Raw genomic sequence first — 57,671 nt, 5'->3', positions numbered from 1 at the left:
TGTATAGGTCCCTTTCCAGTTAAAATCCCTGTTAATCCTGAAAAGGAACTAATGATTGGCGCGAATACTTCCATATTTTCCCAAAAAGGTTTTCTGGGCGTTTCGACTTGTTGATAATTGGAAGAAACATAAGCTCCCTTAGCCCACAAACCCGCTTCAGCAGCTCGGCGATGTACGAGTCCCTGTAAGCGTTTTCCTCCTGCTTTGACCCATTTTTGCAATTCAGCCGGCACAGCTTCATAATCTCCTTTATTCAGCTTTTTTAGTAGTGCAGAATTGCAAAAAGCTTCTATTCCGACATTATAACAAAAGGATACAAGAGCAGCAAACTGCTCATCATTTAAAGACTTCTCCACCATCTCTTGGACAGTTTTTTCAAATTGTGCGAGATCTTTTTGTAACAAAGTTTCCGCTTCAGCAACAGTAATTTGCATTCCTTCCAACACAAGAGGCTCACCTACTTGATCAGTATGTCCATAACCGATTGTCCACACACCAACGGCATCTTGATAAGCGTGTAAATGAAGCCCCTCCCATTGTTTAATGAGTGTGAATCCCTCTTTTGAAATTTTTCGCATTTTAAAAACTCCTCAAATGCACGACGATATCCAGAGATGCCATTGAAAAACGAACTGGAAATGCACAATATCCGGACTATACAGCTTGACTATCTTTTTCTTCTTCGCAATCTTTCTTGGCAAAAACGCCATTTTTTCTCCCGTATTCCCCAAGAGAGCCTACTTCTTCATTTTTTCCTATAACACTGATGCTATGCTTTGCACTCTCGACTTTAAAACTCTTCATATTATCTATAACGGCTTTGTCAGAAGAATTAAAATCTATGCCAGCAGTTATATCACTGAAGGAACTAGCGAAATTTCCTCCACCAACTTTAAGGCTTGTATTGCTCATAAGATTGCCGGCGGAACGAGAGAGTCTAAGCAGTGCACTCATGTCAGGGCGTACACTGCTCACATTCTCACTTGTATTATGGAGCTTCATCTCACTACCAGCAATAAACTGTACATCGCTTATTGGAGCACTTACAGAACTGGATAGATTAAGATTCATGTCACTCCCAACATGAAGAGGAGCCACCTCCATTATAAGACTTCCAGAATTTTGTAGATGAATTTCGCTATCCTCTTCATGAGGTTTACTCGCCAAAACACTTATTGCACCATCGGTTTTGTGACTCTCACTGCTGGCTTTATGTCCTTCACCACTCTCTTTGCTGCTTTGATCATTTTCTTTAACATCCTGTTGATGCGTGATGGGGGCAAGATCTGTTTTTTGCCATTGTTTTTCTAAAAGCTCCAAGCGCTGCGCAATTTCTGCCATATCTTCATGCATTTGCTTTAACAGTGCATTCAAAGGAGCGTGTCCCATTCTTCCACTCGCATAAAGCACCACACGGATATGTTCAGGATCATCAATATCAGCAATAGAAAATGGAAAAAGTGCCATTGCGTTCTCTCCTTCTCCTGAATTCTCCCTGATATTGGGAGATTCCAGTGCATGATTAGCCACAAATTTTTATACTGCACAGCCCGCAAAGAAGAACCCCAAGGATAACCCCACAAGGGATAATCCTAAGGGGACCATTGCCAAACCCTAAAAAGCTTTGAGCAAAAAATCGTCTTAAGATGGTATTTTGTTTCTTTCAGCTAAAATGATGGTCCGCCAATCTGACGCCTCATCCTCTCACATACAGTCCATTGAAATAAAGACCATTCTCCCCGCAAAACTGCTCCACCCTCAACCCCACATAAAGATGCTTTTCCACAAAACCAATTCTTTGGAATTTACTCTTTAAAATTCAGTCCCTAGAACACACTCATAAGACGAAGCGACAAAAACGAAACTCGGTAAAATGCCAACGCAAACAGTAAAAGCTCTACAAGTGCTTCCATAACGCTCCCTTAAATATTTTCTTCGTGGTGCTTCCACTTCACAGCGATTTTCTCAGCTCCCCTTCAAACATAAGCAAAGTGAAAACGAGCTCTTTGGAAACTCAGCAACCAATCCTCGACCCCAATTCTCTAAGATCTTACGGGATCATACACCCACTCTCTTCCCCAAACAGCTTTTCCGGTTTTTATATTGTTCAGCCTATTTTGAGACACCACCACCAGCTAGGTTAGAACACACACACCAGCCCCCACACCATCATAAAGCTATCAGAAAGAGTCAACCGGAGAAATATGCCTTCATTTTTGCGAAAAGAGCCACTACATTATTCTCCACTCACACAAGCCATAGCAAAGGTGAAAGAAAGACAGCAACTCTTTGCATGGAACATCACTCACCAACAGGAGCAAAAATGCCTAAAAATGCCCCTCTCATGACATTCTTCTTAGCTAATTTTCTAAATACAACAAATTCTTGTCGCAAAACATTTGGAGAAAAACGCTGAGCAAAGCCAACAGTGCCTTTGCCTTCTCTATACTCAAGGTAAAAATAATCTAACAGCTCAAGAAGCACAGCTAAACGATGGAGTGCAGGAAGCAATAAAAGAAAAACAGAGGGAAAACCGTCACCCTAAATTCCATAATGCATCTGTTATAAGCGCTTTTTTCATAACAAGCATTGTGCAATCATTTTGATCACTGTAAGAAATTTCATTCTCACGCTTTGATAGCATAAACAACGGCCACATTGACGGGACGTGTTTCATCACCACCGGTTTTTTCCAAAATGACTTTATGTTCATGCGCCCCTGCAAGAGTCGTATCCACCCTACCGGAACCGTTAAAGTAATAATTATACTTCCCTGTGTATGCCTCTATACCAAAGGGCATAAAATTTTCAACTTTATGTGTATGAGCGCCTGCTGAATCTGTTTTCCCTTGGTGGCTATGAGCTTTAAAAGACTCTTCTTGTCTGCTTCCCAAACGTCGTCCTTTATCGATATTTTTTCCACTATCGAGCCCACGCAAAAACATTCCCCGCAAATCGGGCACATTAAAAGTTGTTCGCCCATCTCCCCGTCCCCATATTTCACCAAGAACAGCAAAGAGGCTTGCATAAGCCTCGCGAGAATAAGCCTTACCATCACAAAGTAACCAACCGGATGGCACTTTTTCTGTAGCAAAAGTACCAATAAAACCAGGGGGCAAAAAACTTTGCGTTGGATTGGTTAAAAACCAACCATCGACATTTTTCCCAGCAATATCACAAGTATAGACAAGTTCATAAAGTCCCCCCCTTTGCATTTCCCCGCCCTTGAGAGGTGCAAGACCATCGGGTGTTGCCATATAAACAGGACGTGGAAGCAATCGATTTAAGGCAACATTTGTGATGCCGCTATTTTGCTCCTGTGCCCTAAAGCGCACCACAATGCCGCCTTCGTAAGCTCCAAAAGAAGATTTTGTTATCAAATGAATAGCTGTTTTGTTGTTTGCCCGATCAAAGCTAAACTGTGTTTCTACCACTCCGCCATTATCCAATAAATATTCTTTGATGCGTTGCATCATAGCACGCGCACTGTCATTGACTGAACTTGGTGGTTGTCCCTCTGCCCAATTGATGTTCTCATCGGCATAAGCATTCTCCGATGCAATAAGGGACCAATTATAAATCGAGCTCATAGCAGATATCCTTTTTGCCAAGATGAAAAACGCGTAAAGAGAGAAGAGAAAAAGTGAGCAATTTTCTTCTTAAGCGCTGTGATTTTTTCCATTTTCACCCTTTCCATTTGCAGACCAATTTTGTCATAATCGACATGCAATAATTTTGTTTTTGCGTTCATAAACACAGCCTCAGGTTTCAAGCGTAATATCTCTTGGGCCAAAACACCACGGTAGCGTTGTGGATTGCCCTTATAATTAAAGCTATAGAGGGAATAGCCATTTTTTTTGCACTCGAAGAGAATATTTTCTTTTGCTCTCACATCAGACAGTCCTAAAATTCCTCCCACAAGTCCAAGCACTTGCTGCGCATCACGCAATGGATCTTTTGTCACAGAAGGAATTATTGTAGACTTTCCTGAAGTTGTTCCATAATTTCCAGCAGCCTGTGTTCCCACGCGCAGCAATTGTTCTAATCGGTTCCATCCCTGATTATCTTGCTCTGCCCATTTTTGCCGCTGTGCATCTAATATATTCTGACGGTTCATATCTTGGATAAGCCCCCCTTTCAGAGCATTGCTTTGCGTATTACTTTGCCCTTGATAATAGTTATTTGCTGCATTCACCTGATCATATAGAGAGCGATCAATCATCTGATTAGCATTCATCATATTACGCACATCTTGATTATATTGCTCTGCGCTCGCCTTTGTTGCCAAAGCACCAAGCTCATCGGCGAGCACTCCAGTATGAGCGCCAGAACCATAGCGTCCCGCTCCAGACATCGATTGATTAATAGCATCAGACGTTTGACTTAAAGCATTTTGCAAAGCAGCATTAAATTTACTATTTCCTCCAATCCAGTCCCCCTTAGCCATACCAAGAAGATTTTGGGCACTTTGAGTTGGTGCATTAAACCACTGTGTCAATACTGGATTATTATACTGAGAAGCCGCCTGTTGTAGACCGGTGAGAGCATTTTGTGTCATAGAACCAAGACCAGCAACACGCTCTCCCTGATAAACATTTCCGCCAATTCCCTTATTATAAAGGTCAAGTGCTTGGGCGCTTGCTTTTTTAAAGATATCCGCAGCCCAAGCGGGTGGTGCATTTGTTTGTGTGGTTGTTTGTACTTGAGGTGTTTTTTTTCTACTCATGGGCTAAAACCTTTCTATAATAAATAAGATTACGAGAATATCCGTGATGTCTAAGCATTTTTGCCCATCCCACTCTTCCAAACATTTGCACTTCCTCAGCATTGATTGTTCGCGCCCATTTTTCGACCTTATCGATCAAATTGACTAACTCCAGCCCCCCCTCACCAACCAGATCTGAGAGGACAACGCGTTTTTTCCCCGTATGGGTCCTTTCCACTGTGGTAATGGCACAGGCGCTAAATTTTTTATTATTTTTCAAGACCAACCATAATTGTGCTTGCCCACTGATGAGTTCTTTAGCAATTGTTTGCAGACAAACATCATCTGGAAAACGTTCAGCATATTTTTTCAGTGCAGCATTAAGATCCTCTTGATAGGGTACTATTTTTTCCCATGACCATTGCGCTGTAAGATGGGCAGCATAAGAATTTTTCTTATCATACTGTCCCATCATGAGGTTAGCTTTTTTCGCTCTGCCAATCCTCAGCTCTTTCACAGCACTCCAACAAGCTTTAAGCTTTCGCCACCACATAGCTTTTCACATTATTCCTTTACGACAAGAGGCACGCTTCCCGCGTAACTCTTTCATTAAGAGGCACGCCTACCACGTAACTCTTTCATTAAAACGCACGCTTACCACGTAACTCTTTCATTAAAAGGCACGCCTACCGCGTAACTCCTTTATTAAAAGGCACGCTTACCGCGTAGCTCTTTCATTAAAAGGCACGCCTACCGCGTAACTCTTTCATTAAAACGCACGCTTACCGCGTAGCTCTTTCATTAAGAGGCACGCTTACCGCGTAACTCCTTTATTAATAGGCACGCTTACCGCGTAGCTCTTTGATTAAGAGGCACGCTTACCGCGTAACTCCTTTATTAAGAGGCACGCTTACCGCGTGCCGGCCGCCTTCAATTCCACATCAAATCCGGTCACATGAGACCAATTCACACCCTCAGGGATGCGCAATTTAAAGCGATAAAACCGAGCCCTTGCGCGAGCATGAATTTGCCCCGTATGATGAGAAGGTTGTCTTTCTGGCAACCACACTATTTCCTCCTCAAGAGATTGACGAAAGCGCATCCCCACAGACAAATAAAACTCTCCACTATTCACTTGAGGCATAATATTTTTTACGCGTGTTATCACGCCATTTGTCTGTCCCATTTCTTGTGATATCACCATACAAGCCATGGGGGGACCAGAAAACGAACCAAGTCTCCCTTCACGATCAAATGCCCCAAGAATAGGAGATTCATTTTTCCACGCCTTACTATCGAGTGAAAAAGGCAGATCATCAATGCTCTTCGTCACTTGATCGAGACCTTCTAAAGTGACTCCGGCAAAAAAAATGGGCAAAATCATTTTGCTATCCACGGCAGCTTTTGTCCATTTTTGCAATCCCCAATCATAAATGAGCAAAATGCGTTTGTGGGTGCTTTCATCGCTATCCATCATCCAATAAACGCGATTATAGACTCCATCAATAGCAGCAGACAGAGTATACAGATTGTTCTTCCTCGATTTTGCCGTCATGGTTCGGTCGACTTTTTCAAAGCCAATGGGTATAATTTGCCCCTCATTGGTAATCTGATAAAACCCACCCTCATCAGCAAAGAAGGCAAGATCGCCTCGACAAACGATAGATTCAGGGTTTTTTGCCCCGCGTTTATCGTGGATTTTTTGAAAACTAAAAATAATTTTAGAGCCAGGGATAAAAGAGCCGGCATAGATAGCAGAACGCATAAAGATGATTGGATTTGTTGTTTCGGTTGCCCCTTGCACGAAACCACCATCGGGAAAATCTTGATAATCGCAGCTTTTTTTCCCCACAGTCCAAAATTCGGCATCGTTCAATCCAGACCAATGAACGCGTCTTGGATATTCGGTTAATTTCATCAGACAAACAAAATCTCCCCACACCCGCACAATTCCCGCTTGTGGTGGATTTCCGCCTAAATCTCTAAATCTTTTATCATGATTAATGTCGATAACTTGAGGCTTATCATTGGCATTAACAGCAATCACATAATCGCCAAACAAAGCGAATGACCATGGAGCATCAAGATTGGCAAGATAAGATTTTCCATTTTGACTAATATCTTTCCACCGCTTTGTCGTATTGTCGAGCAGATAAATTTTTTGACTTGTCCCGACAAAAATAGACACACCATTTTTTGTTTTCACAGCCAAAGTGCCTAAAATTGGCTCAGGACAAGGCTCTGACAATGGCTGAAAGCTTGGCATAGGAATATAAGAACCATCGGCCGGCAACACATTAATGAGTTCATCGGTAAACAATCCATTAATGTCAGCAACATCAGGCCGATAATCAGCAATTGGAAAAAAAGCCATTGAAAACCCCATTGGAAGAATATTTGCAAAACCTTATGGCAATATTTGAAAGCGTAAAGGCTTATTTAAACCACCAGAGCCTAGAGTAGACTCTGTAACAAAAGCGTGAACTCACTCTCCCCCCACCAGCACTAACCACTAGCATCAGCCGCCAGCACCAACCGCTAGCACCAGCCACCAGCGCCAATCATCAATAAAAGAAAAAAGTTCTTTAAAACCTCATGGGCAAAATATTTGTAGAATTTTTCCGGCGTGATGTTTCAAGCCGCAAAGCTTGCAGCTGTTCTTGAAAATCACGAAAAGCAGCAGCGGCATATTCAGGGTCCTTGAGAATATTTTTACAAAGCTCGTATTTTGCCCGTGCTTTAATGAGGTCAAAAGCATGAATGAACCAAGGATTATCTCCCTCTCTCAACTGTTCGTCTCGCACACGAGCACAAGCAGAAACAACACAGACACTTTCAACCTGCTTGGGTGTTGGAAACAAGCCTATTTTCTGATCACAGTAAGTATAAAAGAGAGGTTCTCCTTGTAGAGGTTGTGATCCATATTGTTTGTGCAATGCCTCAACCGATTTAAAAAGCAAAGGTGTTTGTGTTGCATGATGTGTTCCTAAAAGGACAGACTCCACAACCTTTTCTGATTCAAGAAAAACTCCCTCTTCTTGGCCATACCACGTTTTTCCAGATTGTGTTTTAAAGATCAGCTGTTTTTTTTCATTAAAGAACAAAGGTTCCCGTTCACACAAGCGCAAAGCGGTAAGAATGGAATCTTGAATTTGCGTAGAATATTCCGCTGTTGTATCATCAATTTCATCTTGAATAAGCGCAACCATAGAGGCAAAAGTCTGAGAATGCTCTGAAGATGTAAGATTGAGATGGTTTAAAGTAATGGATGAAATGGTCATGGACAATGATAATCCTTTTGCGTGTGAAACACTTTGGCTATCTCTCCCGCAAAAATATATCCTATTGAGAGAAAGAATTTGCCAACTTTCAAACAGCTCTTAAAGCAAATATTCCAGAATAGTGAACAGCTATAGAGGACTTCTGCAAGCTTTATTTCTTCTAGAACTTTGGCTTTCTAACAGCATATTTTGTCGAGAAAAAGTCTTTAATCAGTACTCAAAGCAGGCAACGATTGGCATCTATGATCATACCACAATTCTTGACACCTGCTGATTGACGAAGAAAGCCAATGTCCCCCTTCCCAACAGAACATTCTGTTGAGAAGAAGCATAACACCTTTAAGCAGGTGCTCCATAAGTTGGGATCACGATAGTCGCAAAATCTTGTGCACCTTGTGAACTTCCAGGTAAAGTGAAGCAAGTTTTTTTCATACCAATGATGGTTTTTGCTGCGACACCGAATTCGCGTTCATAGTCGAACAGTTCTTCCACCAATTTATAGCGTGTAGCACCACGGTCTTTTCCAAAAGCGATGACGGCACTTTGTGCACCGAGCAGCACAGCACGGCGCACATTTGGCACTGCTTTGTTTGTTGAACCGGACTCAACGCCTTCAGTAACATGTTCCGCCTCACGTAAAATAACACCATTATACATGCCAAGAGAACCATCATAGAGTGGGTTTTTAAGACGGCTTCCACTATAGATTGCTTTGGTAATGTCGAGCCATTGTCCAGCATCTGTATTGGTGCGCAATTGTGTAACTTGGGTTGGATGGAGATAGAGCACATAGACATTTTCACCATCAATGCGCACAGGTCTAATTTTTGGATTAGCAAGCTTAGCGCGTTCCACGGCTTTATCGACCAGATCAAGATCAAAAGTATCACTGTCTTTTAAGTCTTCGTCTTTTGTTTTTCCATGAGGGCGCACAACGCGTTTATCGGTTGGCGCGGTTGGTGCATTAAAGCCATAATGAACAGGTTTAAGAGTAATGGTGCGTCCTTCAAAGTTAATGGCTTTTGCAGTATAGCCGCATACTTGAATAAAGAACATCAAACTCAAGCGATCCGCATACCAATCGACCAAGCCATTTTTGGCTTCGGTGCGTAAATCGTGCAAGATACGTTGCTGATCAATAGTGCCTTCATTTTTAACACGCACCGCATGAACAAGTTCATTAATAGCCAAGCGATCACTGAGAAATTGCAGTGCTTCTTCATTTCCCTCAAGGGACTCTCCTTCACTCACCCCATCGCCAAGCAACTGAACGCGCAAATTAAAGCTAATGGCATCACCACTTGCTTTGGTAGTTTCATCCTTTAATTGCACGATACTATTTGAATCATTACCGATCAATGGTGCAATAGGAATTGCTTTTGAAACTTCTTGGTTTAACAGTTTAGACCATGTGCGCACTGCCATTGGGTCATTGATTCCGATATAAGTTACAGTCATGTTATCCTCTAAAAGTTGATTGATATAAAAAAACCGGCAAAGCACCGGCTATTGAATTCCACATGTCTCATTTTCAGATGGTGGATCCGTTATTGGGTATTTTGTCTAATTTGATTGATTATCCTCCCCCTTTGAGAAACATCACATTCTCACTCCGAAAATTCCTCCACAGCACCAGCACCAATACCCCAAGCCCTCTACATAGCGACTTTCAGAATTCCTCCATGGAGCTATTAAGATTCTCGCCCGCCCATGAGACGGTTAAAAGCCGCTTTGTTTTTAGGATCAGCAACCCAATGGCTAAATTCTGCTTCCGACATTTTATCGAGCATCTCCAAAGAAATCGGTCCATTGGGCGTCATACCGTTATAGGCCGCCAATGTGCGTGCAGAATTTTGTCTTTCCTGCAAATTTTCACCAATGTTATTGGAAGTATTGGTGTAGCCAATTTTTTGCGCAATCGAGTAGATCACCTCAGCGGGATTTTGATTTTTTTTTGCACAATCACGCAAGATTTGTTTTAATTCATTACCAATCAATGCATCCACAACATTTGGATCTGCCATTTCCGGATAGAGTGAAGAGAAAGCAGCCAATTGTTTCGCGCGGATATCATAAATAAAATCGGCCGCTTGATCAAAATCCTGATGCTTTTGTTTAGCACGCACAACGGACTGCTGGTAAAAAGCATGCAACTGTTCTGCTTCATGGTTCATAGAAGGGGCTTGTTCAGAGGTCAACGCCCCTTGTTTATAGAGTGTTTTTCCCAACCATTGTATATAACCCATAAAATCTTTTTGCGGATCTGGCGGTGAATCAATTTCTGCTCCCCCTTGACCATCTTGCGAGCATGGAGTTGGTTGCATGGATAGCTGTTGTAGATATCCATCTTGATGTGCGTGGGAATTTTCTTCTAAGGCTTTTGTTTTTTCTCCAGCATCAATTTCACAGTTTTCCTGCTGCAGAACTCCTGAAAAAGAACCCTGTTTTAATTGGTTTTGTTCTGCTGGTGTTAAATGTTCTTGATCCATAGTGTTAGCCTTCTTTATTGACAATAAGATGATATTTTTTCAAATGAAGCAGTTTACCTTTGTGCATTCGCCTCTTGCAAAAGAGTGCCCACCAGCTGCTCCACTCCAGCATGCCCCCCTGAAGTTGTTTCCAGCTTTACCAGCATGAGCCTTCTCTCTTTGCACCGCGCGTGTTAAGAACTCCACGAGCCTCACCGCGAAACTCCTCAGCACTGCAAAGCTGTCCTCCACCCCCTCACACAATGGAGCATTTTGCCCCTGCAAGTTCTGCTCTTGCACCTTGTGTGCAACTTCGTAAACTTATACTCTGCAGACAATTTTATAGAGAAACCGATACGAGCGAAGGAGAAGTGCATAAAACAACCGCCTCTCTTAAAACATGGGGTGGTTTAGCCTTGCGCATTTGCCTTTTGCAAAAGAGCTTGCACCAGCTGCTCTATCTGTGCATTAAGTACTCCACGCGTCCCCCCACTCAGTTCTCCAGCATCACTAAAGTGCCCTCCAGCACTGTGAGGAGCATTTTGCCCTTCCAAGCTTTGTGCTTGCACATTGTGTGCAACTTCGTTTGCTTGTGCTCTGCAGGCAATTTTATGGATAAGTGATGCGGGCAAAGGAGAATAGCGTAAAAGATCGAGCATAATCTCTGGTGTTATGAAACTTTGCATCAAAGGCAACAATTGCATAATAATGGCAAATGTCCGCTCTTTTTCATTAAGGCTTGTTGGCGCATCATCAACGACAATATCATATTCCAAACTGGTGATCATTTCACGTGTGAGCGGGACATACTGAGCGTTTTCCTCTCCAGCAATACGTACCAATCGCCCATCGGAAAGATAATTTTGAATAAGATAGAGAATAATTTTCCCCTGTCGTTGCCGATATCTTCGCAAAGCATCAAAGAAGGAAGCCAACAGATTGAGTGATGATTGGCGGCGTTGTTCCTCTAAGATTCCTGGTTGGTTTACCGCCCGTGTACCAACAAATTCAGAAGACAGACCAGTGACTTGTTCGATCGCACTTTTTGCTTCATTAAACAATTGAAAGAAACCTTGCGGAAATTGTGCAACGGGTTTAGGCTGGATTCTTCCCCCCGAAACAGCCCCACTTTTCAGCCAAGTGATGCTATCGGCTCTTGCCCAACTCTCTGTGGCTTGACGATCATCATCAAAAGCGTCGCGTTCGGCCATAATCCCGCCTTTTGATTGACTATTGAGCAAATGCATCACTTGACTAAAATATTTATTTGCCCAGCGTTGTGGATCTTTTGTTGGTTTGACAATCCCGTAAAAATGCCGGCTTAATTTGTCAAAACTACCGGTAATACACTCCCAACCCAATTGACCAGCTGGCACCAAGGGTTTATCTGGTGCTTCGAGCAATTTTCGCCCCAAAAAAGCACGTTTGACAATTTTTCTTGTTAATCTTGTTGCTTGAATTTGCGGAAATTCTTTACGTAAATTTTGGAAATCCTGTTCTGAATAATCGACAAATTTGCCGCTTAAAGGATCAAGGACTTTATAAACAACCTCACGCTCGAACCAGCGGCATTCAGCCAATGTAACCATTTTAGGGCGTTGATACCCCTCCTCCACATCACCACGATAGCTTTGCCCATCATCCGCACTAGTTTGGTGCATAAATGTCTGATGTTTGACCCAATCGGCATGAAGATCACTCCAATGGACATGAGGAAACATTTCTCTTGCCACCTCCAGAGGTTTTTCATCAATATACCATAGGCGCTGTGCATCAATGAGATTAGGTTTTACAGCACTTGCATCCCATATCATTTTCATAGGATCGAGTCGTGCAATGACGGGTTTTCCTTGCGGATCTTGTTCATAATCGAGTCTGGTATCGGTCCAACCCATTCCGCAAATAATGGCATCTTGAAAAGCATCGGAATCCTCGTACTCTCCATCAGCCTCATCCCGAAACCATTCGGCTGCACCGGTGAGGATTTGGTTAGCAAAAGCCGCCCCCTCTTGACGAGGAATAAATTGCACTTGGCGTTTATTGTTGCGCTCAGTACCAATCACGGCATTGATCAGCGGGGCAATGCGGTTAAAGGTCATAACCGGTCTATTTTGTTCGCGCAACACGGCAAGATCTTGCTCATTCCATTGGCGCCCAGTATAAAAATCGTAGTCTTCTTGGGCATTTTTTCGCCATTGCTCGACATGGCCAATATCATCGTGATACCAGCCCACGAGTTTTTTAAACAGCGCTTGATTTTCGAGGGTTTCGAGTGGATCAAAAGAATCTGTAGAAATATTCATTAGAAAGCCATCCATGAAGTTTGAGAATGGTGAGAAAAGCGATAAGCACTTTTTTTCGCTCGTATATTGGGCTGTTCATAAGCCACACACATCAGTCCAAAAGCATCAGCACCATGGCTTGCCCAATCATGTTCAGCGCCCAGCCCGATATTGCGTTGTTCATCACGCTTTTCGTGATACCAAGCGAGTGCTCTTCGCCCCGCATGGGTTGTCTCTTCGTTAAACCATATGGCAGGAAATAATCGGCGCACCGCTTCGATACGCATTTTCACCGCCCCAACACCTTGATTGGGAATGATCTTTGTTTGAAAACCAGCTTGTTGGAGAGCACTTTCAAAACTGACATTATAAACGCGGTCTTTGGTTGCTCCATCATGGGGCAAGACCATCAACGCTTTCTCATATCCGCGTTGAAAGACCCATCCCACATGCTCCGAGAGAGGCTGTCCTTGTGCTTCATAATAATCGAGCACGCGAATTTCTCGTCCCACGAATTGTGCGACCCACAAAGCGGTCGCATCAGCCTTTGCCCCCGTTCCACCGATATCCCAAAAGATTCTAATCTGCATAAGCGGATCACGAGGAACCGTGGTAATGCGCCCCTCACGTGAAGCCTCAAGCAACGCTTTTTGATAATAAGCGCCCTCAACAGTTTGGAGATATTCGCCCTCCCAAATATGGTTATATTGTTCGGGTCGTTGTTGTAAATCCGCCTTGCGATCTCTATTCAGTTTTTCAGGAAATTGCGGATTATCCCGCCAATTAATTTCAACCCCTTTGATATTGGGATCATTGACATTTCGGAAACGTTTTTCCACGGGAGCATTTTCACGGCACGGGTTCCAAGTCACCCACAATTCAGCATTCCAATCGTCTCCTTCTTCACGCAGAGTTGGAATAAGCGTTTGCCAAGCCGCCTCAGTCACGGGTTCCGCCTCATCCACCCAACAGAGAAAAACACGCCCCATGGATTTAATACTTGCGATATTGCGATCAAGCCCAGCAAACACATAAACGATCCGGCCATCTTTTGACTTAATATATTTATCACCGATTTCATAATAATCTTGTAGAAAAGGATAAGACTCGATGGCACGTTTAATTTCCTCTAAGGAACTTTCATTGAGCGAATTTTGAAATTGTCGTGCACAAAGAATAATCCCCCGCTCTCCTGCCTTTCCATGGCGATATCCAACCACCGCGGACATCAAAGCAAAAGAACGTGTTTTTCCAGAGCCCCGTCCTCCCCAAGCAGCACGCACATCGGCTTTTCCAGTAAAGACCGGAATAAGCTTTGGAATAAGAGCAATTTGCGCCGTTGTCATTCACCCTCAAGCACACTCATCTTGAAAAAAAACACACCAAAGAACTACACGACCAAGGCTTCAAAACACCTTCAAGCATCACGCACACACCCTCATGCATCGAAGCATTGAGCGCCCTGCCCCCAGACACCGCATCCTTTCACCCACCGACACAATCTTAAGTATGTGAAAAGATCTTCCCTCCTGCTTCGTCCCGTAATGCACCCACAAGAGGCACAATCATGAAACACTGTATCATTAGGTATCGCTTCAACATGTTAATTGCTATGAAACTGCCAACCCCATTCAAGCATCAAGGTGCTTAACCTCTTATGTGACGCTCACCCCATCTTTTGCATCCACCGGCACAATCTTGGGTACGTGAAATGGTCTTGACATTGCCTCCCGCATCTCCCGTCACTTGCAACGGCAATACTTTAGCCAGCAACGAAAAAAAAGACACAGGATTATTCAAGGCATGATATTGGAGATAAGACACCAAGCCATCCTCACCATAGTGATATCCAGCTTGCTCAGCGGCGGTAAGAAGGGCTTCATGAAAGCGCCTTGTTGTTTTATTCAAAGCACCCTTTTTCGCCCTCTACGGCGTAAAGGAAGACGAGATTCAGCAGCACAGTTTAGCCAGTAGTGGAAATAACCCCAAAGGGCACAATTGGCTTACACAACAATAAACCCATCAACAATTTCAGTTGCGCAAATGTCCTACCCCCCTAAACTCCCTAAACTCCCTAAACCCTTTGTATCTCCCTCCAGCATTCTCATGCCAAAATTTCATCTCATCATGCTCTCCATGGTCCCCAAACATATGCCCACCAAGAACACAATCGCCAGACACCCCATCAGCCAAGACCATAGCTCTCTAAGACCACACGCCCCAAAGGACCACACGCCCAAGGCTTCAAAACACCTTCAAAAATTACGCCACACACCCTTAAACATCGGAATGCTTAGTCTCCTTCTCCCCAGACACCGCATCCTTTGCCCTTACAGGAACGATCTCAACGCGTGAAATGGTCTTGACAGTGCCTCCCGCATCTCCCGTCACTTGCAGTGGTAACACTTTAGCCAGCAACGAAAAAAAAGGCACAGGATTATTCAAGGCATGATATTGGAGATAAGACACCAAGCCATCCTCACCATAGTGATATCCAGCTTGCTCAGCGGCGGTAAGAAGGGCTTCATTAAAACGCCTTGTTGTTTTATTCAAAGCACCCTTTTTCCGCCCTCTTCGACGTAAAGGAAGGTAACGTTCATCTGCCATCATCATATTCCTGCATAGAAAGAAAAGCGTATCCAACGACATAAAAACCAGCGACAAAATTTTGACAACACCCCATCATTTTTCAATCAAAACTCAAAACCAACCCGCTAATTGAGACAATTTTTGTCTGACAACAGATTGTTGCTCATCCTTTGCTGAACACGTGAGTAAAAGTTTTTCTGCCGTTCATGCATAGTTCTCTCCCTCTCATCGTAGTAACGCTCTTTATTCTCTAAAAAACAAGCAACTTTTCCCCATATGCTTTCAAGAAAACGGATACAGGAAAACAGCAAAAAAAGAGAAAAAAGAACGCTAGAAGGAAAGACATTGAGAAGAACGAGAGAATTCTCCCATAAAAGACCGAAAAACGGACACTCATCCCCCCATCTCTTAGCTGAAAGCACCCAGCACAGCACCTCAGCAAAGGATGAGCAAAAATATGCCATCATACAAAAATTGCTTATCCCCCTTTTTGAGAAAAAGGCCACCCCTCAAAATCTCTTTGATAGACCATACAAAGACTGATAACAGCCCGAACGGACAATCCCCTAGGTCTCTGATAATCTTATAAAATTCAAGATATGAAATGAAGAGCCGCTTACAACAGCAAACCTGTCATGAGAAACGATAAAAAAAGGAAAGGATCTGCAAGATTACAGACTCTAGAAAGCTTTATAAAGGCAAAACCACTCGGCAAAACCACTCGGCAAAACCACTCGGCAAAACCGAAACCACAGGCTTAACTCACGAAACACCCACGCACGACGATGAAATCCCTTCCCCCTGTCCTTCACCCACCTTACAAAAGCGCACAATTCCGATTGTATCATTATGATACCGATTCAGATTCACCTTGTCAAGTTTTTTATATTTTCACCGCTTTTTATCTGTCTTTTTCTTTCTCTCAGAGAGAGACCTGCCATAAGCGCACTCTGCCCACAAGCACCCCTCTTTCAAACCTTTTCCCTCTAAAGCCACCTCTCCTTATGCACTACCCCTTTGTGCTAATAATCGACATTTATTGGCAAATTTCAAGCGAGTGAGAAATCAACAACAGAATTGCTTTTTGTTTTTTAGGTTTGAATTCTCTAAAACTTTTTAAAAGTCAAAATTCTGTTTTGCTCAATATTTCTCTATTATGATGATGCGCAATATCTTCTTTTGTAGGAAGATCAGCATAAAAAAGTAATAGGAACTCTTAATATGTCGGCGATTTCCTGTAAACGTCCTACTCCTAGACGATTTAGTCCTTTTTCGTATTTCTGAATGTGTTGGGAACTTACTCCTAAAAGCTGCCCTAATTATTTTTGAGAAATTTTCATCATTTTTCGCCTAACGCGAATTTTTTTGCCTACAGAAATGTCATAAAAATGTGGATTTTGAGCTGGCACTTTAAAGCCCTCGACCGGTTGCGAGCGCCCTCGCATTAGTATTCCGGGAGTAATAAAGTACTGAGTTCGAGTCAGCTTTTTGCTTTTAGTACTAAAAAGTACTTGGACATAACAAAAACTCCCGGAACTCTGGGTGACGATAATTTTTACTCTCGAATTTAGGGCTTTATTTCCCCATTGATCGCTGCGTAGACGATCAAAAATGCCTTCAAAGTAATAAAGTAATTTCAAAAGATTGGCAATAAGAATAGTTTGTTACTTACAAACTTTGTTTTTTAATGAGAGGTTTTTCACCTCTCAAACTCTCCGGAACGCTCACCAAAATCATGACATCAGACCCGCGTTTTTCGAAGAGTCTAACAAGCCTTAGGTTTTAGGGTCAAGGCAACCCTCTCAAGCCACTTCCCTCATAAGCGCCTTCTCCCTTATGAACATTCCCCCTTAGGAATAAATTCTCGCTCCTACAAGCAGATTCCTTCTCATGAGAATTTTGCTCCTTGTTAAGGAGAAGATATTTTTAATTTCCAGGCAAAAAGACCAAATGATCGCCCTCTTTTGCAATAGTCACCGTCATCTCATCGTGAATTTTTCCAAAGAGGATATTTTCTGCGAGTGGATCTTGAATTTCTTTTTGAATAATACGTTTGAGAGGACGTGCTCCATAGAGCGGATCATATCCTTTATTGGCGAGAAATTCACGCACCTCTGGTTCAATTTGCAAAGTGATTTTGCGTTCATTGAGCAAATTTTGCAAATGTTGTATCTGAATATCAACGATAGCTTCCATATCGGTTCGTTGTAATCGCTGAAAGAGAATGATCTCATCAATACGGTTAAGAAATTCGGGGCGGAAGGCTGCTTTTACGACATTCATGACATCATCTTTTGCCTGATCGGTAGTCTGTCCTTCCGGCAAGGCGGTTAAAAATTCCGCGCCAAGATTTGAAGTCATAATCAGCAAGGTGTTGCGAAAATCGACGGTACGCCCTTGGCTATCGGTCAAACGTCCCTCATCAAGCACTTGTAGCAAGAGATTAAAAATATCAGGATGGGCTTTTTCAATTTCATCGAACAAAATGACCTGATAAGGTCTTCTACGCACCGCTTCGGTCAGCACTCCTCCTTCTTCATATCCGACATATCCAGGAGGTGCGCCAATTAAGCGTGCACCGGCATGCTTTTCCATATATTCCGACATATCGATACGCAGCATGGCATTTTGATCTTGAAAGAGAAAAGCGGCAAGTGCTTTAGTTAATTCGGTTTTCCCCACACCGGTAGGACCAAGAAACATGAAAGAACCGAGTGGACGATTGGGGTCTTGCAAGCCGGCACGAGCGCGGCGTACAGCGCGAGAAACGGCTTGCACGGCTTCCCCTTGCCCAATCACACGTTTGCTCATTTCATCTTCCATACGCAAGAGCGTTTCTCGTTCTGCCTCAAGCATACGATCCATAGGGATTCCAGTCCAGCGAGAAACAATCCGTGCCACATGTTCAGCGGTCACAGTTTCTTCAACGAGATGATTTTGTTGATCATCATTTTCCGCGATACTCAATTGCTTTTCGAGCTGTGGAATGACACTATAAGCGAGTTCACCGGCTTTTTGGAATTGCCCATCGCGCTGCGCTATAGCCAAAGCATTTCGGGCTTCTTCCAATTGTTTTTTCAAATCAGCAGCATGACCTAATTTTTGTTTCTCCGCCTGCCAAGCGGTTGTCATTTCTGCAGATTTTTGTTCCAATGTTTTAAGTTCGTCTTCCACGGTTTTCAGACGCTCTTTAGCTGTTGGCTCGACATCGGTTTTCAAAGCTTCGCGTTCGATTTTCAACTGCAAAATACGCCGATCCAAAGCATCGAGTTCTTCAGGTTTTGAATCAACCTGCATACGCAAGCGTGCCGCCGCCTCATCAATGAGATCAATGGCTTTATCAGGCAAGAAACGATCGGCAATATAGCGGTTAGAAAGTTTTGCCGCCGCGATAAGAGCACTGTCAGCCAAACGCACTTTGTGATGTTGTTCATATTTTTCTTTAATGCCGCGCAGAATAGAGATTGTATCCTCCAAAGTTGGTTCAGGCACAAAGACAGGCTGGAATCGTCTTGCAAGAGCAGCATCTTTTTCGACATATTTGCGATATTCATCGAGGGTTGTTGCGCCCACACAATGGAGTTCTCCGCGCGCCAGAGCGGGTTTAAGCAAGTTGGAAGCATCCATAGGACCATCAGATTTTCCAGCCCCAACCAAGTTATGTAATTCATCAATAAAGAGAATGATTTGCCCATTTTCAGCTTGCACCTCAGCCAATACGGCTTTAAGACGCTCTTCAAATTCACCGCGATATTTTGCCCCCGCGATAAGCGCTCCCATATCGAGTGCATAGAGCTGTTTATCACGCAAAGTTTCAGGCACGTCCCCATTGACAATACGAAGAGCCAACCCTTCAACGATTGCGGTTTTCCCCACACCAGGTTCACCGATCAGCACGGGATTATTTTTGGTACGCCTTGAGAGCACCTGCACTGTACGGCGAATTTCTTCCTCACGACCAATAACGGGGTCGAGTTTTCCCTCGCGCGCATCCTTAGTGAGATCGCGTGCATATTTTTGCAAAGCATCATATTGGCTCTCAGCATGGGGACTTGTCGCCGTTTTTCCCTTACGCAGTGCCTCAATCGCATGATTGAGTGCTTGGGGTGTCAACCCTGCTTTTGTAAGAATATCTGCTGTTTTTGCGGATTTTTCCATGATAAGCGCTTGCAACACGCGCTCGACGGTGACAAATTGATCACCAGCTTTCTTGGCGAGATCCTCCGCTAAAGTAAAAACTTTTGCCAAGGGCTGAGCGAGATAGAGTTGCCCATTTCCACCTTGTACTTTTGGCAACGCATTGAGAGCGTTTGTGAGCTCCTTATGAATAACAGTAAGATCTCCGCCTGCTTTTTGGATAAGAGATGCAGCCAATCCTTGAGCATCCTCCAACAAGACTTTGAGCAGATGTTCAGGCATAAACTGTTGATGATCAGAAGAGAGAGCGTTATTTTGTGCTGATTGTAAAAAGCCTTGTAATCGTTCGCTATATTTTTCTAGGTTCATTTTTTTTCCTTTCTTGCACCACCACTCTTTAGCTCCCCAAAGCGCACTCACAAGGAATAGCCAACCCCCACAAAAACTGCGAACGAGGCAGCATGAAGAAGAACCGTCGTGCTAAAAGGAATATGGGTTTTCAAAAGCCCCATAGCAAGAGGGCAATTAAGAGGCATAGTCATTTTTCGTCGAAACCGCAATCTCGCCAGCGCCACCAACACCTCATTGCCAACACTTCTCTCCACCAAACCTCCCCATACAAGCCGCACCACCCCCATCAGCATCCTACTAGCCACCTCACCTTGATACTCCTCATTTTTCGCGCTCTCATCAATCCTTCACCGTATATATGCCTCCCACAAAAGCATGCATAACGCACAAACTCTTCTATTTTACGCTTTCACAGATAGACATTTTTACGCTTTTCAAGATTTACAGAAAGCAGTATCATCATCTCACCAATGTTCCTTCACATCACCCGCATCTCTCCACAGCTCACCACCATCAATCTCCTACCGTCCAAGCTCCCTATCAACTCTCCATCACATCTATGAGTCCTCCCAAAAGTACACACCATTCACGAACCTGCTCTTTCACCACTTTCACAGATAGACATTTTGATGCTTTTACAATTTCACAAAAACCATCATAACCTCCTTCCCTACAACCTCATCTTCGCACCTCGCCACCAACATCTCTCCACCCACACTCTATATCGCCCAAACCTCAGCACCAACACCTTACCTTGATACTCCTAGCTCCTCGCGCTCTCATCAATGCTTCACCGTATATATGCCCCCCACAAAAGCATGCATAATGCACAAACTCTTCTGTTTTACGCTTTCACAGATAGACATTTTTACGCTTTTCAAGATTTACAGAAAGCAGTATCCTAACTTTCTTTCCAACGCCCTTTCACATCACCCGCATCTCTCCACAGCTCTCTACCATCAATCTCCTACCGTCCAAGCTCCCCTATCAACACCCCACCATTAAGCCTTGCATGAGAATACTCTAAAGAGAGTTCAAAATACACTTTTTGCTTTAAAAAAAGTAATATTTTACAACACATAATATACATAAAGATCAAAACTATTTATCGTATTGTTTTTTTAAACTATACTGAATATACTTTTATATGTATTTACATTGACTTTATGAAAGCAAAGGATCTGAAATATGTACTGCAACATAAAAAAGATGTTCTTAATATTTTTATTTCTTCTGATAAGCAAACCAAGCTATGCTGTTTTTGCTGGTAAAGTTATTACGATGCAACACACATGGCGACATAATACATTCTTCGATAGCCTGTCTTTTTCTCAGCAAATAACTTACGATGGTGGAGCTGATGCCATCTATTTTTGGGGCAACCAATTTCAGTTCAAAGATGGAAAAAGTGGATATATTGGTTTATTCAACAGAGGCGCCCGCACTGTTCACTTCTCTATCTGGAATGCAACGGGATGGAAGAGTGATAAATGTAAGCATTTTACCCATAAGGACTCTGGAGTACGATGTGAAATTGAATTTCCTTGGAAGCTTGGACGTCGATACAAATTAGATGTTTCCAAGAATGGCAATCTTGTTACAGGCACCATATCGGATCTTATCACTGGGAAAACAACAACGGTCGGTGTCATAGAAGTCCCAAGCAGCTTTGGCAAACTCTATAATTCTTCAAGTTTTGTTGAAGACCATTCTCGTTGGAAAAGACAGCTTTCCTCCTGTTATGTCTTGAGTCCACAAAGTTCAATTTTCTTCAATCCTACAGCCGATAAAAGTGGTACACCATACCAAGCGTTACAAGAAGCCTCTGCACAAGGGATCTGTAAAGATCCTTACGTTGTACAAATAGCGTGTAACCTCAGTTATTGCATGAATAATATCAGCGACCTTGGAGGCTTAGCCTCGCCGGTAACAAAGAACGTCCGCATTAGCAATGGCAAAGATCTGTCTGCACAAACGATTTCGGATGCCTTAAAAAAGGAAGAACTTATCGCCATTCGTTTACGAAATGGTTCGTGGTCACCCAATATCTCTTTACCAGAGGCTCATTTATTTAAATGGAAATCAATTTTTGTAGACCATCAAGCAGCGCTTAGTTCTTCACTCCACATCAATAACAGCACACAAAAAATAACGACAGGGCAAAAAATTATGTATATGTCTGATGGAAAGATCTGGAAAATGATGCAAAAGAATTAATCTTTTCCTTATGAAAAAAGAGAAAATCCTTTATGTTGATTTGAAAATAAATTGGCATGAAGGATTTTATCTCTCCCACTTTTGTTTTTTCACTTTTAGGATTATTTTTCCATATTGATGATTTTATTTTGGATAAAATGATCTTTCACTTTGAAGAGATTTTGTTTTTTAAAAAGACCTCACTTTTCCTCTTCTTTTCAACACGCCTCCCCATACATTCGCATAAACTTCAAACATTCATGAAAGTCCAAGAGCCCGTTTTCTAAGACTCAGATAGCTGTGCTTCCACTGGATCTATAAAACCAAAACCACTCAAAATTATTGCCATATTGTCCAGTCATCACTTCCTCTTAAAGAAAAACCTCACCCCTCACATTCTCCCGCAGACATGAAACATTTGTCCTTACTACAAGCAAAAGAGCAACTCTCTAAGACTGAAATGGCTTGTCCTTCTTTCCAAAGGCTAAATCTTTCAAAACTATTCTCCTCTTGGGAATGACCATAGTATTAAAAAAGACTCTCTCAATGCTCTGTCCTCATATTTTCCAGAAAGCCTCAAACATCCGCCTTATTTCTACATTTCTCATGCAGTTAAACAGATGCTTTTATTCTTTTTCATCACCGACTTTTCGGTGGTGAAGGCAAGATATATGCCTCCAAAAGCCGGCAATTCAGAGCAAGAGCGCATCACCCTGATGAAACAACAAGAGTGTTGAAGAAAAAAACGTGATATGGGACGCACAAAGCAAATAAAGCAGGAGAGATATTTTTATTTGCACTCAAATTGCCTCTACAAATTTCAAATCTCCGTTCCTGCCTCAACGCCAAAAAGCAATTTTTTAAGATCCAAATCCCTGCTGTTGCTCACAAAAGCTAGAGCCTTCTCATAGCACAAATCTTCTCATGACAACTCAAACCACCTGCTCTCTTCTCAACTCTCATATCTTGTGTGTGAAAGAGACGCCCCACTTCTCTCGCAAGCATAAAACCTTCACCAAAGCCCCAAAAGGCAATTCCATACAACACAAACGCCCCAAATTCCGCCAGCTCTCTAGGTATCAATCTTCTCTTTGTTCTCTAAAGGCTAAAGCCCGACTCTTGCCCTATTGGCGAAAACGCCTCTTTCTTCCTTAGCTTGAAGGCTCCGTTCTAAAAAACACCCCACCTCTCTCGCAAACATCAAACCTTTACCAAAGCCCAAAGAAACTCTCTGAAATTAAAAGACCTGCTCTTGTCTTTACTCCCAAAGGCTAAAGACCACGTTTGATTACTATAATTTTCTGTGTCAGCACAAACCCGCGTTTTACCTGCAGTGCAAACAGGCAAAACTTTCCAAGCCCTGCGTGAATTCCCCAGCAGTTTCCAATCTCCGCCTGCACCATACACTTTATTTTCAGTGTTCTGAAACAGCTGATGATTTTATTCTTCTTCATCACTGACTTGCGGTGGTGGAGGCAAGATATAAGCACCGGACAGCCATCGATTAAGATCAATAGCGCGGCATCGTGTTGAACAGAAAGGATAGGCGTTTTGTTGTGCCATTTGACCACAAATGGGACAAGGGTGCGCAGGGCGGATTGGAGCAGTTTCTGTTTGTGTTAAATCTGATTTTTTGAGTGTTTGTTGTGTCTTTGTTATTTGTTGAGAGGTATTACTGAGTTTTTCTGTCGTTTGTTTTTTTTCATTTTGCCTCTCCCCTTTTTGTTGTTTATTATCCTGTGTCATTGGTTTTACCTGCTGCATCAGTTTTTCTAACGCATTTTTCCAGTCCAAGAGGAGAGCACTGGATAACGATAATTCGTGAGAAGATCCATTGTTTCCGCCAATGGTAAACCCACTACATTGGAATAAGAACCAGCGATATGGACGACAAAAGCACCGGCTTTTCCCTGAATGGCATAACCACCAGCTTTTCCCTCCCATTCTCCAGTAGCAATATATGTCTCCATCAATGGAGCAGTCAAACGTCTAAAACGGACACGACTTTCCACTAATTTTACAGTTATTTGCTTGGCTTCATTGAGGGCACAAATGGCACCATAGACTTTGTGAGAACGTCCAGAAAGAAAGCGCAAACATTCATAAGCCTCATCTTCACCCTCTGGTTTAGGGAGAATGGTGCGTCCCACAGCCACCACAGTATCAGCAGCCAAGATGATCATTTTCCGCGTAGCGTTCTCTTGGTCAATTTGATAGCGCCACAGCAAAGCCTCTTGCGCTTTAAGGGCTTTTTCTTTTGCCAACCGTTTGGCAAGATTTGCAGGATGTTCTCTTAATTTTGGCGTTTCATCGATATTCGCCGCATAAACCTCATGAGGATCAAGACCAATCTGCGCTAAAAGTGCCAAACGACGGGGTGAAGCAGAAGCAAGCACCAAGAGGATTTCTTCATCAGGATTTTTCTTCAAGTGCTCTTTTCCTAAGAAGGTTTTCATTAAGTTTATCATTTTCACCCCCCCAGAATAACTTTAAGCCCTCACCCAATTTATTTTGGCGCCATACAATCCCCTTTAATATAACCTCAAGCATCTTTCATATTGTTTTAATTTTTCACTTTTTCTCATTTTTTACTAAAAAAAAGATCAGGCATCAAGGTCTTATAGAACAAGGAGGAACGCTTTAGAGAAAACAGCCTGACTTATTTATAGCGATAGGTAATACGTCCTTTTGTCAAATCATAAGGGGTCATTTCCACCATGATTTTATCCCCTGCTAACACACGAATACGGTTTTTACGCATTCTTCCGGCGGTATGAGCAATAATTTCATGATCATTTTCTAGTTTCACACGAAACATCGCATTCGGTAAGAGTTCAGTCACGATACCAGAAAATTCTAACACTTCTTCTTTTGACATAAAAAATAAATTCCTTTACAGTGCGTATAATTTTTTCAGCGTTCATACCCTATTTTCTCAGTTTTGTGAACAAAAATCCAACAAAAAGGAAAAGGTTTTTCTTTTTGTCTTTGTTCTCTAAAGCTATAAAAAGACTTTCACCTACAAAGCTTTCATCTTTCCCTTGAGCCCATTGGTTAACAGATCGTGCTCCAAGTCCCTCTTTCTAAACCTCTCCCCATCTATTTCTCCAGCCTCTCATCTTCCTCCCTCCTTTTGGTGCACTTTAGCTCCCTCCTTGCACATTTTTCTTTCCCCTTTGGAAAATTTGATCCCAAGTGCTCATCTCCCCTCTCATACCCTTTCGTTCTCCCTTAACGCCCCACCACCTCTTTTTTTCAAGCTTGAAAGCCTTTACCAAAAACCCCTCTCACACGCTCCACCACCTCACCTTAGCACCCCACCATTTTGCCTTGCCCCCCATCTCTCCATCGCACGCCTCAACACCAACAAACGCAGGGAATGCATAACCTATCCATACTTTTACAGATAAACATTTTTACGTTTTCTAGCCGAGTGATTATCGATAAAAGCAGCGATGAAATCTCTTTCATGATCTTGAGAATGGCATAGATAGAAAATGCCTTTCTCTTCCATTCTCCACCCTCTCATACCCTTACGTTCCCCCTCACACGCCCCACCACCTCACCTTAACGCCTCCACCATTTTGCCTTGCCCCCCATCTCTCCATCGCACGCCTCAACACCAACAAACGCAGGGAATGCATAACATATCCATACTTTTACAGATAAAAATTTTTACGTTTTTTCAAGCTTTACAGAAAGCGGTATCCCAACTTTCTCTCCAACGATCTTTCACATGAACCACGCCTTGACGCCTCAAACCTTATCGCCAACACCCTACCATCCAAGACAGCAACCAGCCCCCCACCTTGATGCCACACTTCAACGAAAATCATTCTACCAGCCAATAAACATTGTGCTCTACCTCAGCAAAACAGATGTTTCCTCAAAAAAACAAAGGGAAATTTCACATGCCATACAGCTCTACCTTATACAGAGTTCTTTGAACAGCTATATCCACTCCATACGCAACGACCCCGAGCATATCCTCTCCACCAACACTCCATTACGAACACCGACCACCTTTAACATACTCCCAACCACCAGCATCCCTTCACCAGCAACTCACCACCAACGCCTCACCTTAATGCCCCAAACTTTTTGCTTGCTCACCAATTCTCCATCGCATCGATAAGCCCTTCCAAAAGCACACACCATTCACGGTCCTACTCTTTTAGCATTTTTACAGAGACACATTTTTACGCTTTTACAATTTCACAGAAAGCTGTAAAGTGACCATCAAGGAAAAACTCCCATCCAATATCTTTTCATAGTGATCTTATCAGAATGACATAGATGAAAACTGCATCCCATACACTCAGGTCTATTCTCCACCACACGCGCCCTTCTAACACTCTTTTTACTCACCTTCCCTCGCCATCTTTTGCACTCTCTCCTCCAAAACCCATCTTTGCCTCGCTTTAATTCTCATCCCATTCCTTCATCAGATGCATGAGCACTGACAAAAGTGCATAATGCATCACCTTTTTACACTTTCACAGATAGACATTTTTACGTTTTTCAAGATTTACAGAAAGTAGTAACCCAACTTTCTCACCAATATTCCTTCACATCACCCGCGTCTCTCCACAGCTCTCCACCATCAATTTCCTACCATCCAAGCTTCCCTATCAACACTCCACCACCAACACCTCACCTTAATGCCCCAAACTTTTTGCTTCCTCACCAATTCTCCATCGCATCGATAAGCCCTTCCAAAAGCACACACCATTCACGGTCCTACTCTTACACCACTTTTACGGAAGCACATTTTTATGTTTTTCATGATTTACAGAAAGCAGTAAATATGTGTAAATGCGCAATACAATACTGTTTTAAACAGCTGTTTTAAAACTCCATTGCCCTCTTTAAAGAAATCTCACCTCCCAACTCTTGCTTCTTGAGATCCCTCTATTTTGCTTGCACGAACCAACGCATAAAACGCACTCTTTTTCAAACATTCATACAAGCCCCCTCATAGACCACACACTTTAGCGCTTTCATCTATTGGTAGAGAGCAACACAATTAATTTATAATGATAAATTATCCTTTTTTTAACTTGGATCACAACTCCGAATATCGTGAGATTTTCTCATCACAAATCTATTCCCCATGGTGAAACAAGCAAACTCGTGTTCTTGCACGTCAAAAGCTGGCGTATAGATAAAAATTGTATAAGAAAAAACTAAACTTTCTCTCATGAATACTCTCAAATGCAAGGGCTGTCACAACATGGGGAGCTGGCAAAGGATATGATGATGCCGGCTTGCGCTTTCAGAAGTGTAAAGATAGCGGTGCTCAATGGATTTATCGCTATAGCCTTCATGGGCGCCGTGGAATAGGCTTTTGTGCCTTAAGAAAGGTTTTTTAAGAAAAGCTCTTGAATACGCAAATCAATAGCACTCATGTTTTACATGAGGGTTGTGACCTCCTTGAAAGAACGAGAGAAACCAAAACATGAAGCAATGCACAATCCCCATTATTGAAAAGATATTGCTTTAGAGACTTTTGAAAGCCCGTAAAGCTGAATGAAAAGATAAGGCAAGGCTGGGAAGTGGTTTTTATCTTTAAAACTTCATATTCTCCGCTAATGAGGTTGTATTCGCGTTTCAGCAATTACACATACAGAGATACGCAATACGCTTGCTCCCCCTTTAGCATACAAAAGCTGATACAGCGCATAAAGCACTTATTCGTCGTTAATCTTTGTCTCAAAGAAGTGGGCTGCTTTGGGTTTGGATGTTGATAAACACACAAAAAAATTTAACAAGAGGCGAGACACCACGCATGATCCTATCACCACATACGACACATTTTAAAATTGCCCACATTGGGTAAAATGACTGATGTTTTAACATGTGAGATCGTATTATTTTGCGTCTTTCACAAGATGCAAAGACAAAAGAAATATTTTCCCCTCTATCGCTCTGTATAGAATCAACAGAAAAATCTTTGCCTCACAGGCAAAAGAAAGACTTTAGAATAACCCCTTCAAGAAAGTGGAAAAGAGCGTATTGTCTTGCCAAATAGAGAAGCGAAACAAGTATTGAGAAGCAAAGAACCGATAGATAAAAAAAGAGGTCCATTCATGATAAATGGACCTTAACAGAAAATTATTGCGCAATAACTTTCTAAATTTTTACCCTAACGCTCCAAAGGCATTACAAGAGCTGCAAGCATTGATGAACATTAACTACGGGTTTAACTAACATAGAATTTTAAAAGAGACAAGATTAAAAAGCTTTTTATTTTAAAAACAAAAATATTAATAGAAAAGTTTTTCATAAGGGATAAGGATAAGCATAAAGTTTTGAGCGGACAAAAACCAAGCGCTCCACACTATTTTTGCGGCAGAAACTATTTATAAATAGAGGAAAGAGATCAAAAATCTGCAGGCGGATTTCAAGCTTTTGCAAAAAAAGAAGTGACAGCACTGAGTTGTCACTTCTTTTTTGACCATTAAGATATTTATCCGGGAAAATCTATAAAAAAGACATTTTAAGATGAGGAAGGAAACCAACTTGACAACAACTCATATCTTACGGGATCATCAGCACATTGTCCGCCTCCGCACTCAAGCACGGTAGAAACCAAGTTTGCTGCGATCAAGAAGATAAATAAGAAACTTGCTACTTTGCTTAATATTGGAAAAGGAGAAAACTCTTTAAATTTGTGTGCTACTTCACCCAAAATCATGACAACGGAAACTGCGAGAATGCAAAGGACAGCAATAATGAAAGCCCAAGTATAAAAGTGCAATCCAAAGAATGTTGAACCATATCCAAGATCATCTGGAGTGATGTGCAAAAACACTTGTCTTGCAGCGACGATACTGGTGACCATACAGCCAAGAATCACCATACCATAATGTGTATTTTTCACTTTATGGTGAATATTGAGTAAGAACCCACACCCAGCCAACATCAAACCAACGCGTTGGAGCAGACAAAGGGGACAAGGTAATTCAAATTTTACCAACTGATAATAAAAAGCCACCAATAAGACAATGGATAATCCAATCAGTCCTAAGGTGTTCATCAATGTAACAAAATGAGGGTTTTTTTGTTCAACATGTTCCATGGCTACTCTCTCAAAAAGACAAATTTAAAGTAGAAGTTGCGTGATGATTAAAAGTGAGAAGAATGACAACTAACAAAATTGCCCACAAAGCATAACTTATATTTTTTTTGCCGTATAAAGTTGTTACTGCCGTACCTAAAGCAATTAAAAATGGAAGAAACATAGCGTAAAGTCTCCTTTCTTATTATGATGTGTAAAATATTATAAAATTGGGCGAAAAAGAGACCATGGGTTCATTATTCACAATTGATCATTCATTTTTATTGTCTTTGACCGATAAAGGAGGAGATAATGGAGAATATAGGGCAGTAAAAATGAATATCAACACAAAGCGTTTTATTTCGCATATCCCTTTTTTAAGAAACATAAAGAGCACATTCCCCTTATGATGAAAGACTCATTTAAAATGTAAAACATTTGCTCAATATCGGGATTTTGAGTTCTTTTTTTTCAAAATAAAACACTCTATCTTTTGTCTTACTTTTGCCACTAAAATCTCTTTTTTATGTTAAATAATGGTTCAAATTGCTACATGCGTTGCGCATTCTGACAAAATTCTCTCTTTAGCAAACAAAAAAGGATGAGATGTGATGAAACCCTAAATAAAATGTGCTCCTCCTCTACCACCCTCTCTACCATACCTCTCTGCCCCCCTCTACCACACATTGGCTGTCAACTCTCGTAGTATTTTTTGACAAGTCTTGTTCTCAAACTCTGCTTCTAGGGCAATAAACCGCCAGCCAAAATAAAAAGGCTTTTCTCTCATCTAAGATCACTTACCAAAGCAAATCTTCACTCAGCATATCTTTTGAGAGCAGAACAGAACATTGCTTCTTGAATGCCAAAGTTTAAACATCACGCCATAAAAGGAAAGCTCAATTGCAGGGATCATCCCATTATGTTCTGAAAGGCAATGACTTATCCCAAGGGCACACATTTGATCAAAGAGATAAATTCTATTGCATTTTTAGTGAAGCAATTGGGGTCTCTCCCATACACTCAATAGGTTTCAACACCTTTGTTATCTTATCAAGGAATAAGCTGGGAATAGGTCATCATACTTTTTGCCCACTGCTCCTATAGCTCAATCCTTGATACAATGGTTCATAACAAGCATTTTTGTCCCCCTTTCTCTCGTTTATCTCCCCACGCCAATCGTAACATACACCTTGTGAGCTGCAAGCATAGGACTTTGCTTCATTCCCATGAGAAAGATTTGACATGAAAAAATCTTACCATATTGCAAGACTCTTAAACTTTAACAGAGAAAACGGTCTATTCTTATAAATCAATGTGTTGTCTCATGTTGCCTGAGAGAGAAAAAAGTTCCCATGACGTGTTACTTTTGGAAACAAAGCAACCGTTGTACAATTTAGCAAATGAACACCATTTTATGTAAAATCATCAAGAAGCAATGAGGGGAGAGTTTTGTTGCCAATATCAGCAATGAACCGTCTGAGAAAAAAGAAACGGCATGGAGATATCAAAGAGATCAATGATCGTCCTCTTCCGTCTTGTTAAGGTGTATCTCTTTATTTTTCTTAATTTTTATCACTCCCACCATTCCAGTGGAAATAATGAGTGCAGACATCACTAAAAAAGAGCTCAACAATCCTACGAGGGCAAAAAGTCCAGCAATAAAGCCAGAGAGAGCTTCAGCAGAATTTGCTAAAGTTGAAAAAGTTCCAAAACTTTTCCCCAAATCTTCCCGACGAGAATATAATTGAAGCGCTGAGACTAAACTAATATCGACAAATGCACCAACAAATCCTAAAACAAATGCTAACACGAGAATTAGTTTTAAATAAAGTTCTGCTGCTAAGGGCATAACAAACAGAATACCCCCATAGAGAAGCCAAAAGACCATAAGCTTCAACGAAGTAATATGGAATATCATTTTACTATACAACAAACCGCCCACAATCGTTCCAACAGCCATGAGAGAAAAAACATAGCTGACAAAGCTTTCCTCTCCCCCTATAGAGAGAACAAAAGCTGGAATTAAAAATCTTAAAATTGCCCCCGTAAAGAGAATAGCAAACGCCGATCCAATAAGCGTAATAAATAAGTTATTATTTTCTGTAGAAAGAGATTTAAGATAGGAAGCTGTTTCTCGATAAATTTTGATAAAATTGAATGGTTTATTCTCACGTGCGTTTAAATTCACGAGATGAAATAACAAGAGAATAGAGATGAAATAGGTAAAAACATCAAAAATAAGGACTGCCGATTTATTAGCGAAAAGAAGCAGGAGGGAACAAACTAAAGGACCAATGACAGATGCCGTTTCGTCTATAATCTGTGCAAGGCTATTTGCCTTTATCAAATCCTTGATTGAAAACATTTTTGGAATAGTCGCTTGAAAACTTGGTTGAAAAAGACTTCTTCCGATCGTTGTACCTATTGCGGCAAAAATAAGCACAAGAATATGTGCACAACCTGTTATGTAAGTGATAAAAACAAATAATGAGGCGAATAATCTCACCAATTCACTGAAGATCATATTTTTCTTCAAAGAGAAATGATCCGCTAACCAACCTCCGATAGGACCAAAAAAGAGGAAAGGGATAAAGCGAAAAAAATACACAAGCCCTGTAAAAAAGAAATTCTCTGTTAATTCTAAGACCAGTAAAACAAAAACAACTTCATAAGCATAATCACCAACTTTAGAAATAAACAGAGAAGAAAAAAGAGCTAAGGGGCTCTTTTTGAAGAATAAATTCATATCAATCATCCGGTAGTAAATTTTTCTAGACTTAAAGAGAGACGATCTTTCATAAAATTGGTGATATGAACTTCAAAGGAGTATTATATTTTCATAAATTTCTTCATCAGTTAAGAGAATTTTTTTTAAATACTCTCTTGCTAAACAATAAATCGTCATATACATTTCTTTTGGGGAGAGAGGTAATATATACACCCCCGCGGGTTTCCCTATAACCTCTTTCTTCACTTAAAAAGTACAGAAGCTGTATTGCAGTGTGTACCTCACGAAAGTCTCATTCATCAGCTCTCAAAGGGTGATCTGTATTTTTTCCCACCCTTCCGTCATGAGCTCCATCCGCATTCACCAAGGCAAGGAACGTTCAAGGTACAATTCGCCATGATTTTTCTTGGCAATCATACCCCGCAGATATCCCCCAGATGATTTTATCAATTGCCGACAATCTTTTTCGATAATAATGCCAAGAGCGAAAGCGGCTTTTAGAGCCCTATAGTTTTTTGCCTCTCTCCATAAGAATATGACACTGCTTTAAATAATCTGTACAACGATAAGCATCGTCTTTTTGATCAAATTTTATCTATTTATCTTGGGGTGTATTTCCGAGCACCATTTATCTGCTTCTACATCAATGTCTGAAGAGGATACGACATCACCCGCATGAGCAGAATTGATTCCAAGTTGGACTTGTTGCTGAAACCATAAATCAAACCCTATTGTTTCTTTTATAAGATTATCCATTTGACTTTTTAAAAGAGAATGATTGTATGAGAGATCTATAGCTTTGGCTTGCATCTTTTCAGAAAGTTTTTGCATTATCTTGATATTATCCTCTCCGTATATCAAGGATAGACTTTTCAACTACTGTTATACGCGCCTTGTCGAGATTTTCCAACCGTGTATAGTGAGATGCCAATGCTTGTCTTGCTTCATCATAAAGCGCAAATCACCTTTCCGATTTTTGGATAAACTATCCGATTTTTGGATAAACTATAAGCCTCATTGATCCCTTTATATTGTACAGGATTACCAACAAGCACCACATGTTTCTTAATAACATCTATTTCCGTTAGTGCTGTTTTAAGACTACTAATCACAGCCTTACTATTGGCATAACTTAGCAAATCATTTTCTACAAGACTACGTTCCGCACCAAGAAGTGATGATAAATCACCGCTTTTCCCAATGTTAGGAAGATAACCACACAAATCACTTCACACACTCTGTAGTTTCTTGGTCATCAATGCTTCATTGAGTTTTCTTATATAACCATTTTCGTGAAAAAAATACGTTCTAACTCCTCAAACTCTTTAGAAATGATGACCTCCTATGATAACATCTTTATCTAACCAATCGGGACCATATTCTTTATCAGCGTCTTTAGTAGAAAATCGCATATCACGAATAAATTGTGCTCCACGCCGCTTTGTCATCACCAGCACGGTCAGCAGCTTCTGATTCAGCAGTATAAATACAGTCTTGATCTAATCCACCTGCTCGTAATTCCTCACGTTCAGCATCAGTCATATAACTTTTTGGTAATTTCTTTTTCATAGGAAACTCTTTTCTGTAATCTGTCTATTGAAATACTAAGCTATATACTAACATGAACTCATAGAAAGTGGATATATCTTAGGTTGCTTACGTTTTAAAGCTTTTGACAAATCATAATTTGTTTGCATAGCTAGCCAAGCACGTGCTGTACCTACACCAGCCATTTCAAGTCTAATAGCTAAATCTGCACTCATCGCAGCTTTTCCATTTAAAACTCTAGAAATGCTACACGAGACATACCAAGTCGTTCAGCTGCTTCATTAACAGACAAACCAAGTTCTTTGATAACATCTTCATACAGTAATTCACCAGGATGTGGAGGATTTTTCATCATTTTTGAATGTCCCTTACTCGTGATAATCGAGATAATCAACCCTATCTACATCTCTACCTTCAAAGCGGAATATTAGATGACAATTTCCATTGACAGTAATTGACCAGTATCCCTTAAGATTATCCTTTAGAGCCCTTAAAATTATCCTTTAGAGGATGTAATTGAAAGGACGGAAAATTTAAATCATTTGCTGATATAGCGACTTCACGAATTATGCGTAAATCCCAAAATCATAATTTAAGATAACGTGTAACTTTATAAGCTACAATATTTAATATACCATTTTTATTGATGATCGTTTTTTCTGATACTTAAAGTGTATATTTATTGGACATTTTTAAAAGCCATAAGATATCAAATTGATATCTAAATTGAAGTTTTTCTTAAAGAGAGAAATTAAGACAAGCTATACCAAGTTGATCGCCCTCCTCCATGACGCGTCAAAAAGCCTTTTTCAACTAATGATGCAAAAGTTGCTTTAAGTGTATTGGGACTTGCACCAAATTCACGCATCATATCACGGGTTGTTACACGCCCATGACCACGAACATAACCCAGAATATGAAGAGCTAATTCAGACAAAGTCAAAAGAGCATTTCTTTCACTCTCTATTTTTATTTCTAATTGGCGTTTTTGTTTTTGTAGAGCACGTAAAAAAACAGTATCCAAGGTTCCCAATTAGGTGTTTTCGTATAAATTGTCTTTTGCGTTTGATTCAAAGCTAAGTAATAGCTTTCTTTATTATTCTCAATAAGAAGCAAAAAATGAAAAAACTCCCGTTTTTACAAAATTTCTCTTGCAGAATACATCACGATAAATTAAACTGGAATTACTTTGTTGGTTTAATTTATCGTAAGATAACGTTTCAAAAACCCTTCTGTTAGTGCAGTTGGGTTTTTATCTTTTTGCAGAATAGGTAGCAACAAATCACATGGGCACACGCCCATTATGAAATACCTCCATATAAAGAGTCTGCTCTTTTTTCATGGGGATGCGTTTTTGTCCATTGAGTGCCAATTGTTTTGACATAAATTGCAAATGATTGATGATTTACCTCCATGAAGCCAAGACAGAGCTTTCTTAAAGAGGCAAGTGGCATCAACATTTTGTAAAAACCTTCAGTAAATAGCTCGAAACTTCTGTAAAGAGCTTTCCTGTAAAATCTGTATTTTTCGCTCAATTTTTCTTGAAAAACTGTTACTCTCTCATCAATTAACTTTGCAAAGAGCAGGTAAAACTCTTACAAGAATGAAAGGGAAAGAATCGCCTTAACCACTTGTAAAGGATGTAAAATGAGTGAAAAATCATGTGATGTAGCGATTTTAATGGGCAGCCAATCGGATTGGCAAACCATGTGTCATAGTGCGGATATTTTAACATGCCTTGGCATTTCTCATAGTTCCCATATTGTTTCGGCACACAGAACCCCTGAACGGCTCTATCAATTTGCCAAAGAAGCCAAAGCAGCAGGTTTTAAAGTTTTGCTTGCCGGCGCGGGAGGGGCAGCCCATCTTCCAGGCATGCTTGCAGCCCTCACCCCTCTTCCTGTTTTTGGCGTTCCCGTGCATTCACAGTCTTTATCTGGTCAAGATTCTCTGCTTTCCATTGTGCAAATGCCAGCAGGCATACCGGTTGGGACCTTAGCCATTGGTAAAGCAGGTGCAATTAACGCAGCACTTTTAGCAGCCGCAGTGCTGGCAATTTACGATGATAACCTCGCACAACGGCTAGAAGATTGGCGCCAAAAACAAACAGAAAGTGTTGCACAAACTCCGGTAACTGAGGCTTAAAATGACATCATTTTCTAACACGCCCTCCATACCCAGCATGCCCTCCATACCCAGCACGCCCTCCTTACTCAACACGCCCTCTTTACCCAGCATACCCTCCATACCCAACGCACCCGCCATACCCAGCACGCCCTCCTTACCCAGCATACCCTCCATACCCAACGCACCCGCCATACCCAGTACGCCCTCCATACCGAGAACACCCGCAACCAACACCTCTCCAGCCAACACCTCCTCCACACCCAGCACCCCCACGGTCGGCATACCTACCGCTCTCAGTTCATTTCGCAAACTTAAAAGTACATCCACCATGTTACCTTCTGGAAGCACAATTGGTTTAATAGGCGGTGGACAATTGGCGCGCATGCTTGCCATAGCAGCAGCAGAACTAGGATTTCGCACGGTGGTTTTTTGCCCTGAAGCGAATTGTCCAGCAGCGCAAACAGCAAACGAGCATATTGTTGCCTCTTATGATGATAAATCGGCACTAGATCATTTTATTTCTCTGTGTGATGTTGTGACCTATGAGTTTGAGAATCTTTCGCTTTCAACGGTTCAATATGTAGAGCAAGCTAAGAATGTTTATCCCTCCTCCAAAGCATTGGAGATTACGCAAGATCGGCTTTTTGAGAAGCAATTTTTGCGTGATCAAGGCATTAGCACAGCATTGTGGTATACTGTTGATGATTATCCTTCTCTGCTTTCAAGCCTCTCAGCATTAGGTGAACGTGGTCTTTTGAAGACACGTCGTTTTGGTTATGATGGCAAAAACCAGATCATGCTCGATCATCCCCATGAGCAAGCCCTTGAAGAAGCTTTCACGACTTTTCGAGAACAGCCCTTAATTTTAGAAGAAATTGTTCCTTTTTTATCGGAAATTTCGGTACTCTCAGCGCGCAGCAAACAAGGAGAACATATTTTTTATGATTGCCCTGAAAATCAGCATAAAAACGGCATTCTCCATAAATCCTTTGTGCCCTCGCATGTTCCGCTTGAGGTGCAACAGAGAGCACAAGAAATCAGTGTAAGAGTGATGGATGCCTTAAATTATGTTGGCGTTCTTTGCATTGAATTTTTTGTTCTGATAGATGGGCGTCTTTTAGTGAATGAATTGGCCCCTCGTGTTCACAATTCTGGTCATTGGACGCAGAAGGCATGCATAACGTCCCAATTTGAACAGCATATCCGTGCCATTTGCGGTCTTCCTTTAGGGAGCACGCATCGCCACAGCAATTGCCAAATGATCAACCTTCTTGGCAATAATCTGAGTGAATTCAAATATTTTCTCAAGCAAGAGCATACATCGGTCCATTTATATGGCAAAAGTTCTGTTCAACCACTCCGCAAAATGGGCCACATTATTCAATTAACGGGTCCAGCCACAAAATCTTAAGAAGAGACTGCAAAAAACGCTCTCATACTTTCTCCATCCTTTGAGAAAAGCCCCGCCCGAAAATGACAACTCTCTTCTCACCCACCAATATACTACAAAGCTCTTCCCCTGTAAGTCCCGCACAACTCTTCAAACCTCCCCACAGCCCATATGCATGATAACAGTTTTCTTAAGAACAACCCCTCCCACCGCAATAAAGAGCGAATTGACAGCTCTTCCTTATACCTCCACCACATCCCCATAACTCCCCCAACACTCTACCATAAAAACCATGAAGGCACTCTCCTGAAGCCTCAAGCATGAAAAAAGCTCTGTTCAACCATCACGCAAAATGGGACACATCATTCCACGAACAAGCTAGCCCGCAAATCTTAATGAATGGCTTAACAAAACACTCTCATACTCCCTTCATTATTTGAGAAGCGTCGCAACCGTAAAATCGCAAATCTGCAAACCTTTCCCAAACGCACCTACCCCTATGCACGATAACTCTTGGCTAGCATACAACTCCGCCACGCCCCGCAAAGAACAAGCTTCACCCCGCACAAAAACGCTCCACGCATACTCCCTCTTCATTCTTCCACACATGATTTGGTGCCTCGTAAATCTATAAAATCGTAAATCTATAAAATCGTAAATCTACAAATCCGTAAATCTCCCCAAAGACATACCTATCCCAATCATAACAACTCTGTAATTGAACCAAAGCTCGAAACGCCCCGCAAAGAGCCAATTTCACCCTATGTCAAAGCCTCCTTCCCCATTCCTCAAACACCTTGTAAGTCCTCCCCCACAAATCGGCACTTTTTCTCACAACGCCCCACACAACAATGCACTCTGAGCAGCTCCAAAAGCAGGCATAATGTATAAATTCTTTACTCTTTTACAGATATACATTTTGACGCATTTCAATATTGACACAAAACCATAATAAAGCAGCAATGCCCCACAACACTTCATATCTCATCTCCTCCCTATTCCCCTACATCATTTGAGAAGAGCCATGCCCACAAAATCGCAAATCTCTAAATCTACAAGGTCGCAAATCTGTAAAACAGCAAATCTGCAAACTTCCCTAATACACCTACCGCAGGCGTAGAACCCCTGCTCTTTTAAGTCTACAACAAGAGCATCAAAACATGAGACGTAAAAAACTTGATTGCACAACAAAGCGGTAACATGTCATGCATCTCTTGAAAATAACAGCCTCACAAGATCGGATCATGTTGATGGGAAAGTGAAGCATTAAAATACGAAATCCCATAACTCTCTCCTCCTATCGGATAATGATAAAAGAATTCGAGAACTACTGAGCAATCAATACTGTCTGATGAAAATCTTGGAGATTTGCTGTTATTTTAAAGCTTTTCACCCACAATGCATAACGATAATAGAAAAGGAAAGTGATTTATTCTAATCAGAAATCAACCACAAAAGAGCTTTTTGTTTTTTGGGCTTAAGCTCTCGAAAGTTTTTTACAAGCAAAGTTTCTTTTTCGCTAAAGATTTCTGCATAACTCTGCTGTGAGAGCGTTTCTTTTGTTGTAACATCCGTATAAAAAAAGTGAATTGGAACATCCAATATGTTGGCAATTTCCTGCAAACGTCCAGCCCCCACACGATTAACCCCTTTTTCGTACTTTTGGATTTGTTGGAAACTGACTCCCAAATGGTGCCCCAATGCTTTTTGCGAAAGCCCCATCATCCTTCTTCTGCAACGGATTTTTTTGCCTACAGAAATATCATTAATATGTGGATTTTTCACTTGGCTTTCCCCTCCACCGGTTGCGAGCGCCCTCGCATTGGTATTCCGGGAGTCAAAATACTGAGTTCAGTCAGTTTTTTTGCTTTTAGTGCTGGAAAGCACCTGGACATGGCAAAAACTCCCGGAATCCGGGAGATACCAGCAAAGTGGTATCAATTTTTATATACTGAACTTTCGGGTTTTTGAATCCCTATTGATCGCTGCGTAGACGACCAAAATCACCTCATTAGTAAAGTAATTTCAGGAAATTGGCAATAAAGATGAAAAGATTTTTTTATGTCTTAAAAAGTGATTTATTCTAATCAGAAATCAACCACAAAAGAGCTTTTTGTTTTTTGGGCTTAAGCTCTCGAAAGTTTTTTACAAGCAAAGTTTCTTTTTCGCTAAAGATTTCTGCATAACTCTGCTGTGAGAGCGTTTCTTTTGTTGCAACATCCGTATAAAAAAAGTGAATTGGAACATCCAATATGTTGGCAATTTCCTGCAAACGTCCAGCGCCCACACGATTAATCCCTTTTTCGTACTTTTGGATTTGTTGGAAACTGACTCCCAAATGGTGCCCCAATGCTTTTTGCGAAAGCCCCATCATCCTTCTTCTGCAACGGATTTTTTTGCCTACAGAAATATCATTAATATGTGGATTTTTCACTTGGCTTTCCCCTCCACCGGCTGCGAGCGCCCTCGCATTGGTATTCCGGGAGTAACAAGTACTGAGTTCAGTCAGTTTTTTGCTTTTAGTGCTGAAAAGCACCTGGACATAGCAAAAACTCCCGGAATCCGGGAGATACCAGCAAAGTGGTATCAATTTTTATATACTGAACTTAGGGCTTGTTTTCCCTATTGGTCGCTGCGTAGACGACCAAAATCACCTCATTAGTAAAGTAATTTCAGGAAATTGGCAATAAAGATGAAAAGATTTTTTTATGTCTTAAAAAGTGATTTATTCTAATCAGAAATCAACCACAAAAGAGCTTTTTGTTTTTGGGGCTTAAGCTCTCTAAAGTTTTTTACAAGCAAAGTTTCTTTTTCGCTAAAGATTTCTGCATAACTCTGCTGTGAGAGCGTTTCTTTTGTTGCAATATCCATATAAAAAAAGTGAATTGGAACATCCAATATGTTGGCAATTTCCTGCAAACGTCCAGCCCCCACACGATTAACCCCTTTTTCGTACTTTTGGATTTGTTGGAAACTGACTCCCAAATGGTGCCCCAATGCTTTTTGCGAAAGCCCCATCATCCTTCTTCTGCAACGGATTTTTTTGCCTACAGAAATATCATTAATATGTGGATTTTTCACTTGGCTTTCCCCTCCACCGGTTGCGAGCGCCCTCGCATTGGTATTCCGGGAGCCTGAAAGCACTGACACTCGAATCAGCATTTTGCCTTTAGTGCGCAGACACACTTGGACATAGCAAAATCTCCCGGAATCCCGGGATACCCACAAAGTAGGTTAATCTTATGTATCGAGTGTTCGGGCTTTCAGTTCCCTATTGATCGTCGCGTATACGACCAAACTCACAAGGCATGATAGTAAAGTAATTTCGTGAAATTGGCAATAAAAATGATTTTATAAGCTGTCCCAAAAAATTTTAAGAGGGAGAAAAGCTTTTAAACCTTTCATTCAATCGGATATCGATAAATAATTCGAACACCAACTGATAAATGAGCACCATCTGATGAAAATCTTTGAACTTTGAGCAATATTTTACAGTTTTTCATTCGCAAAGCTCCTCAAAACGCATCTGCTAGCGGCATAGCTGCTCTGCGCTTGAGCCACACATCTGCACCAACGCTCTACAATAAAGAGTGGATTAACAGCTCTTTCCCATACCCCAACAGACATCTAAGCACTCCCCCAGCATATCCCCATCATAGCTCCCCCAACACTCTACCATAAAAGCTACAAAGCACTCTCCTGAAACCTCAAGCATGAAAAAAAGCTCTACTCAACCATCACGCAAAATGAGAGCGATCATTCCACGAACAAGCTAGCCTGCAAATCTGAACAAAAGGCACCCCAAAGCACTCGTATGCTTGCCTCAGAGCAGCAAACACCAGAAGCTTTAAAATTTTTTTCACTGTTTTGCTCTTCTCTTTCAGAGCATGAAGAATGATCCTCCCTTGACAAGAAGAAGATTTCTTGTTAGAAGCGCTGTATATTTTTTGCAATTTCACTTATTCGTTGTGTGAATGAAATGTGTTAATGCGTACCTTTATTTTAAAGGTGCGTTTTTCTTTTGTGGACACAGTGAAAAGTGTATTCTGTGATGCAATGGTGTGCACGCAACATTAAATGTTGGTGAAGGCACCATCTTAGAGTATAGGGTCATATACTGTAGTATTGATGTTGTAATATTAAGAGTCATGCATTGCAGAGGTCTCTATAAACGGTGAGTATGATGAAAATTAAAAATTCACTTAAAGCATTAAGGGAGCGCCACCGTAACAATCGTTTGGTGCGTCGCAAAGGCCGTGTTTATATCCTCAATAAAACGAACCCACGTTTTAGAGCACGCCAAGGTTAATGGTTTTATGCCTGCTTTTTGTAGGCATAAAACCTTTTTTCCTCTTGAAAATTTGGCTTACAAGTCCATTGTTTGATGTTATAGATTCATTATTGAGTAATGTATCGTTTGAGGGCTTGTTTTGATGGTTTTTTTGATCTTTTTAAAAGCTCTAGGTTTGCGATTTTTTTACATTTCCCAGCGTTTTTTTTTCATTTTTGTCGTCAACTTTTGTTTTCTTTCCGTTGGCTATGGGCAAAATCCTCCTTCTCTTCCTGAAGAAGATTCCTCTCCACAAATGCTTTTACCGCTAGAAGATCTTATACCAGATTCTCCTCCTTCAGCATCCACAGTCCCTAATTCTGATTCGTCAGCCACTCTCCTTGAAGAATTTGACACGAATCTCCCCTCTCGCGCAGAGAGAGAAATACAGCGCAAAGAAGCGGAAGTTTTACGTCTTCTTAAAGAGTTGAAGTTTTGTGCAAATGTGAGTGAAGCCAAAAAGCTCAGTAGGCAACTTCAACATTTATGGTCGCAATCGGGAAGTGAGACGATTGATCTTTTAATGTCATGGGCTGAAAATGCTATCAATGCCGACGATTATGGTCTTGCTCTTGATTATATTGACAATGCACTTGCACTTTTACCGAACTATGCCGAAGCTTGGATAAGGCGTGCTTGGATTCATATTCAACTAAGCGATTTCAAACTCGCCATGCTTGACCTGCACCATGCACTAGACCTTGAACCGCGCAATTACATGGCATTTTTTGAACTTGGAGTAACCATGGAAGCAACAGAACGTCCCAAACTTGCCATAAAAGCTTATGAAAAAGCACTCGAATATTATCCACAAATGCAAAGACTTCAAGAACGCGTTGAAAAACTTTTAGATGAACAAACACCACAACCCCTTTAAGACGTCTTCCCATTCATGAAAGTGCGGCTCCTCCATTGAAGCTTCAAAGCGAGGCTTTTTCTTTCATCGCATCACTGCACACCCCCTGTTTGACCTCCAACATATTTCAGAACTTAAAGTGCATCATTGACAGTGCATCGCCTAAACTTGAAGGCATCATACAAACGACAAAGCATCCCCCAACATCCACCACACTCAACACATTCTGCGCATCCACCACATTCCTCACACCCAACGCATCCCTTTCCAAAGAGATTGCATAGAAATCATTTTATATCTAGCAGAAGATCTCAAACTGTTTTATAGTGAAGGGGGTGTTCTGCACTTCTCGACAGGAAATAACGTATTCCTGAGACCTTAGTGATCTCCAAGGGAGCTGTCCCTGATAAAGCCCGTGGGCTTTTTCATATGGCGCCCACCTATTTTTTAGGTTCCCGGGGTCAACTTTTTCCATCGGTTGTTGTGGATCACCCTTTTTGCGTCCATAAAATAACCTTTTTGCATCTATAATAAATTGTTTAGCTCTTTTTCCCATGAAACAAATTATTATAGTATGTTTTTAAAATTTCATGGGGCATTTGGGGGATGAGAGAACTTTATTTTGTTGCCTCTGCCCTAGATAGAATACCCTGATAGAATAATTGACACAAGAATGACACAAAGCATCCATCCCTTACAATCTTCAGCATTCATTCGTGCGCAACTCCGCAAAATGGGTTTATCGAAGCGCGCTGCGCTTTGCGCACAAACCCGCGCGACTTTTTCGCAGCAAGCCTGCACCCATGTGCTTAACCATCTTGAAGAACAGGGAGAAGATTTTTCGCGCCTGATTTTGGCAGGCTATTGGCCAATCAAATCGGAAATTGATCCTCGTCCTTTACTTGATGCGATAGCATTGCGTGGTGGCAGTTTAGCATTACCAGCAGTCCTTGATTCCACCACGATGGAATTTCGTGCTTATTCCCAAAATACCATATTAGAGCCGATGCGCTTTGACACTTTGGGTCCAGGAAGAGAAAATGCTGTTATTGTTCCAAACCTTATTCTTGTTCCCCTTTCTGCGTTTGATAATCACTGTCACCGTCTTGGCTATGGAGGGGGATATTATGATCGTGCCGTTGAAGTCTTGAAAAAACAAGGGCATCAAGTTAAGCTATTAGGTTTAGGTTTTTCATGTCAAGAAGTTGAATCCATTTCCCCAGAAGAGCATGACCTTGTTGTGGAGGGAATTTTTACAGAAAAAGGTTTATTAAAAGGCTAAAATGTGATTAAAACGCCTATGCGTTTTTTATTTTTGGGTGACATTGTCGGGACAACGGGCTGTCAGGCTGTTTTTGAACAGCTTCCACAATTGATCAAAAAGTGGCAGCTTGATTTTGTTGTGGTGAATGGCGAAAATGCCTCTGATGGTTTTGGTCTTAGGCAAGAGACTTATCAAGACCTTCTCATGGCGGGAGTTGACGTTGTGACAACAGGCAACCATGCTTTTTCGTGCCACGAAACATTACACTATGCGCATGAGAGTGATCGTTTTTTGCGTCCTGCGAATTTTATAGAGGAATCTCCTGGAAGAGGCGCTGGTATTTTTACCGCCAAGAATGGAGCACGTGTGCTTGTTGCCAATCTATTGGGCAGTGTTTTTATGCCGTGTCAGGTGCATGATCCCTTTGAAACAGCTGAAAAGATTTTGTTTGCTTGCTCTTTGATGGACCAAGCAGATGCGATTATTTTTGACTTTCACGCTGAAACCACCAGTGAAAAGCAATGTTTTGGGCATTTTCTTGATGGTCGTGTCAGTGTTATTGTAGGAACGCATACCCATGTTCCCACGGCTGATGCCCAGATATTAGAAGGTGGCAGTGCTTATTTATCGGATGCTGGAATGTGCGGAGATTATAATTCCTCGATAGGAATGGAGAAGGAAGAGCCTTTACACCGCTTTCTTTATAAGCAAAAGCAAGATCGTTTTGAACCAGCGAGCGGTCCTGCCACTCTTTGCGGTTTAGCCGTTGAACTTTCAAACCACACGGGTTTAGCAGAAAAGGTTTCGGCAGTGCGGATTGGTCCTCTTTTAAAACCTGAAGTTCCAGATTTTTGGTAATACTCTTTGTTCATTTTGCACCCTGTGCTTTTAAGCTTCTTTGCTTTCCCTCCCTTTAGAAACCTTCGTCCCAAAGAAGCCTCACTCCCAAGAAACTTCGTCTCAAAGCATTTGGTCTCACAACAGCTTCATCTCCAAGATCGGTCTCCAAAATCTGCAAAAAAGAGCCTTCTCTAATACCCCCAAGAGCAAAACAGCAAAATCCCCACATCGCCCACACTCTCAAAGAAGTTACCCCAAAATAATGCTAAACAAAAACTACCAGCGAAATGATTCCTCAGTCATCACCCGCAAATATGCACAAAAAAGAGTCTCCAGAAATCCCCTTAAAGAAAGAAGCCCGAAAACACTTCCCCAAAAGAGCTTTCCCCTCCAAGAGATAGTCACTCAAAATCTCACAGATCCACCCAATCCCTTAGAGAAAACTGCTAGGCAAAATTAACCAGCGAATATTTTTTAAAGCGTGCTCGAAAGAAGGCAGAAAAGAACACATGCCCCATAAGCCTATCGCGCGCCTCCAAGCACCTTCGTACCCAGAAACTTCGCCCCCAAATGAGCCGCCATTGAAATGGTCCCTCAGGCGCACCCGCAAATAGTCACAAAAAAGCGCTCCCAAAATCCCCTTTAAAGAGGAGACCCTTCTATAAGAGCAGTGAGCATTCAAATACGTGACATATCTTCGGCAGGGTCTTAAACTGTGATGCGTTGAATGGTAGCACCACATTGGGCTAATTTTTCTTCCAGTCTCTCAAATCCGCGATCAAGATGGTAGACGCGGTTGACAATTGTTTCTCCCTTTGCTGCCAAAGCAGCAATAACCAGAGAGACAGAAGCGCGCAAATCGGTCGCCATTACAGGTGCGCCTTGCAGGTTTTCTGTTCCATAAACGGTTGCAGTCTGCCCATGAAGTTTTATCTGAGCGCCCAAACGGTTGAGTTCCTGAACATGCATAAAACGATTTTCGAAAATTGTTTCGGTAATATGGGCCATTCCCTGAGCTCTTGTCATGAGAGCCATGAACTGAGCTTGGAGATCGGTTGGGAAAGCAGGATAAGGACCAGTTTTGATATCAACGGGGGTTATTTTTGTGTGCCGTGGGTCTCGTTTAACGTGAATTCCTTGTGGTTCTATTTGAATATCGAGTCCAGTTTTTTGGAGAACGCCAAGCACTTGGGTGAGATGATTAGGGTTGGCATTTTTAAGAAACACATCGCCCCCTGTCATAGCCACAGCCATAGCATATGTTCCCGCTTCGATTCGATCAGCAATGACACGTACTCTTGCACCGTGGAGTTTTTTAACACCCTCGATAGTGAGTGTTGGGGTTCCCTCACCGAGAATTTTTGCACCCATTGCGTTGAGGGTACGAATAAGATTTGCGACTTCTGGTTCACAAGCAGCATTTTCGAGTGTTGTTTTTCCCTTTGCCATTGTTGCAGCCATAAGCATCACATGCGTTCCCCCAACAGTGACCTTAGGAAAACAGTAGTGAGCCCCTTGTAATCTCCTTGGCGCTTTAGCATGGACATAACCATTTTCGATAGCAATATGGGCTCCCAGAGTTTTGAGTCCCTCGAGAATAAAATCGACGGGTCTTGTCCCGATAGCACATCCGCCAGGCAGAGAAACACAAGCTTCTTTACACCGCGCCAGCAGAGGACCGATCACCCAAAAGCTTGCCCGCATTTTTTTCACCAATTCGTATGGAGCCCGCGTTGTTGCTATTTTTTGCGCGGTAAAATGGATCGTTCTTGAATCGATATAATCCCTTTTGGCATCTTGTCCATCGACAGCATAGCCAACACCATGATTATTCAGAATACGAATAAGCAATTCGACATCGGCCAGATGGGGAATATTTTCTAGAGTGAGGGTTTCTTCAGTAAGCAGAGAAGCAATCATCAAAGGCAATGCAGCATTTTTTGCCCCTGAGATAGGAATAGTCCCTTTAAGTTTTTTTCCGCCAACAATTTGAATAGCGTCCATAGTTTTTTCCCTTTTTCCCTTTGTGTTTCCCCTTCCAAAGGTTTTACCCCCTTGAGAAGTTATTTTATGATGATTTCACAACGAAACCGATGATCTTATCAGACATCTCAAATATTAGAACGAATCATTGAGAGGTTTGGTTGCAAAGGCGCGTCAAGAGGCATTTTTATAGCTCTGTTTGTGCTCTTTTTCGACTTTGCTCTTTTCGGCGTTTTAGGTTTTGACGCAATTGTTGAGCCAATCTTTCTTGGCGTTTTTTTTCTTTTTTATCTTTTTCATTTATTTCTTCTTGTTTTTGATGCATTTGTACCATTGCGCAATATTTTGAACAGTGTTGAGCTTCTATACAAGCAACTCATGACTTTTCTATAAGAAATATATTGTCATGACACAAGAAATGTTTTCTTTCAAGAATATAGAAATGTTCTCTTGCCTATTTTATAACAATATGGCACAAGACAGCGCGAAGATTGCAAAGGGCTGCGGTAGCTCAGTGGTAGAGCACTCCCTTGGTAAGGGAGAGGTCGAGAGTTCAATCCTCTCTCGCAGCACCATACAGTTACCATACAGTTGCATTATGCACAATATTCTTCTCTCTATCCCCAAAAGCACCGTTATAAACAGCACAGTTTTTGAGCCTTAGGAGTTTCAACGCATCATGTGATTCTATTTTTTGATGTCTTTGTTGAGGCAATTTTTCATATTGCCAAAGTTAAACCGATTTTCTTCTGCCCCACGGCCCATTCTCCACGGTGCGACTTCGCGAAACATCTCTAGAACCAAGCATATCCTCTATAGGCGTCCCTCAAGCAGGCATTCTCCCCTCAATAGCGCGCAAAACTTTTCCCTCAAAAGCCCCACCCCAAGCCTTGCTCATATTGGTAAGTCCCCATCCAACATTTCCTATCACCTTCTCCCATACGCCCATTCTCCCCCACAAAACATCACATCAGCTCCTTACCTCCCAATAGCCGCGAGACAAAACTGATGCGGCGCGCGCAGTCACCATCCTCAGTAAAAACTTACCACGCGACATGATAGGCTTAAAATATGGGCGCCCATACCTCTCTATTCCCCAGCCCAGCCTCACCTTTGCACGCCTTGCCCCCATATGCTCCTCGAACCTTCTCCTCATGGCTCAAAACAGAACCTCCGCGAGACAAGCAGATCCCCTCAGCATTGCCAACAGGAACTCCAGTCTTTCTTACTTTACACTATATGTGCACAGCCTCGCTTTTTCCCTTATCTCCCCTTCCGCAGCTTCCATCCTCCTTACCGTGATGCAATGCGGCTATTTCCCATTCTGACACCCTTGTTGCGGCAGACTGAATGTGCTGGACCATCATCTCCAAAGCTTCATTAAAACGGCGAATTTCACTTTCCAGCTTGCGAATATATACCTCATCCCGATAAGCACGCTTAATGAGAGGTGGCATATCGGGCCAATAGAGCATTAAATCTACCCATTCCCGTTGCGCAATCCATAATCCTCCCTGACACTGTGCTTTATGTTCTTCTGGAAAGCCCCTTTGGTAGAAATGAGGAATAAGGATTTCGGGTTTTTTTGTTTTAATTTCCAACACTCCATTTGTTCCCACGAAAGCATCGGGAGAAAAGCCTTTCATACGATCATCGGCGAGAACAAATCCAACACATTCAGGCTTTGTATGGGTGAGTGTTGCATAAAGCTTGCGAGCATTTGGTTCTAATTCTGTACCGCGTCGCATAGAGAGCGTAGTTCCCTCCTCGACGGTTTTTCCAGTAATTCTTTCTCCCGCAAGTTTCATCATAACGGATTGATAGCGTGAAGTTTTTTGCCCCTGTTTTTTTTGTGCCATCACCATTTCAAACAAAGAAGCCGTGATTAACCCATTGCGCGCCTGCTGCCATTGTGCTGTTCCCTGAATACAATCGACAATTATTGGCATAGTATTCTCCCCCTTTTTAAGTCCCTTTTTTACAAACATTGACTTTGAGCAATTTTTTGATAAAGCACCCTCACATTTGCAAACACCTCCACTCTAGACGCCCACTCTCCCCCACAAAACATCACAGCAAGGCTCCTTACCTCCCAACAGCCGCGAGACAAAAACTGATGCGGCGCGCGCAGTCACCATCCTCAGCAAAAACTTACCACGCGACATGATAGGCTTAAAATATGGGCGCCCATACCTCTCTATTCCCCTGCCCAGCCTCACCTTTGCACGCCTTGCCCCCATATGCTCCTCGAACCTTCTCCTCATGGCTCAAAACAGAACCTCCGCGAGACAAGCAGATCCCCTCAGCATCGCTCCAAAACACTTAGCCAAAAAACTACATAGGCAAATCTCGCTGCTACCTTTCTCCCACACGACAGCCTCCCACACGACAGCCCCTTGTCCCCAACAGCGACGACACAGCCCTGGAGCATTGGGATGCTTCAAAGCAAAGTTTTCGTTGAAAAAACGCTTAAAGGCTGTGTCTTTTTTATTGGCTGCCTATCTCAATCATGCTGTTGCACGATACAAAAATCATCTCGACAATATTTTTCTGCCAAATTTTTTGCCACACACGCAGCAGCCTTTTGTGATATAAAAAGGACAGCATTATGTTTTTGTGGTTCAAGCCTGATGATATTTTGGGTATTTCCAGCGTAATAAAGTGGAAAGCCCCGATAAAAAGTTTTAAGATAACTCGCCATGGTTTCTTACCACCAGTAATCGTTCAAGACATCACAGGGACGCAAGCGATGCTGTTTTTCATAAGAACCATAGAGATTATCTTCATAATCACGCGCAGCATTTTCATTGAGAAAAATATGATAAGCCTCACTATTAAGAATGAAAGGCTGAATTGGACTATTTTGTTCGTCAATTTCATGATTGATAACATAGATATCGGCCAGTTGTTCACTGACATCTTCGGCATGCAGTGTGGTAAGATCAAGACGCAAGACTCTGTGAACCGTTTCATATTCTTCCAGAATTTCGAGCACTTCTTCGCTTTGCTCGAACGGCCCTTCATAAGCATCCCCCTTTTCATCTTCACAAAGAATAATGAGTATTTCATCCTCTTTAACGAATGGAACATTTTTCATAATTTCCCCCCTTTCGATAGTTGATAAAGCACAGCTTTGTCTTGACAAAGCTGTATATAGCGTTACCCTTATATCCTCTATGGGGGATATGTCAAACTATTTTATCCTTAATAAAAGATATATTTTCATTTTTACGAGGTTCAAAGGACAAACACGACCACCACTTATTGTCTCTTTCCCAGCTGATATCGCCGCTGTTGTCCTCGCTGTTGTCCTCGCTGTTGTCCTTGTACCGTTCTCTATTTGTTCTTACCAAATTCCATTATCAACAGACAGGAGAGCTAAAAATGAGTGATTTAGAATTGATCCAATACTGGCGCAATCTTGATACAAAGACACAGAAAGAGCTTATTTTGATGCTCCGGCATTTGGTCGACGCAAAAGAGTCAAAATTGCCTGTCTCTCCTCAGGGGAAAGCTTTGAAATAAGCTCGATAAATTCTTTATCTTCAGAACTTGCGCCCTGACCATAGAGGATATAATTCATACTGATATTAATTTCGTGACAAATTCGCGAGAGAGATTCGATTGTTGGTTCTTTTCCCTCAATGAGGATTGAGTGGAGATATCCAGCCCCTTTACCGGCTGCGAGGGAAATTGATCTTTTTGAGCGTCCACTTTTTTCAAGTACAGCACTTAATCTCTGCCGCCAACCATCGATATTCATAGTCTCACCATATAGCGCGTTCTTTTTAAAAAACACGTCCTTTTTGTAAAACGAGCTTGCATTATCCTCTAAAAAGGATAAAATTAAGGAAAAATTTTATTGAAGGGGAGATAAAATTCATTTTCGGGTCGAAAGAGCACTTTATCACCCCACAGGATAGAAAAAGGCGCCCCCACAAGCCCATTTATCGAGAAATATTGTCTTATTTATCCTTTGCCATCTATGCAACTTCACACGGTCAAGTTGCAGGAGATTGAGCGCAGGCGCAATTCTTTTAGACGTCATCAAGGAACTCCTAAAGCAGCGCCATCAAGCGAGACAGACCACAATAAAACTGCACTCCTTCGACTCAAACATAAACATTTTAATCGGATACCAACAAACAGATAAAAATCCCATAGATGCATAAACAGACTATTTCCAGTTTGATTAAGAAGAGCAACATGACAAAAGCAGCAAGGAGATTGAAGCATGAAAGATGCCCATCACCAAGAAACTCCTCATTATGAATCGTCTAGACTTCCTTATGTTTGTTGGTATCAGAATGATTTTCTAGGGGGGGTACGTGGCATGCGAGCCCACGAAATTGGAATTTATACAATTCTTCTTAACGAAATGTATGCCCGCGGTCGTCCTCTAGAGTTATCGGTAGAACGTTTAGCGCGTCTTTGCGGCTGTGACAAGCGAACTTTTGTGAATGTTTTAGAAATGCTGATAGAAGAGGGAAAGATTTTAAACTTAGCGAATGGTTTATGGAACAAGCGTTGTGAGACTGTTTTTCAAGAGCGGGCAAAATTGCTTGAACAAAAATCCTTTGCGGGACATTGCTCGGCAAAAAAACGCAAGAAAATCAATGCTGAGATTGCACATCTGCAGAAAAGTTGTACAAGAGATGATGAACAAAATTCAGAAGCTCAGAATAGAGAAGAAAAGGAAACACCTGACGGTGTTTTAGAAAAGAAATTTTTGTTGACCACGCGAAAAGAGGAGAGATCAGAGGAAAGCTCATGGAGCAGGCTCAGTTGTGCGTCGATATCGAGCGCAATTTTTCCTCCTCTCAAGTCGCAAGATGCAACGGAGAATTTTTCCCCTCTACAGGCAGGCATACAAAGCACGCCCCCAATAAGCCCTGACACCCCACTCTTACAGGAGAACCTCACCACCTCCACAACAGGGGATGTATTTTCCACTCCAACGCCCATATTCGACACAAGCAGCCAAAACCTTTCTTCAGCGGCAGACAGGCAAATCTCTCCACACACCACAGCAAGACTCACCTCCACAAACTTACAAGAAGAACACACCACCACGAGCAACACGCCATCTTGTGCCATTCAAGCCACCGACACAGGCGCCCCAAATCATACCCTACAGGCAGGCATACAAAGCGCGCCACCAACAAGCCTCGAAAACCTCACAGGTGTACAGGAAGGTACAACCATCTCCGCCACGAGCCTCAACAACTCCACAGGCATGCAAAAGAGCCACACCTCCACAAACAACACCCCACGCACGAACCACACTCCCAATACGGACAGCCATCCCCAAAGGCTTGCCTCTTCCACCACCCCCTCTTCCACAATTCCAGCCACCGACACAAGCAGCCAAAACCTTACCTCAGCGGCAGACAGGCAAATCTCTCCACACACCACAGCAAGCTTCACCTCCACAAACTTGCAAGAAGAGCACACCACCAAAGGCAACGCCCCCCTAGACCCCACCTCCACCACGCCAAACTCCATTTCCTCACCTCGCATCAGCGAGGCACGCAGCAAAGCCAAAAGACGCACAGCGCTTCCCAAAGGGCATCGTCTTCCCAGTGATTGGCAAGCAGACATTGAAGCGGCAATTTTAGAAGGTTTGAGTGAAGAGCAAGCGCGCTGGCAAGAAAAGAAATTTCGCGATTATTGGCATGCCAAAAGCGGCAAAGACGCGCTTAAAGTGGATTGGCAAGCCACATGGCGCAACTGGTTTCGCCGCGAGATTGAACGGATAAAAGCACATCAGGAAAGGCTTGCCCTTTTTTCTTCTCAAAGCCGCCCATCACAGCCAAATAAGGAAAAAGAAAATGAAGTCCTTTACCGCAGTCTTATCAACTACTCGGCCAACGAACATGAGCATAATTTTTAAACAATTTTTTTGCTTTTGGAAGAGGAGAGCAAACGGGAGACGACCTATAACCTCTGTTTTTCACCTCTCTTGAGTGCATTTTTTTCCCACCTCACCAACCAAGATGCAACAGAGAATTTTGCCACGCTACCATCAGACGTACCAAGTCATTGAGCAGCAAAGCTTAACCCCATACACTTGCAGAAGGAGCCTGCCCACATGAGCAATGTCCCTCTTCCACACAACACACCACAAACACAAGCATCCAAAATCATACCCCACTGGCAAACAAGCAAATCTCTAGACACACACCAGAAAACCTCAACCACCCTACAAACTTGCAAACAAATAGAAACCATGCCCCCACCATGCCCATAAAGCCCATCTCCCACATGCGCAACCAAAGCCTTGGCATACCAACAAACACGCAAAGCTCTCATCATGCCCCAACAAATCTCAACAACTCTACAGGTATGCAGGAGGAGACAAACCACACCATCTCCACCACAAACCTCCCAACCCCAACACCCATACAGGAAGGCAATACCCCCTTTCTCAGGGATCATACTCCAAACACGCACAGTCATACCATCTCCCCAACAGGCGATGCACTTTTCACCACAACGCACATCCTCAACACCAGCGGAAAAACTCAAAGCCTTGCCCCACCAGCAAACTTCAACACCCTCACACACGTGCAGAAAGACACTGCCACGGACAACGCCTCACGCGCCAACCACATTCCCCATACGGAAAACCATCGCCAAAACCTTGCCTCTTCCACGGGCGACACCGTTCCCACAAACCACGCGCTCCAAAAAGACAGCCAAAATCCTACCCCCCCAGCAGACAAGCAAATCTCTCAGCATTCCCAAACCTCACGCTTACAGGAAGAGCATATCACCACGAGCAATACCTTCTCTCTCACAAGCCATAATCCCAACATGCACAACCAAAGCCTTGGTATACAAACAAACACGCAAAGCTCTCATCATGCCCCAGCAAGCCTCAACAATTCTACAGGTGACAAACCACACCTCCACCATGCCACATACCCTCTTCCACAAACATTGGCTTCAACACGCGCAAACAAATTCCCATGATTATACCGACGATATCTTCCAAGCGATTGGCAAACAGAGATTGGTGCCGCAATTTTGCAAGGATTAAAAGCAGAAATAAGCCCAATGGCAAAAACGCCACATCCCTCTTGAGATTTTAAAGCGCTCTCGCATAGGAGAAAAATTCATAACCCGTGGCATGCCAAAAGTGGCAAAGAAATGCTGAAAAGTGAACTGCCCCCATGAAGCAACAGCTTTTGCCAAAAGAACAGGCAGATAAAAGAACATCAAGAAACCCTTGCCCTTTTTTCTTCTCACACAGAGTCCACAAAACAAGAGGAAACGGCACCCTTAAAACCTATCAACAACCACAGATATCGATATGAGCACAATTTTTGACATCAAACAGCAGCTTAACACACAAGCAGGAGTGGTAGCAGAAATGCTTCTCCCAAAAGGGCACAGACGAGGCAATGATTGGATTATAGGCAACACCCGTGGTGAGGCTGGTCAAAGTTTATCGGTGTGCTTAAGCGGTAGTAAAGCCGGTCTTTGGTATGATTTTGCAGAAGGCAAGGGAGGAGATTTGTTAGATCTTTGGTGTGAAGTCAAAGGACTAAGTCTTTCGCAAGCGTTAGAAGAAGCCCGCGCCTTTCTCAACCTTACGCGTCCCAAACCTTTTATGGCACCGCATCGTTCCTATCGTCGTCCACCGGCTCCTCCATGCGGCACACCAGAAAATTTAGTCAAAACTTACCTCAACAAAGAACGCGGTATTCCCCTAGAGATTTTAAAGCGCTACCGCATAGGAGAAGATGGTGAAAAAATCATTTTCCCCTTTTATAAGCCCGATGGCACCCTTGCCTTAGTGAAAGAACGGTTAGCACAAGCAGGAGCAAAAACCAAACCAACAGCGGCTCAATGTGAAGCGATTTTATTTGGCTGGCAAGCACTTTACCCCATAGACAATACGCCCCACAAAGACAGCCAAAATCATCCCTCACCAACAAACACACAAAACTCTCATCCTTCACCCATAAACCTTAGCCCCCCCATACCGGTACTGGAAGGCACAACCATCTCCATCACGAGCCTCAATAACTCCACAGACATGCAGGAGAGCCACATCCCCACGAACAACACCTCTCGTACCAACCACACTCTCAAGACGGAAATCCATCGCCAAAGCCTTACCTCTTCCACCACGGGCGACACCGTTTCCACAAACCACACGCTCTACAAAGGCAGCCAAAATCCTAATCCACCAGCAGACACGCAAAGCTTTCACCATTCGCCCATAAGCCTCAGCACCTCTACAAATGTACAGGAAGACACACACCACACCACCACAAGCTCTTCGCTCACAAAGCACACCTCCACCACTAGGGCTGCCACCTGCGCCCCAGACAATGCCCTCACCTCTGACTCCTTGTCGCTAAACCAAGCTTTTTCTTCCAGCCATGGGAGCGCCAATCAGACCACCACCAATAGAATTCTTGTTATCACGGAAGGAGAAATTGATGCACTCTCACTTGCCGCCTATGGATATCCCGCGGTCTCGGTACCGTTTGGAGGAGGCAGTGGAGGCAAACAAAACTGGATTGAAAATGAATTTGACCATTTAGAATCCTTTGAAACCATTTTTTTAGCCACCGATATGGATAAACCTGGCGAAGAAGCAGCCCATGAGATTGCCAGCAGGCTTGGTCGTCACCGCTGCTACCGTGTACGCTTACCACGCAAAGATGCCAATGACTGTCTCACCGCAGGGATTGATGCCGCCACCATAAGAGCAGCCTTTGCCGCAGCAAAAAGCTTTGCGCCAGAAGGTTTACGGCACGCCTCAGACTATAAAGAGCAAGTCATAGGACTGTTTTGGCCAGAACCCGAACAACATATTGGTTATACGCTTCCCTATCCCAAACTGAATGGCAAATTGCATTTTCGCCCCGCAGAATTAACGCTCTGGAGTGGAGCCAGTGGAGCAGGAAAAAGCCAATTGTTATCAGACTGCATTCCCCATTGGATTTCGCAAAACAGCCGTCTTTGCTTAGCCTCTCTAGAAATGAAAGGCGCACAATCTCTACGCCGTTTAACCAAACAAACCGGCGGCTTAGAACAACCCACAAGAGAAATGATTGAACGGGTTCTCCAATTTTTGGATGATGGGCTTATTCTTTATGAACATGTGGGCAAATCGAACGTCGACACCCTGCTCAATGTCTTTGACTATTGCCGCGCGCGTTATGGCTGCGATCAATTTATCATCGACAGTCTCATGCGGCTTGGCATTGCCTCAGATGACTATGCCGGTCAAGAACAAGCGGTTTATAAAATGGTTGATTGGGCTGTTTTAAACAATGTGCACATTCATCTTGTTGCCCATGCCCGCAAAGGAGGGCTCGATAAAGATATCCCAGGCACAGAAGATATTAAAGGCGCCTCAGAGATTGGTGCCAATGCTTTTAACATCATCACCATTTGGCGCAATAGATCCTTAGAAGACAAAATTTTTGCAGCCTCTCTCACACAAGAAAAAGCAGATTTAGAAAAACGCCCAAGCGTTATTATGAATATTGCCAAACAACGTTCCGGTGATTTTGAAGGCAAAATAGGTCTTTGGTTTGACAAAAAAACCTATCGCTATCGCTGTTCTTGTGAACACCACGCAACGCCACGGCGTTATCTGGAGCGTCCCATCAAGCCCACTCTCTTAAAAAACGCCTCCCCCACCACAAGAGCACATCTTGCTCCCTGATAAAGAAAAGGAGAGAAAAATCCATTGATACCAATCAATACAAACACATTCGAGAACCAAAGCCAACTCCACCCCAAGTGCTCGACTCCTGCAGCAACAAACATCAAGGCACATCCCCAAATGCAACCAACCAGCAGACAATTCAAAACACGCAACGACCTCTGCAAGACTGCATCATCACCCTCCCGCATCAGCAAAGCCACGAGCAATTTCAACAGGAGAGCAAATACCAACCCTTTCAAGAATATCCCCCTCATGATACCAATATGCATAACTCCTTCAAAAGCAATCAGAAGGATAACGCCGGAAAAGCAACAAAATGCCAATGCCTGCACAACCAGCCCCCACGCGGCAGGCAGACTCTTTACGCCCCCATGCAGCAAACCAAGGACAATGCCAAACAAGCAGGAAAATACTGCCCCCTTGCACAACAACTGTGCGCTCACAGCTCCACAACCCACACCAGCACAAACAAAACCCAAGTAGGCGGCAAGAATGCCATAAATCATCACCCACCGCCAAAACATCAAACCCATCACCCCACGGCACGCAGCCACCCTATAAAGAAAAGCCAAGGAAACAACCCAAAAGCATAAGAGCAGTAAAAACGGCAAAAACCACGAACTCTGTAGCATCAAGCCCCCCACAGCAATATTATCCAAGAGAATGTTCACCATGCAGCAAACTTCCCATCTCTTCAAGCAGAAAATCCCCGTGCTATCAACGCAGACAGCTGCTCCCTCTCAAAGCGAAAAGCACTCTCTCAGCCACAGATAACACGGACAATGGAGCAAAACACCCCCTAGCGCCAGAATGCCTCGCCCACCACAAGAGCACACCTTGCTCCCTCATAAAGAAAAAGGGAAAGAAATCCACAAATGGAGTAAAATACCCAATCCTTTGAAAACCACAGCCACGCGAGCCCCTTACTCTTCGCTCCCACAACAGCACAACCCAACAAGACTCCAACAATGTTGCAAAACACCAAGTGTTTCAAGATAGATACACCATCCCCCCTCCACATACCCAGCTTCCATATCAGCCAAGCCAAAGGCATATCCAACACAATAAGAAGCGATATTAGCTTCAAAGATCCCCCCCACATAAACTCCCTACTTTTCACTCCCACAAGAGCAAAGTACAAAATGACTCCAGTAATGCAAAGAAAGGCTATTCCCTTCAAAAGCACCCCCCACGCACCCCCCATATCCCTCGCGATCCCAGTAATAAACACCACGTTTGTTCCACAACAGCAAAACGACAGCACAAACTCCGCAAGCCACGACAAGCTCTGCACGAACCCCTTACCTTTCTCCCGTATCAGCAAAACTAAAAGCAATTTCAACAGGAGAGCAAACACCAACCCGGTCCAGAATATTGCATTTAAGAGAGCAATATTTCTGGCTCCCACAAAAGCAAGCAGAAGGAAAACACCCACCATGCAGCAAAACACCACTGCTTTCACGAATCTCCCCCAGAGAGCAGGCATACTCTTCACACCCGCATACAGCAAACCAAGGACAATGCCAAACAAGCAGGAAAATGCTACCCCCTTCCACAACAACTCTGCGCTCATACCCTCTCTCTTCACACCAGCGAAAAGAAAACCGAAGAAGGCAACAAGAATGCCATACGATATCATCCACCACCAAAACATCCACCCTGTCACTTTACGCCGCGCAGCCATCCTATAAAGAAAAGCCAAGGAAACAACCCAAAAGCATAAGAGCAGTAAAAACGGCAAAAACCACGAACTCTGTAGCATCAAGCCCCCCACAGCAATATTATCCAAGAGAATGTTCACCATGCAGCAAACTTCCCATCTCTTCAAGCAGAAAATCCCCG

Annotated in this window: 50 protein-coding genes, 1 tRNA gene, 1 other RNA gene and 6 pseudogenes (1 of these 58 running past the window's edge); 12 read left to right on the top strand and 46 right to left on the bottom strand. The window is 42.6% G+C overall.

The window, feature by feature from the left end; genetic code table 11:
• From PVV64_RS07185 to PVV64_RS07110, 16 genes and pseudogenes are all read right to left on the bottom strand, one after another.
• Positions 1 to 578, bottom strand: the 5' portion of a protein-coding gene (locus PVV64_RS07185) for a lysozyme (protein ID WP_273760417.1). 85 nt of this gene lie to the left of the window's left edge; only the first 578 of its 663 coding nucleotides appear in the window; its start codon is at positions 576 to 578; its stop codon lies beyond the left edge, outside the window.
• A gap of 76 nt (positions 579 to 654) precedes the next feature.
• The gene (locus PVV64_RS07180) at positions 655 to 1,467 is read right to left on the bottom strand and encodes a hypothetical protein (protein ID WP_273760416.1); all 813 of its coding nucleotides are present in this window, start codon (positions 1,465 to 1,467) and stop codon (positions 655 to 657) included.
• A gap of 1,160 nt (positions 1,468 to 2,627) precedes the next feature.
• Positions 2,628 to 3,590, bottom strand: a complete 963-nt coding sequence (locus PVV64_RS07175) for a phage tail protein (RefSeq protein ID WP_273760415.1) — start codon at positions 3,588 to 3,590, stop codon at positions 2,628 to 2,630.
• Positions 3,587 to 4,726, bottom strand: a complete 1,140-nt coding sequence (locus PVV64_RS07170) for a tail fiber domain-containing protein (RefSeq protein ID WP_273760414.1) — start codon at positions 4,724 to 4,726, stop codon at positions 3,587 to 3,589. Before PVV64_RS07170 ends, PVV64_RS07175 begins: the two co-directional genes overlap by 4 nt.
• Positions 4,719 to 5,180 (bottom strand): hypothetical protein, encoded by a 462-nt coding sequence (locus PVV64_RS07165; RefSeq protein WP_273760440.1) that lies wholly within the window; start codon positions 5,178 to 5,180, stop codon positions 4,719 to 4,721. The genes PVV64_RS07170 and PVV64_RS07165 overlap by 8 nt, the downstream gene beginning before the upstream one ends.
• Before the next feature lie 435 nt (positions 5,181 to 5,615).
• Positions 5,616 to 7,079, bottom strand: a complete 1,464-nt coding sequence (locus PVV64_RS07160) for a hypothetical protein (RefSeq protein WP_273760413.1) — start codon at positions 7,077 to 7,079, stop codon at positions 5,616 to 5,618.
• Positions 7,080 to 7,290: 211 nt separating this feature from the next.
• Positions 7,291 to 7,986 carry a hypothetical protein gene (locus tag PVV64_RS07155; RefSeq protein ID WP_273760439.1) on the bottom strand — a complete coding sequence of 232 codons (696 nt, stop codon included), beginning with the start codon at positions 7,984 to 7,986 and terminating at the stop codon, positions 7,291 to 7,293.
• 339 nt (positions 7,987 to 8,325) lie between these two features.
• Positions 8,326 to 9,444 (bottom strand): N4-gp56 family major capsid protein, encoded by a 1,119-nt coding sequence (locus tag PVV64_RS07150; RefSeq protein ID WP_273760412.1) that lies wholly within the window; start codon positions 9,442 to 9,444, stop codon positions 8,326 to 8,328.
• A gap of 233 nt (positions 9,445 to 9,677) precedes the next feature.
• Positions 9,678 to 10,475 (bottom strand): hypothetical protein, encoded by a 798-nt coding sequence (locus PVV64_RS07145; RefSeq protein WP_273760411.1) that lies wholly within the window; start codon positions 10,473 to 10,475, stop codon positions 9,678 to 9,680.
• Between the two features lie 389 nt (positions 10,476 to 10,864).
• Complete coding sequence (locus tag PVV64_RS07140) at positions 10,865 to 12,757, bottom strand: portal protein (RefSeq protein WP_273760410.1); 1,893 nt, start codon at positions 12,755 to 12,757, stop codon at positions 10,865 to 10,867.
• Complete coding sequence (locus tag PVV64_RS07135) at positions 12,757 to 14,082, bottom strand: PBSX family phage terminase large subunit (protein ID WP_273760409.1); 1,326 nt, start codon at positions 14,080 to 14,082, stop codon at positions 12,757 to 12,759. Before PVV64_RS07135 ends, PVV64_RS07140 begins: the two co-directional genes overlap by 1 nt.
• 309 nt (positions 14,083 to 14,391) lie before the next feature.
• Positions 14,392 to 14,694, bottom strand: a pseudogene (locus tag PVV64_RS07130) (hypothetical protein); the annotation flags it as partial.
• Between the two features lie 319 nt (positions 14,695 to 15,013).
• Complete coding sequence (locus PVV64_RS07125; RefSeq protein WP_273760408.1) at positions 15,014 to 15,343, bottom strand: hypothetical protein; 330 nt, start codon at positions 15,341 to 15,343, stop codon at positions 15,014 to 15,016.
• Positions 15,344 to 16,361: 1,018 nt separating this feature from the next.
• Positions 16,362 to 16,770 (bottom strand): annotated as a pseudogene (locus tag PVV64_RS07120) (helix-turn-helix domain-containing protein).
• A gap of 481 nt (positions 16,771 to 17,251) precedes the next feature.
• The gene (gene clpB / locus PVV64_RS07115; protein ID WP_273760407.1) at positions 17,252 to 19,831 is read right to left on the bottom strand and encodes an ATP-dependent chaperone ClpB; all 2,580 of its coding nucleotides are present in this window, start codon (positions 19,829 to 19,831) and stop codon (positions 17,252 to 17,254) included.
• 47 nt (positions 19,832 to 19,878) lie between these two features.
• Entirely contained in the window at positions 19,879 to 20,118 is a 240-nt protein-coding gene (locus PVV64_RS07110; RefSeq protein WP_273760406.1) for a hypothetical protein, read from the bottom strand.
• Positions 20,119 to 21,001: 883 nt separating this feature from the next.
• Here PVV64_RS07110 and PVV64_RS07105 point away from each other — a divergent pair.
• Positions 21,002 to 22,030 carry a DUF3472 domain-containing protein gene (locus PVV64_RS07105; protein WP_273760405.1) on the top strand — a complete coding sequence of 343 codons (1,029 nt, stop codon included), beginning with the start codon at positions 21,002 to 21,004 and terminating at the stop codon, positions 22,028 to 22,030.
• A gap of 1,419 nt (positions 22,031 to 23,449) precedes the next feature.
• Here the strand turns inward: PVV64_RS07105 and yacG are convergent.
• The 13 genes and pseudogenes from yacG to PVV64_RS07035 form a co-directional block, all read right to left on the bottom strand.
• Positions 23,450 to 23,755: a DNA gyrase inhibitor YacG gene (yacG, locus tag PVV64_RS07100; RefSeq protein ID WP_273760404.1), complete on the bottom strand. Its 306-nt coding sequence runs from the start codon at positions 23,753 to 23,755 to the stop codon at positions 23,450 to 23,452.
• 26 nt (positions 23,756 to 23,781) lie between these two features.
• Entirely contained in the window at positions 23,782 to 24,477 is a 696-nt protein-coding gene (locus PVV64_RS07095; protein ID WP_273760403.1) for a Maf family nucleotide pyrophosphatase, read from the bottom strand.
• A 191-nt stretch (positions 24,478 to 24,668) separates the two neighbouring features.
• Complete coding sequence (infA, locus tag PVV64_RS07090; protein WP_004857577.1) at positions 24,669 to 24,887, bottom strand: translation initiation factor IF-1; 219 nt, start codon at positions 24,885 to 24,887, stop codon at positions 24,669 to 24,671.
• A gap of 1,725 nt (positions 24,888 to 26,612) precedes the next feature.
• Positions 26,613 to 26,741: a hypothetical protein gene (locus tag PVV64_RS07085; RefSeq protein WP_273760402.1), complete on the bottom strand. Its 129-nt coding sequence runs from the start codon at positions 26,739 to 26,741 to the stop codon at positions 26,613 to 26,615.
• Between the two features lie 1,767 nt (positions 26,742 to 28,508).
• A complete protein-coding gene (locus tag PVV64_RS07080; RefSeq protein ID WP_273760401.1) occupies positions 28,509 to 29,090 on the bottom strand; it encodes a disulfide bond formation protein B in 582 nt (193 codons plus the stop codon).
• Positions 29,091 to 29,100: 10 nt separating this feature from the next.
• On the bottom strand, positions 29,101 to 29,253 hold the full coding sequence (locus PVV64_RS07075; protein ID WP_273760400.1) for a DUF5993 family protein: 153 nt from the start codon (positions 29,251 to 29,253) through the stop codon (positions 29,101 to 29,103).
• Positions 29,254 to 30,582: 1,329 nt separating this feature from the next.
• A complete protein-coding gene (locus tag PVV64_RS07070) occupies positions 30,583 to 31,815 on the bottom strand; it encodes an MFS transporter (RefSeq protein ID WP_273760399.1) in 1,233 nt (410 codons plus the stop codon).
• Positions 31,816 to 32,388: 573 nt separating this feature from the next.
• Entirely contained in the window at positions 32,389 to 32,628 is a 240-nt protein-coding gene (locus PVV64_RS07060) for a hypothetical protein (protein ID WP_273760398.1), read from the bottom strand.
• A gap of 116 nt (positions 32,629 to 32,744) precedes the next feature.
• A complete protein-coding gene (locus tag PVV64_RS07055; protein WP_273760397.1) occupies positions 32,745 to 33,020 on the bottom strand; it encodes a hypothetical protein in 276 nt (91 codons plus the stop codon).
• A 102-nt stretch (positions 33,021 to 33,122) separates the two neighbouring features.
• A pseudogene (locus PVV64_RS07050) lies at positions 33,123 to 33,366 on the bottom strand (hypothetical protein).
• Between the two features lie 47 nt (positions 33,367 to 33,413).
• Positions 33,414 to 33,700, bottom strand: a pseudogene (locus PVV64_RS07045) (HigA family addiction module antitoxin).
• A gap of 13 nt (positions 33,701 to 33,713) precedes the next feature.
• On the bottom strand, positions 33,714 to 33,800 hold the full coding sequence (locus tag PVV64_RS07040) for a hypothetical protein (protein ID WP_273760437.1): 87 nt from the start codon (positions 33,798 to 33,800) through the stop codon (positions 33,714 to 33,716).
• A gap of 296 nt (positions 33,801 to 34,096) precedes the next feature.
• The gene (locus PVV64_RS07035) at positions 34,097 to 34,369 is read right to left on the bottom strand and encodes a DUF977 family protein (protein WP_273760396.1); all 273 of its coding nucleotides are present in this window, start codon (positions 34,367 to 34,369) and stop codon (positions 34,097 to 34,099) included.
• Between the two features lie 623 nt (positions 34,370 to 34,992).
• On the opposite strand from PVV64_RS07035, the gene purE reads away from it, so the two are divergent.
• Entirely contained in the window at positions 34,993 to 35,490 is a 498-nt protein-coding gene (gene purE, locus PVV64_RS07030) for a 5-(carboxyamino)imidazole ribonucleotide mutase (RefSeq protein WP_273760395.1), read from the top strand.
• On the opposite strand, the gene PVV64_RS07025 is transcribed toward purE, so the two are convergent.
• Positions 35,428 to 35,802, bottom strand: a complete 375-nt coding sequence (locus PVV64_RS07025; protein ID WP_273760394.1) for a hypothetical protein — start codon at positions 35,800 to 35,802, stop codon at positions 35,428 to 35,430. The two genes, purE and PVV64_RS07025, sit on opposite strands and share 63 nt — an antisense overlap.
• Between PVV64_RS07025 and PVV64_RS07020 the strand changes: the two genes are divergently transcribed.
• Complete coding sequence (locus PVV64_RS07020) at positions 35,753 to 36,883, top strand: 5-(carboxyamino)imidazole ribonucleotide synthase (protein ID WP_404978422.1); 1,131 nt, start codon at positions 35,753 to 35,755, stop codon at positions 36,881 to 36,883. The genes PVV64_RS07025 and PVV64_RS07020 overlap by 50 nt on opposite strands.
• 411 nt (positions 36,884 to 37,294) lie before the next feature.
• On the opposite strand, the gene PVV64_RS07015 is transcribed toward PVV64_RS07020, so the two are convergent.
• From PVV64_RS07015 to PVV64_RS07000, 4 genes are all read right to left on the bottom strand, one after another.
• Positions 37,295 to 37,471 carry a hypothetical protein gene (locus PVV64_RS07015; protein WP_273760392.1) on the bottom strand — a complete coding sequence of 59 codons (177 nt, stop codon included), beginning with the start codon at positions 37,469 to 37,471 and terminating at the stop codon, positions 37,295 to 37,297.
• Positions 37,472 to 38,296: 825 nt separating this feature from the next.
• A complete protein-coding gene (locus tag PVV64_RS07010; protein ID WP_273760391.1) occupies positions 38,297 to 38,647 on the bottom strand; it encodes a helix-turn-helix transcriptional regulator in 351 nt (116 codons plus the stop codon).
• Between the two features lie 298 nt (positions 38,648 to 38,945).
• Entirely contained in the window at positions 38,946 to 39,296 is a 351-nt protein-coding gene (locus tag PVV64_RS07005; RefSeq protein ID WP_273760390.1) for a helix-turn-helix transcriptional regulator, read from the bottom strand.
• A 296-nt stretch (positions 39,297 to 39,592) separates the two neighbouring features.
• Positions 39,593 to 40,024: a helix-turn-helix domain-containing protein gene (locus PVV64_RS07000; protein WP_273760389.1), complete on the bottom strand. Its 432-nt coding sequence runs from the start codon at positions 40,022 to 40,024 to the stop codon at positions 39,593 to 39,595.
• A 1,021-nt stretch (positions 40,025 to 41,045) separates the two neighbouring features.
• Here PVV64_RS07000 and ykgO point away from each other — a divergent pair.
• The 5 genes from ykgO to PVV64_RS06975 all read left to right on the top strand — a co-directional run bounded on the left by ykgO (position 41,046) and on the right by PVV64_RS06975 (position 44,170).
• Positions 41,046 to 41,171: a type B 50S ribosomal protein L36 gene (gene ykgO, locus PVV64_RS06995; protein ID WP_011181208.1), complete on the top strand. Its 126-nt coding sequence runs from the start codon at positions 41,046 to 41,048 to the stop codon at positions 41,169 to 41,171.
• 124 nt (positions 41,172 to 41,295) lie between these two features.
• Positions 41,296 to 42,069: a M48 family metallopeptidase gene (locus PVV64_RS06990; RefSeq protein ID WP_273760388.1), complete on the top strand. Its 774-nt coding sequence runs from the start codon at positions 41,296 to 41,298 to the stop codon at positions 42,067 to 42,069.
• Positions 42,070 to 42,382: 313 nt separating this feature from the next.
• Positions 42,383 to 42,542, top strand: a non-coding RNA gene (gene ssrS, locus PVV64_RS06985) — 6S RNA.
• Between the two features lie 179 nt (positions 42,543 to 42,721).
• A complete protein-coding gene (locus PVV64_RS06980; protein ID WP_273760387.1) occupies positions 42,722 to 43,330 on the top strand; it encodes a 5-formyltetrahydrofolate cyclo-ligase in 609 nt (202 codons plus the stop codon).
• A gap of 18 nt (positions 43,331 to 43,348) precedes the next feature.
• Positions 43,349 to 44,170 (top strand): TIGR00282 family metallophosphoesterase, encoded by an 822-nt coding sequence (locus tag PVV64_RS06975; protein WP_273760435.1) that lies wholly within the window; start codon positions 43,349 to 43,351, stop codon positions 44,168 to 44,170.
• Between the two features lie 690 nt (positions 44,171 to 44,860).
• Here PVV64_RS06975 and murA read toward each other — a convergent pair.
• Positions 44,861 to 46,156, bottom strand: coding sequence for a UDP-N-acetylglucosamine 1-carboxyvinyltransferase (gene murA, locus PVV64_RS06970; RefSeq protein WP_273760386.1), 1,296 nt, complete (start codon positions 46,154 to 46,156; stop codon positions 44,861 to 44,863).
• Positions 46,157 to 46,322: 166 nt separating this feature from the next.
• Positions 46,323 to 46,460 carry a hypothetical protein gene (locus PVV64_RS06965; protein WP_273760441.1) on the bottom strand — a complete coding sequence of 46 codons (138 nt, stop codon included), beginning with the start codon at positions 46,458 to 46,460 and terminating at the stop codon, positions 46,323 to 46,325.
• A 175-nt stretch (positions 46,461 to 46,635) separates the two neighbouring features.
• Here PVV64_RS06965 and PVV64_RS06960 point away from each other — a divergent pair.
• Positions 46,636 to 46,710 (top strand) — tRNA-Thr (locus tag PVV64_RS06960).
• Positions 46,711 to 46,961: 251 nt separating this feature from the next.
• Here the strand turns inward: PVV64_RS06960 and PVV64_RS06955 are convergent.
• The 6 genes from PVV64_RS06955 to PVV64_RS06930 all read right to left on the bottom strand — a co-directional run bounded on the left by PVV64_RS06955 (position 46,962) and on the right by PVV64_RS06930 (position 50,183).
• Positions 46,962 to 47,096, bottom strand: coding sequence for a hypothetical protein (locus PVV64_RS06955; protein WP_273760385.1), 135 nt, complete (start codon positions 47,094 to 47,096; stop codon positions 46,962 to 46,964).
• 274 nt (positions 47,097 to 47,370) lie between these two features.
• Positions 47,371 to 48,084, bottom strand: a complete 714-nt coding sequence (locus PVV64_RS06950) for a lambda exonuclease family protein (protein ID WP_273760384.1) — start codon at positions 48,082 to 48,084, stop codon at positions 47,371 to 47,373.
• 554 nt (positions 48,085 to 48,638) lie between these two features.
• Complete coding sequence (locus tag PVV64_RS06945; protein WP_273760383.1) at positions 48,639 to 48,836, bottom strand: hypothetical protein; 198 nt, start codon at positions 48,834 to 48,836, stop codon at positions 48,639 to 48,641.
• 6 nt (positions 48,837 to 48,842) lie between these two features.
• Complete coding sequence (locus tag PVV64_RS06940) at positions 48,843 to 49,232, bottom strand: hypothetical protein (RefSeq protein WP_273760382.1); 390 nt, start codon at positions 49,230 to 49,232, stop codon at positions 48,843 to 48,845.
• Between the two features lie 348 nt (positions 49,233 to 49,580).
• Positions 49,581 to 49,898, bottom strand: coding sequence for an XRE family transcriptional regulator (locus PVV64_RS06935; RefSeq protein WP_273760381.1), 318 nt, complete (start codon positions 49,896 to 49,898; stop codon positions 49,581 to 49,583).
• Between the two features lie 144 nt (positions 49,899 to 50,042).
• The gene (locus PVV64_RS06930; RefSeq protein WP_273760380.1) at positions 50,043 to 50,183 is read right to left on the bottom strand and encodes a hypothetical protein; all 141 of its coding nucleotides are present in this window, start codon (positions 50,181 to 50,183) and stop codon (positions 50,043 to 50,045) included.
• A gap of 186 nt (positions 50,184 to 50,369) precedes the next feature.
• On the opposite strand from PVV64_RS06930, the pseudogene PVV64_RS06925 reads away from it, so the two are divergent.
• Positions 50,370 to 50,867, top strand: a pseudogene (locus PVV64_RS06925) (YdaU family protein); the annotation flags it as partial.
• Positions 50,868 to 51,695: 828 nt separating this feature from the next.
• Positions 51,696 to 52,028 (top strand): annotated as a pseudogene (locus PVV64_RS06920) (hypothetical protein); the annotation flags it as partial.
• Between the two features lie 146 nt (positions 52,029 to 52,174).
• On the opposite strand, the gene PVV64_RS06915 reads toward PVV64_RS06920, so the two are convergent.
• The gene (locus PVV64_RS06915; protein ID WP_273760379.1) at positions 52,175 to 52,702 is read right to left on the bottom strand and encodes a hypothetical protein; all 528 of its coding nucleotides are present in this window, start codon (positions 52,700 to 52,702) and stop codon (positions 52,175 to 52,177) included.
• A gap of 189 nt (positions 52,703 to 52,891) precedes the next feature.
• Positions 52,892 to 53,053 (bottom strand): hypothetical protein, encoded by a 162-nt coding sequence (locus PVV64_RS06910; RefSeq protein ID WP_273760378.1) that lies wholly within the window; start codon positions 53,051 to 53,053, stop codon positions 52,892 to 52,894.
• A gap of 397 nt (positions 53,054 to 53,450) precedes the next feature.
• On the opposite strand from PVV64_RS06910, the gene PVV64_RS06905 reads away from it, so the two are divergent.
• On the top strand, positions 53,451 to 55,826 hold the full coding sequence (locus PVV64_RS06905) for a toprim domain-containing protein (RefSeq protein ID WP_273760377.1): 2,376 nt from the start codon (positions 53,451 to 53,453) through the stop codon (positions 55,824 to 55,826).
• Here the strand turns inward: PVV64_RS06905 and PVV64_RS06900 are convergent.
• Positions 55,751 to 56,503: a hypothetical protein gene (locus PVV64_RS06900; protein WP_273760376.1), complete on the bottom strand. Its 753-nt coding sequence runs from the start codon at positions 56,501 to 56,503 to the stop codon at positions 55,751 to 55,753. The genes PVV64_RS06905 and PVV64_RS06900 overlap by 76 nt on opposite strands.
• 125 nt (positions 56,504 to 56,628) lie before the next feature.
• On the bottom strand, positions 56,629 to 57,671 hold a 1,043-nt coding region (locus tag PVV64_RS06895), incomplete at its 5' end, for a hypothetical protein (protein WP_273760375.1).

The sequence above is a fragment of the Bartonella sp. ML70XJBT.G genome, from assembly GCF_028618575.1.
Classification (GTDB): domain Bacteria; phylum Pseudomonadota; class Alphaproteobacteria; order Rhizobiales; family Rhizobiaceae; genus Bartonella.
This window is presented reverse-complemented; position numbering and strand designations above follow the sequence as displayed.

Coding starts and splice junctions, on each gene's coding strand:
- PVV64_RS07180 (WP_273760416.1), bottom strand. CDS start 1,467: ATGGCACTTTTTCCATTTTCTATTGCTGATATTGATGATCCTGAACAT.
- PVV64_RS07175 (WP_273760415.1), bottom strand. CDS start 3,590: ATGAGCTCGATTTATAATTGGTCCCTTATTGCATCGGAGAATGCTTAT.
- PVV64_RS07170 (WP_273760414.1), bottom strand. CDS start 4,726: ATGAGTAGAAAAAAAACACCTCAAGTACAAACAACCACACAAACAAAT.
- PVV64_RS07165 (WP_273760440.1), bottom strand. CDS start 5,180: ATGATGGGACAGTATGATAAGAAAAATTCTTATGCTGCCCATCTTACA.
- PVV64_RS07160 (WP_273760413.1), bottom strand. CDS start 7,079: ATGGCTTTTTTTCCAATTGCTGATTATCGGCCTGATGTTGCTGACATT.
- PVV64_RS07155 (WP_273760439.1), bottom strand. CDS start 7,986: ATGACCATTTCATCCATTACTTTAAACCATCTCAATCTTACATCTTCA.
- PVV64_RS07150 (WP_273760412.1), bottom strand. CDS start 9,444: ATGACTGTAACTTATATCGGAATCAATGACCCAATGGCAGTGCGCACA.
- PVV64_RS07145 (WP_273760411.1), bottom strand. CDS start 10,475: ATGGATCAAGAACATTTAACACCAGCAGAACAAAACCAATTAAAACAG.
- PVV64_RS07140 (WP_273760410.1), bottom strand. CDS start 12,757: ATGAATATTTCTACAGATTCTTTTGATCCACTCGAAACCCTCGAAAAT.
- PVV64_RS07135 (WP_273760409.1), bottom strand. CDS start 14,082: ATGACAACGGCGCAAATTGCTCTTATTCCAAAGCTTATTCCGGTCTTT.
- PVV64_RS07125 (WP_273760408.1), bottom strand. CDS start 15,343: ATGGCAGATGAACGTTACCTTCCTTTACGTCGAAGAGGGCGGAAAAAG.
- clpB (WP_273760407.1), bottom strand. CDS start 19,831: ATGAACCTAGAAAAATATAGCGAACGATTACAAGGCTTTTTACAATCA.
- PVV64_RS07105 (WP_273760405.1), top strand. CDS start 21,002: ATGTACTGCAACATAAAAAAGATGTTCTTAATATTTTTATTTCTTCTG.
- yacG (WP_273760404.1), bottom strand. CDS start 23,755: ATGACACAGGATAATAAACAACAAAAAGGGGAGAGGCAAAATGAAAAA.
- PVV64_RS07095 (WP_273760403.1), bottom strand. CDS start 24,477: ATGATAAACTTAATGAAAACCTTCTTAGGAAAAGAGCACTTGAAGAAA.
- infA (WP_004857577.1), bottom strand. CDS start 24,887: ATGTCAAAAGAAGAAGTGTTAGAATTTTCTGGTATCGTGACTGAACTC.
- PVV64_RS07085 (WP_273760402.1), bottom strand. CDS start 26,741: ATGGTGTGTGCTTTTGGAAGGGCTTATCGATGCGATGGAGAATTGGTG.
- PVV64_RS07080 (WP_273760401.1), bottom strand. CDS start 29,090: ATGGAACATGTTGAACAAAAAAACCCTCATTTTGTTACATTGATGAAC.
- PVV64_RS07075 (WP_273760400.1), bottom strand. CDS start 29,253: ATGTTTCTTCCATTTTTAATTGCTTTAGGTACGGCAGTAACAACTTTA.
- PVV64_RS07070 (WP_273760399.1), bottom strand. CDS start 31,815: ATGAATTTATTCTTCAAAAAGAGCCCCTTAGCTCTTTTTTCTTCTCTG.
- PVV64_RS07060 (WP_273760398.1), bottom strand. CDS start 32,628: ATGCAAAAACTTTCTGAAAAGATGCAAGCCAAAGCTATAGATCTCTCA.
- purE (WP_273760395.1), top strand. CDS start 34,993: ATGAGTGAAAAATCATGTGATGTAGCGATTTTAATGGGCAGCCAATCG.
- PVV64_RS07025 (WP_273760394.1), bottom strand. CDS start 35,802: ATGGTGGATGTACTTTTAAGTTTGCGAAATGAACTGAGAGCGGTAGGT.
- PVV64_RS07015 (WP_273760392.1), bottom strand. CDS start 37,471: ATGTGTGGAAGAATGAAGAGGGAGTATGCGTGGAGCGTTTTTGTGCGG.
- PVV64_RS07000 (WP_273760389.1), bottom strand. CDS start 40,024: ATGCTGATTCGAGTGTCAGTGCTTTCAGGCTCCCGGAATACCAATGCG.
- ykgO (WP_011181208.1), top strand. CDS start 41,046: ATGAAAATTAAAAATTCACTTAAAGCATTAAGGGAGCGCCACCGTAAC.
- PVV64_RS06990 (WP_273760388.1), top strand. CDS start 41,296: ATGGTTTTTTTGATCTTTTTAAAAGCTCTAGGTTTGCGATTTTTTTAC.
- PVV64_RS06980 (WP_273760387.1), top strand. CDS start 42,722: ATGACACAAAGCATCCATCCCTTACAATCTTCAGCATTCATTCGTGCG.
- PVV64_RS06975 (WP_273760435.1), top strand. CDS start 43,349: ATGCGTTTTTTATTTTTGGGTGACATTGTCGGGACAACGGGCTGTCAG.
- murA (WP_273760386.1), bottom strand. CDS start 46,156: ATGGACGCTATTCAAATTGTTGGCGGAAAAAAACTTAAAGGGACTATT.
- PVV64_RS06965 (WP_273760441.1), bottom strand. CDS start 46,460: ATGCATCAAAAACAAGAAGAAATAAATGAAAAAGATAAAAAAGAAAAA.
- PVV64_RS06950 (WP_273760384.1), bottom strand. CDS start 48,084: ATGCCAATAATTGTCGATTGTATTCAGGGAACAGCACAATGGCAGCAG.
- PVV64_RS06945 (WP_273760383.1), bottom strand. CDS start 48,836: ATGGCGAGTTATCTTAAAACTTTTTATCGGGGCTTTCCACTTTATTAC.
- PVV64_RS06940 (WP_273760382.1), bottom strand. CDS start 49,232: ATGAAAAATGTTCCATTCGTTAAAGAGGATGAAATACTCATTATTCTT.
- PVV64_RS06935 (WP_273760381.1), bottom strand. CDS start 49,898: ATGAATATCGATGGTTGGCGGCAGAGATTAAGTGCTGTACTTGAAAAA.
- PVV64_RS06930 (WP_273760380.1), bottom strand. CDS start 50,183: ATGACGTCTAAAAGAATTGCGCCTGCGCTCAATCTCCTGCAACTTGAC.
- PVV64_RS06910 (WP_273760378.1), bottom strand. CDS start 53,053: ATGGTGGAGGTGTGGTTTGTCACCTGTAGAATTGTTGAGGCTTGCTGG.
- PVV64_RS06905 (WP_273760377.1), top strand. CDS start 53,451: ATGAGCACAATTTTTGACATCAAACAGCAGCTTAACACACAAGCAGGA.
- PVV64_RS06900 (WP_273760376.1), bottom strand. CDS start 56,503: ATGGTGAACATTCTCTTGGATAATATTGCTGTGGGGGGCTTGATGCTA.